57 protein-coding genes (2 of these 57 only partly in view) are annotated in these 57,113 nt (G+C 42.2%); 20 read left to right on the top strand and 37 right to left on the bottom strand.

The features are described 5' to 3' along the window. The 4 genes from nrdE to BUC20_RS26685 form a co-directional block, all read right to left on the bottom strand. A protein-coding gene (gene nrdE, locus BUC20_RS26700; protein WP_073235433.1) for a class 1b ribonucleoside-diphosphate reductase subunit alpha crosses the window boundary here: on the bottom strand, positions 1–1,988 show its 5' portion. 103 nt of this gene lie to the left of the window's left edge; the window shows 1,988 of its 2,091 coding nt (coding positions 1–1,988); the start codon lies at positions 1,986–1,988; its stop codon lies beyond the left edge, outside the window. A gap of 4 nt (positions 1,989–1,992) precedes the next feature. Further along, positions 1,993–2,355: a class Ib ribonucleoside-diphosphate reductase assembly flavoprotein NrdI gene (nrdI, locus tag BUC20_RS26695; protein WP_073235431.1), complete on the bottom strand. Its 363-nt coding sequence runs from the start codon at positions 2,353–2,355 to the stop codon at positions 1,993–1,995. A gap of 21 nt (positions 2,356–2,376) precedes the next feature. Continuing rightward, entirely contained in the window at positions 2,377–2,619 is a 243-nt protein-coding gene (locus BUC20_RS26690; RefSeq protein WP_069380902.1) for a thioredoxin family protein, read from the bottom strand. 315 nt (positions 2,620–2,934) lie between these two features. After that, entirely contained in the window at positions 2,935–3,201 is a 267-nt protein-coding gene (locus BUC20_RS26685) for a hypothetical protein (protein WP_073235428.1), read from the bottom strand. 227 nt (positions 3,202–3,428) lie between these two features. Between BUC20_RS26685 and BUC20_RS26680 the strand changes: the two genes are divergently transcribed. Beyond that, positions 3,429–4,052 carry a GyrI-like domain-containing protein gene (locus BUC20_RS26680; RefSeq protein WP_073235728.1) on the top strand — a complete coding sequence of 208 codons (624 nt, stop codon included), beginning with the start codon at positions 3,429–3,431 and terminating at the stop codon, positions 4,050–4,052. A gap of 17 nt (positions 4,053–4,069) precedes the next feature. Here the strand turns inward: BUC20_RS26680 and BUC20_RS26675 are convergent, their stop codons facing one another. After that, on the bottom strand, positions 4,070–5,152 hold the full coding sequence (locus tag BUC20_RS26675) for a calcium:cation antiporter (protein WP_073235425.1): 1,083 nt from the start codon (positions 5,150–5,152) through the stop codon (positions 4,070–4,072). Between the two features lie 165 nt (positions 5,153–5,317). Here BUC20_RS26675 and BUC20_RS26670 point away from each other — a divergent pair, with 165 nt between their 5' ends. Further along, positions 5,318–5,749: a DUF1842 domain-containing protein gene (locus tag BUC20_RS26670; protein WP_073235423.1), complete on the top strand. Its 432-nt coding sequence runs from the start codon at positions 5,318–5,320 to the stop codon at positions 5,747–5,749. Between the two features lie 282 nt (positions 5,750–6,031). Next, positions 6,032–8,017 carry an ATP-binding protein gene (locus BUC20_RS26665; protein WP_073235420.1) on the top strand — a complete coding sequence of 662 codons (1,986 nt, stop codon included), beginning with the start codon at positions 6,032–6,034 and terminating at the stop codon, positions 8,015–8,017. Between the two features lie 30 nt (positions 8,018–8,047). Here the strand turns inward: BUC20_RS26665 and BUC20_RS26660 are convergent, their stop codons facing one another. Next, the gene (locus tag BUC20_RS26660) at positions 8,048–8,578 is read right to left on the bottom strand and encodes an OmpA family protein (RefSeq protein ID WP_073235417.1); all 531 of its coding nucleotides are present in this window, start codon (positions 8,576–8,578) and stop codon (positions 8,048–8,050) included. A gap of 76 nt (positions 8,579–8,654) precedes the next feature. On the opposite strand from BUC20_RS26660, the gene BUC20_RS34330 reads away from it, so the two are divergent. Further along, positions 8,655–8,780 carry a hypothetical protein gene (locus tag BUC20_RS34330; protein ID WP_262497438.1) on the top strand — a complete coding sequence of 42 codons (126 nt, stop codon included), beginning with the start codon at positions 8,655–8,657 and terminating at the stop codon, positions 8,778–8,780. Between the two features lie 8 nt (positions 8,781–8,788). Here the strand turns inward: BUC20_RS34330 and BUC20_RS26655 are convergent, their stop codons facing one another. Then, positions 8,789–9,100 carry a hypothetical protein gene (locus BUC20_RS26655; RefSeq protein WP_073235414.1) on the bottom strand — a complete coding sequence of 104 codons (312 nt, stop codon included), beginning with the start codon at positions 9,098–9,100 and terminating at the stop codon, positions 8,789–8,791. 310 nt (positions 9,101–9,410) lie between these two features. Here BUC20_RS26655 and BUC20_RS26650 point away from each other — a divergent pair, with 310 nt between their 5' ends. Continuing rightward, complete coding sequence (locus BUC20_RS26650; RefSeq protein ID WP_200801044.1) at positions 9,411–10,193, top strand: M48 family metallopeptidase; 783 nt, start codon at positions 9,411–9,413, stop codon at positions 10,191–10,193. A 106-nt stretch (positions 10,194–10,299) separates the two neighbouring features. On the opposite strand, the gene BUC20_RS26645 is transcribed toward BUC20_RS26650, so the two are convergent. Beyond that, positions 10,300–10,917: a phosphatase PAP2 family protein gene (locus BUC20_RS26645; protein WP_073235411.1), complete on the bottom strand. Its 618-nt coding sequence runs from the start codon at positions 10,915–10,917 to the stop codon at positions 10,300–10,302. Positions 10,918–10,970: 53 nt separating this feature from the next. Here BUC20_RS26645 and BUC20_RS26640 point away from each other — a divergent pair, with 53 nt between their 5' ends. Further along, positions 10,971–12,158, top strand: a complete 1,188-nt coding sequence (locus BUC20_RS26640) for an aminotransferase class V-fold PLP-dependent enzyme (RefSeq protein WP_073235408.1) — start codon at positions 10,971–10,973, stop codon at positions 12,156–12,158. On the opposite strand, the gene BUC20_RS26635 is transcribed toward BUC20_RS26640, so the two are convergent. Further along, positions 12,155–12,862 carry a DUF2490 domain-containing protein gene (locus BUC20_RS26635; protein ID WP_073235406.1) on the bottom strand — a complete coding sequence of 236 codons (708 nt, stop codon included), beginning with the start codon at positions 12,860–12,862 and terminating at the stop codon, positions 12,155–12,157. The two genes, BUC20_RS26640 and BUC20_RS26635, sit on opposite strands and share 4 nt — an antisense overlap. A 142-nt stretch (positions 12,863–13,004) precedes the next feature. Between BUC20_RS26635 and BUC20_RS26630 the strand changes: the two genes are divergently transcribed. Next, positions 13,005–13,259 carry a hypothetical protein gene (locus BUC20_RS26630; RefSeq protein ID WP_073235403.1) on the top strand — a complete coding sequence of 85 codons (255 nt, stop codon included), beginning with the start codon at positions 13,005–13,007 and terminating at the stop codon, positions 13,257–13,259. A 51-nt stretch (positions 13,260–13,310) separates the two neighbouring features. On the opposite strand, the gene BUC20_RS26625 is transcribed toward BUC20_RS26630, so the two are convergent. Both BUC20_RS26625 and BUC20_RS26620 read right to left on the bottom strand, forming a co-directional pair. Next, complete coding sequence (locus BUC20_RS26625; RefSeq protein ID WP_073235401.1) at positions 13,311–14,417, bottom strand: NADH:flavin oxidoreductase; 1,107 nt, start codon at positions 14,415–14,417, stop codon at positions 13,311–13,313. Between the two features lie 15 nt (positions 14,418–14,432). Then, positions 14,433–14,732 carry an ArsR/SmtB family transcription factor gene (locus tag BUC20_RS26620; protein ID WP_073235398.1) on the bottom strand — a complete coding sequence of 100 codons (300 nt, stop codon included), beginning with the start codon at positions 14,730–14,732 and terminating at the stop codon, positions 14,433–14,435. Between the two features lie 162 nt (positions 14,733–14,894). Here BUC20_RS26620 and BUC20_RS26615 point away from each other — a divergent pair, with 162 nt between their 5' ends. Then, the gene (locus BUC20_RS26615; RefSeq protein ID WP_073235396.1) at positions 14,895–16,565 is read left to right on the top strand and encodes a M28 family metallopeptidase; all 1,671 of its coding nucleotides are present in this window, start codon (positions 14,895–14,897) and stop codon (positions 16,563–16,565) included. 73 nt (positions 16,566–16,638) lie between these two features. Here the strand turns inward: BUC20_RS26615 and BUC20_RS26610 are convergent, their stop codons facing one another. The 6 genes from BUC20_RS26610 to BUC20_RS26585 form a co-directional block, all read right to left on the bottom strand. Then, positions 16,639–18,144 carry a SusD/RagB family nutrient-binding outer membrane lipoprotein gene (locus BUC20_RS26610; RefSeq protein WP_073235393.1) on the bottom strand — a complete coding sequence of 502 codons (1,506 nt, stop codon included), beginning with the start codon at positions 18,142–18,144 and terminating at the stop codon, positions 16,639–16,641. A 23-nt stretch (positions 18,145–18,167) separates the two neighbouring features. After that, entirely contained in the window at positions 18,168–21,485 is a 3,318-nt protein-coding gene (locus BUC20_RS26605) for a SusC/RagA family TonB-linked outer membrane protein (RefSeq protein ID WP_084529300.1), read from the bottom strand. A 56-nt stretch (positions 21,486–21,541) separates the two neighbouring features. Next, the gene (locus BUC20_RS26600; RefSeq protein ID WP_073235391.1) at positions 21,542–22,579 is read right to left on the bottom strand and encodes a FecR family protein; all 1,038 of its coding nucleotides are present in this window, start codon (positions 22,577–22,579) and stop codon (positions 21,542–21,544) included. A 61-nt stretch (positions 22,580–22,640) separates the two neighbouring features. Continuing rightward, the gene (locus tag BUC20_RS26595) at positions 22,641–23,177 is read right to left on the bottom strand and encodes an RNA polymerase sigma-70 factor (protein ID WP_073235388.1); all 537 of its coding nucleotides are present in this window, start codon (positions 23,175–23,177) and stop codon (positions 22,641–22,643) included. A 121-nt stretch (positions 23,178–23,298) separates the two neighbouring features. Next, positions 23,299–23,949, bottom strand: a complete 651-nt coding sequence (locus tag BUC20_RS26590; RefSeq protein ID WP_073235383.1) for an HD domain-containing protein — start codon at positions 23,947–23,949, stop codon at positions 23,299–23,301. 66 nt (positions 23,950–24,015) lie between these two features. Further along, positions 24,016–24,885, bottom strand: a complete 870-nt coding sequence (locus tag BUC20_RS26585) for an AraC family transcriptional regulator (RefSeq protein WP_073235379.1) — start codon at positions 24,883–24,885, stop codon at positions 24,016–24,018. A gap of 223 nt (positions 24,886–25,108) precedes the next feature. Here BUC20_RS26585 and BUC20_RS26580 point away from each other — a divergent pair, with 223 nt between their 5' ends. Further along, positions 25,109–26,746 (top strand): ArnT family glycosyltransferase, encoded by a 1,638-nt coding sequence (locus BUC20_RS26580; protein ID WP_073235376.1) that lies wholly within the window; start codon positions 25,109–25,111, stop codon positions 26,744–26,746. Between the two features lie 48 nt (positions 26,747–26,794). On the opposite strand, the gene BUC20_RS26575 is transcribed toward BUC20_RS26580, so the two are convergent. Continuing rightward, the gene (locus BUC20_RS26575; RefSeq protein WP_073235373.1) at positions 26,795–27,709 is read right to left on the bottom strand and encodes an NAD(P)-dependent oxidoreductase; all 915 of its coding nucleotides are present in this window, start codon (positions 27,707–27,709) and stop codon (positions 26,795–26,797) included. A 106-nt stretch (positions 27,710–27,815) separates the two neighbouring features. Between BUC20_RS26575 and BUC20_RS26570 the strand changes: the two genes are divergently transcribed. The 5 genes from BUC20_RS26570 (at position 27,816) to BUC20_RS26550 (ending at position 31,726) form a co-directional block, all read left to right on the top strand. Further along, positions 27,816–28,508: a potassium channel family protein gene (locus tag BUC20_RS26570; protein WP_073235370.1), complete on the top strand. Its 693-nt coding sequence runs from the start codon at positions 27,816–27,818 to the stop codon at positions 28,506–28,508. A gap of 3 nt (positions 28,509–28,511) precedes the next feature. Next, entirely contained in the window at positions 28,512–29,522 is a 1,011-nt protein-coding gene (locus BUC20_RS26565) for a bestrophin family protein (RefSeq protein ID WP_073235366.1), read from the top strand. 84 nt (positions 29,523–29,606) lie between these two features. Then, positions 29,607–30,353 carry a hypothetical protein gene (locus tag BUC20_RS26560; RefSeq protein ID WP_073235363.1) on the top strand — a complete coding sequence of 249 codons (747 nt, stop codon included), beginning with the start codon at positions 29,607–29,609 and terminating at the stop codon, positions 30,351–30,353. A 54-nt stretch (positions 30,354–30,407) separates the two neighbouring features. After that, entirely contained in the window at positions 30,408–31,187 is a 780-nt protein-coding gene (locus BUC20_RS26555) for a 3-keto-disaccharide hydrolase (RefSeq protein ID WP_073235361.1), read from the top strand. Positions 31,188–31,417: 230 nt separating this feature from the next. Further along, a complete protein-coding gene (locus BUC20_RS26550; RefSeq protein WP_073235358.1) occupies positions 31,418–31,726 on the top strand; it encodes a hypothetical protein in 309 nt (102 codons plus the stop codon). Positions 31,727–31,771: 45 nt separating this feature from the next. On the opposite strand, the gene BUC20_RS26545 is transcribed toward BUC20_RS26550, so the two are convergent. Further along, entirely contained in the window at positions 31,772–32,695 is a 924-nt protein-coding gene (locus BUC20_RS26545) for a DUF2262 domain-containing protein (RefSeq protein WP_073235355.1), read from the bottom strand. A gap of 181 nt (positions 32,696–32,876) precedes the next feature. Between BUC20_RS26545 and BUC20_RS26540 the strand changes: the two genes are divergently transcribed. Beyond that, the gene (locus BUC20_RS26540) at positions 32,877–35,111 is read left to right on the top strand and encodes a S9 family peptidase (protein ID WP_073235352.1); all 2,235 of its coding nucleotides are present in this window, start codon (positions 32,877–32,879) and stop codon (positions 35,109–35,111) included. Positions 35,112–35,135: 24 nt separating this feature from the next. Here BUC20_RS26540 and BUC20_RS26535 read toward each other — a convergent pair whose 3' ends face one another. The 11 genes from BUC20_RS26535 to BUC20_RS26485 all read right to left on the bottom strand — a co-directional run bounded on the left by BUC20_RS26535 (position 35,136) and on the right by BUC20_RS26485 (position 46,928). Then, on the bottom strand, positions 35,136–35,717 hold the full coding sequence (locus tag BUC20_RS26535) for a hypothetical protein (RefSeq protein WP_073235349.1): 582 nt from the start codon (positions 35,715–35,717) through the stop codon (positions 35,136–35,138). 98 nt (positions 35,718–35,815) lie between these two features. Beyond that, on the bottom strand, positions 35,816–36,256 hold the full coding sequence (locus tag BUC20_RS26530; protein ID WP_073235347.1) for an acyl-CoA thioesterase: 441 nt from the start codon (positions 36,254–36,256) through the stop codon (positions 35,816–35,818). After that, positions 36,243–36,530: a transcriptional repressor gene (locus BUC20_RS26525; protein ID WP_073235345.1), complete on the bottom strand. Its 288-nt coding sequence runs from the start codon at positions 36,528–36,530 to the stop codon at positions 36,243–36,245. Before BUC20_RS26525 ends, BUC20_RS26530 begins: the two co-directional genes overlap by 14 nt. A 3-nt stretch (positions 36,531–36,533) precedes the next feature. Then, positions 36,534–37,697 (bottom strand): acyl-CoA dehydrogenase family protein, encoded by a 1,164-nt coding sequence (locus tag BUC20_RS26520; RefSeq protein WP_073235343.1) that lies wholly within the window; start codon positions 37,695–37,697, stop codon positions 36,534–36,536. Beyond that, on the bottom strand, positions 37,690–38,136 hold the full coding sequence (locus BUC20_RS26515; protein WP_143166928.1) for a hypothetical protein: 447 nt from the start codon (positions 38,134–38,136) through the stop codon (positions 37,690–37,692). The genes BUC20_RS26520 and BUC20_RS26515 overlap by 8 nt, the downstream gene beginning before the upstream one ends. A gap of 10 nt (positions 38,137–38,146) precedes the next feature. Next, positions 38,147–39,274, bottom strand: coding sequence for a heparan-alpha-glucosaminide N-acetyltransferase domain-containing protein (locus BUC20_RS26510; protein ID WP_073235339.1), 1,128 nt, complete (start codon positions 39,272–39,274; stop codon positions 38,147–38,149). An 8-nt stretch (positions 39,275–39,282) separates the two neighbouring features. Next, a complete protein-coding gene (locus BUC20_RS26505) occupies positions 39,283–40,587 on the bottom strand; it encodes a lysine N(6)-hydroxylase/L-ornithine N(5)-oxygenase family protein (RefSeq protein ID WP_073235336.1) in 1,305 nt (434 codons plus the stop codon). 15 nt (positions 40,588–40,602) lie between these two features. Beyond that, entirely contained in the window at positions 40,603–42,324 is a 1,722-nt protein-coding gene (locus BUC20_RS26500; RefSeq protein WP_073235334.1) for a GNAT family N-acetyltransferase, read from the bottom strand. 195 nt (positions 42,325–42,519) lie between these two features. Continuing rightward, the gene (locus BUC20_RS26495; RefSeq protein ID WP_073235331.1) at positions 42,520–43,230 is read right to left on the bottom strand and encodes an HmuY family protein; all 711 of its coding nucleotides are present in this window, start codon (positions 43,228–43,230) and stop codon (positions 42,520–42,522) included. 10 nt (positions 43,231–43,240) lie between these two features. Further along, entirely contained in the window at positions 43,241–44,629 is a 1,389-nt protein-coding gene (locus BUC20_RS26490; RefSeq protein WP_073235328.1) for a hypothetical protein, read from the bottom strand. Between the two features lie 31 nt (positions 44,630–44,660). Beyond that, on the bottom strand, positions 44,661–46,928 hold the full coding sequence (locus BUC20_RS26485; RefSeq protein WP_073235325.1) for a TonB-dependent receptor domain-containing protein: 2,268 nt from the start codon (positions 46,926–46,928) through the stop codon (positions 44,661–44,663). A 221-nt stretch (positions 46,929–47,149) separates the two neighbouring features. Here BUC20_RS26485 and BUC20_RS26480 point away from each other — a divergent pair, with 221 nt between their 5' ends. From BUC20_RS26480 to BUC20_RS33640, 3 genes are all read left to right on the top strand, one after another. Beyond that, a complete protein-coding gene (locus tag BUC20_RS26480; RefSeq protein ID WP_073235322.1) occupies positions 47,150–48,145 on the top strand; it encodes a helix-turn-helix domain-containing protein in 996 nt (331 codons plus the stop codon). A gap of 97 nt (positions 48,146–48,242) precedes the next feature. Continuing rightward, positions 48,243–48,758 carry a hypothetical protein gene (locus BUC20_RS26475; RefSeq protein ID WP_073235319.1) on the top strand — a complete coding sequence of 172 codons (516 nt, stop codon included), beginning with the start codon at positions 48,243–48,245 and terminating at the stop codon, positions 48,756–48,758. A 54-nt stretch (positions 48,759–48,812) separates the two neighbouring features. Then, positions 48,813–49,523 carry a carboxypeptidase-like regulatory domain-containing protein gene (locus tag BUC20_RS33640; RefSeq protein ID WP_084529296.1) on the top strand — a complete coding sequence of 237 codons (711 nt, stop codon included), beginning with the start codon at positions 48,813–48,815 and terminating at the stop codon, positions 49,521–49,523. An 11-nt stretch (positions 49,524–49,534) separates the two neighbouring features. On the opposite strand, the gene BUC20_RS26460 is transcribed toward BUC20_RS33640, so the two are convergent. Next, a complete protein-coding gene (locus tag BUC20_RS26460; protein ID WP_073235316.1) occupies positions 49,535–51,016 on the bottom strand; it encodes a type 2 periplasmic-binding domain-containing protein in 1,482 nt (493 codons plus the stop codon). A gap of 35 nt (positions 51,017–51,051) precedes the next feature. Next, complete coding sequence (locus BUC20_RS26455; protein ID WP_073235313.1) at positions 51,052–53,073, bottom strand: sensor histidine kinase; 2,022 nt, start codon at positions 53,071–53,073, stop codon at positions 51,052–51,054. Between the two features lie 99 nt (positions 53,074–53,172). Here BUC20_RS26455 and BUC20_RS26450 point away from each other — a divergent pair, with 99 nt between their 5' ends. Continuing rightward, positions 53,173–53,544 (top strand): response regulator transcription factor, encoded by a 372-nt coding sequence (locus tag BUC20_RS26450; RefSeq protein WP_073235310.1) that lies wholly within the window; start codon positions 53,173–53,175, stop codon positions 53,542–53,544. Between the two features lie 91 nt (positions 53,545–53,635). Here BUC20_RS26450 and BUC20_RS26445 read toward each other — a convergent pair whose 3' ends face one another. Beyond that, positions 53,636–54,010, bottom strand: a complete 375-nt coding sequence (locus BUC20_RS26445) for a hypothetical protein (RefSeq protein WP_073235306.1) — start codon at positions 54,008–54,010, stop codon at positions 53,636–53,638. Positions 54,011–54,166: 156 nt separating this feature from the next. Beyond that, positions 54,167–54,745 carry an SMI1/KNR4 family protein gene (locus tag BUC20_RS26440; RefSeq protein ID WP_073235303.1) on the bottom strand — a complete coding sequence of 193 codons (579 nt, stop codon included), beginning with the start codon at positions 54,743–54,745 and terminating at the stop codon, positions 54,167–54,169. A 184-nt stretch (positions 54,746–54,929) separates the two neighbouring features. Between BUC20_RS26440 and BUC20_RS26435 the strand changes: the two genes are divergently transcribed. Then, positions 54,930–55,715, top strand: coding sequence for a M57 family metalloprotease (locus tag BUC20_RS26435; RefSeq protein WP_073235300.1), 786 nt, complete (start codon positions 54,930–54,932; stop codon positions 55,713–55,715). 110 nt (positions 55,716–55,825) lie between these two features. On the opposite strand, the gene BUC20_RS26430 is transcribed toward BUC20_RS26435, so the two are convergent. The 3 genes in view from BUC20_RS26430 to BUC20_RS26420 are tightly spaced (at most 38 nt apart) and all read right to left on the bottom strand, a layout consistent with a single transcriptional unit that may run on beyond the window. Then, complete coding sequence (locus BUC20_RS26430) at positions 55,826–56,206, bottom strand: SMI1/KNR4 family protein (RefSeq protein ID WP_073235296.1); 381 nt, start codon at positions 56,204–56,206, stop codon at positions 55,826–55,828. 38 nt (positions 56,207–56,244) lie between these two features. Further along, positions 56,245–56,859 carry a hypothetical protein gene (locus BUC20_RS26425; protein WP_073235293.1) on the bottom strand — a complete coding sequence of 205 codons (615 nt, stop codon included), beginning with the start codon at positions 56,857–56,859 and terminating at the stop codon, positions 56,245–56,247. Positions 56,860–56,891: 32 nt separating this feature from the next. Continuing rightward, positions 56,892–57,113, bottom strand: the 3' portion of a protein-coding gene (locus BUC20_RS26420) for a zinc-ribbon domain-containing protein (protein ID WP_073235291.1). 390 nt of this gene lie beyond the right edge of the window; 222 of the gene's 612 nt are visible here — the last part of the coding sequence; the start codon falls outside the window, past its right edge — the gene reads right to left on this strand; it ends in the stop codon at positions 56,892–56,894.

Here is a 57,113-nt window from a genome sequence, read left to right as displayed (position 1 = left end):
ATATCGCGGGTACTGTCTTTCGTATTGGTATGTAAAATGGTAGAGATTCCCTGATCTACATGTTTCTGAATTACAGAAATCAGTTTCAATACATTCTTCTGGTCCATATCATAGGCAGATTTATAGAAGAAGTAATTGTCGTTATCCAGGTAAGGCATCGGATAATAGGTAGTACTATCGCCATATTCTCTCACTTCGATCACATCCACAACCGGCATCACAGAGGCTGTCGCATTCATGATATAGGAAGTAGATTGGTTAGGCGCAATGGCAAGTCTGTAGGCATGATACAAACCATGTGCTTTCACCTCGTTCATCAACGCGGTCCAGTCGGCCACTGTAGGAATGTCCATTCCTTCAAATAATTTTGCAATTTTATCATTTACCGGAGCAATGTCTTTGATCAGGTATTGTGCAAAGTAATTTCCGTTTGCGTACTCTGACTCCTCAAAACCTACAAAAGTTTCTTTTTTCTCCCTGGCGATCTCCATAGAGCTCTGGATAGAGTAGAAATTGACCATCATAAAGAACACATTACAGAAATCAAGGGCTTCCTTGCTTTCATACATAATGAAATTCTTAGCCAGAAAACCGTGTAAGTTCATGGCACCAAGGCCTACACTGTGTAACTCTTTATTGGCTTTCTGTACCGAAGGCACCATTGCAATATTGGTGATGTCAGAAACAATGGTTAAAGAACGCATTGCAGTTGAAACCGCCTCTTTTACCCTTTTGTTCTCCATTACCGTAGCAATATTCAGGGAACCAAGGTTACAGGAAATCCCATAACGGATCTGGTCTTCTTTTCCATAGATCTCAATATCAGAAACCTCGGATACCTGCATGATCTCTGTACAAAGGTTTGAAAACTTGATGTTCCCGATTTCTTTCAGGGCATGTCCTTTATTGGCATTGCCTTTAAAGAAAAGGTATGGATAACCACTCTCCTTTTGCGTCTGCGCGATTTTCACCATCAGGTGACGGGCATTGATTTTCTTTTTCTTTACCAAAGGATTGGTCACAAGTTCTTCGTACATCTCATTCATATCCAGTTCATCCAGATATTTGCCATACTGTTTGTATACCGTATGCGGATAGAACAGATAACAGGCCTCATCAAGTTCTGCCAGTTCCATAAACTTATCAGGAACAATCACTCCGATAGATAAGGATTTGATCCTTACTTTCTCATCTACATTGATCTTTTTGCAATCCAGGAACTCTTCAATATCTGTATGGAAAATGTTCAGGTAAACCGCTCCGGCTCCGGGACGTTGCCCAAGCTGATTGGCATAAGAGAAGGTATCCTCCAGAATTTTCATAATCGGCAATACTCCACCTGCACGTCCTTCCACGTCTTTGATGGACTCTCCTCTTGCACGCACTTTAGAGATGTTAAAAGAAACACCACCACCGATCGAAGAAAGTTTCATCGCTGAATCGATGGCGTAACCGATTCCATTCAGGTTATCCCCGATTTCATCCAGGAAGCAGGAAACCAGTTCTCCCGAACGTTTTTTACCAGAGTTCAGGAAGGTAGGTGTTGCCGGCTGATACTCCTGATTGATCAGCATTTCTGCGTATTCTTTGGCACGGAGCACATCACCCCTGCCCAGGAACAAAGACACTGCAACTACGCGGTCTTCATAGCGTTCCAGGAATTTCTCACCGCTATCGTCTCTGAGTGCATAACTCTGAAAGAATTTAAAAGCGCTCATGAACGACTGGAACCTGAATTTCTTTGCATAAACCAGGTCATATACTTCTTCCATCTGCTCAAAACTGTACCACTGATAGAAATCGATGTAATATTCCTGTTCGATCAGGTAATCGATTTTCTCTTTTAACGTATAAAAGAAAACTGTGTTTTTGTTTACATAGTCCAGGAAATAAGAACGAACGGCTTCTTTATCTTTGTGGAGGCTGAATTCGTCGTCTTTCTTCACCATGATCTCGTTGTTCAACAAGATCCATTTTTTAGTTACCATATCTTTAGCCTTCTATATTTTCTATAAATTTTTGAATGTCATCTCCTGTACCGGAAAGCTCAAACTGCAGGAGTACCGGCAGTTGAAAAAGTGCAGAGATTTTTTTTGCTGCCAGGGCATAGTTAGGACCCCAGTTTTTGTTCCCACTGGAAGAAATTGATTTGATAGAGCCACTGTTCTCTTCCAGAAAACGCATCGTCGAAGCAGGTACTTCTCCAAATCCGGTGGTATAGGTAATCAGGTGTCCCTCTTCCAGAGGTAAAGAGATCTGATCAATCTTTTGAATCTTCCAGTCCCGATGTAACTTCAGGCGGTTCACAAAACGCTCCACATTGCCGGTCTTGCTATCGTAATAAATCCAGGTCATGAGGCAGGCAATAAAATCAATCTAAACTGCTGCCAATGCAGACAATTCTTCCGGCTTAAAACCAATCACTCTTGAAAGCTCCTGCTCCTGTTCCAGCAGGATTACTGTAGGTACAGAACGTACCCTGAATTGCATCGCCAGTTCAGGCTGATTGAAAGGATTGATCGTTTCATAAACCACCCCTTTTCTGTCCAGATATTCAGAGACCATATTACATGGGCTACAATCGTCTTTTTCGAATTTGATTATTCTTTTAGTACTCATTTCTTAGGAATTAATGTTATTTCAGCCCTCTAACCGAGGTTTTAGTAGGATTCAAAAATGCAAAATATTGTTTAGACTGGTTCTAAACGTTATCCACACCGGTGGAAAACCCAGCATAAATTATGACGGATACTTTACCAAAAAAAGGGCTGAAATGAGTACACTTAGTACAGGTTGTTTTGTAAGCTGTTAGTATAAAGAATATTGAAAAAAAAAGGAGCAACATGGGCAGCACCCGAGTCTTTAATCCCGGGTGTTTAAAAGTTTAATTGTTCAGGGAATTGTTCCCTTTTTCAGAATGAATCTTAATCATTCTTATTCTGTCTCTTCGAGATAGATCTCATGTACCAGAAACTTAATTTTCTCCATCTTTTCCAGCAGGTCTTCCACATCTTCAGAATGGATATGGTGGATGAGGTCGCCTGTTTCCGGCATTTCAGAATTGGGAATTAATTCAAAAGCTTCGATTGAACCTCTCAGGTTGAGGTTTACCAATTTGATATAATTTACGCCATTAGCGATCCAGTCTTTAAGAATATCGGCATCAAACTCTACATACCCTGCGATGGTTTCCTTTTTCATGGCGTAAATCTAAACATAATATCAGTTTTTCAAACAGGCTGCCATAGGGTTGTCAGTCTGCACTTATAATTTAGCCTTCAAAACAAATGATAAGGAAACCATTATCAGCATGCCTATTGCAAAAAACAATGAACAAACTGATGCCCGCTTGATCACCATTAAACTGAGCTTGCGAACTCTTGAGAACCATTGAGATCAACAAAAAACAAAAAAACAAGTATATTCCAATGAAAAAATTAGACCTTACCAAACAGTACAAAGACTATTACACCGCCACAAATGAGCCTCAACTGATCCACACTGCAGAAGTCCGTTATTTGTCTATCGCAGGGATTGGCGACCCGGATGGGCAACCATATGCAGACAATCTACAAGCATTATACTCCCTGGCTTATGCCATTAAATTTAAATATAAAGCCCTGGATAAAGATTTCACCGTAGCGAAGCTGGAAGGGCTCTGGAGTTTTGACGATAAAAAGTACACTCAGACCAGCATGACAGATGCCCCTGTCAAGATACCAAGAAGCGAATGGTCTTACAGAATGCTGATCCGGATTCCTGAATTTGTTACCTTAGAACAAATAGACGCCGCAAGACAGCAAGTCTTCGATAAGAAACAGTTGTTATTGGTTAAGGAGGTTGAACTTTACACCATGACCGAAGGAAAATCGGTTCAGATGTTACATATTGGCCCGTTCGACAAGGAGCCGGAGACTTTAGCAAAAATCCTGAAATTCACAACCGATCATGGATTACAAAAAAACGGGTTACATCATGAGATCTACCTTTCTGATTTCAGAAAAACAGCCCCTGAAAAGTTAAAAACAATTTTAAGGGAACCAGTAAAATGACCTTGCTTTTAACCCGGTCAGGGCGCGATAATGGTGAACAGATAAACAGCAAATATGACCAGCAAGACCACTCCCTGCAAAATATTAGTCCGCCCTGTGGCCAATGAAAGCATAATGGTAAACTGAGAAAGCAGCAATAAGACCGTCGACTTCATGTCGATTCCCAGTGTGATCGTCATTCCTGTAACCATGGAAACGATCGCAACTGCGGGAATGGTCAAACCAATACTTGCCAGTGCCGAGCCCAGGGCCAGATTAAGACTCGTTTGCAAACGGTTCTTACGGGCTGCCCTGTACGCGGCTAAACCCTCTGGTAAAAGCACAACAGCAGCAATGATTACCCCTACCAAAGATTTTGGAGCTCCGGCTTTCAGTACTGCATTTTCAATATCCGGTGCCAACGCTTTTGCCAGCAAAACCACTACTCCCAGACAAACCAATAACAACAAAGTACTGAGTAAAGCCACTTTTTTACCTGGTGGATCAGCATGGATGTCTTCATTTCCATCTGCTTCAGGAGGAAGGAAAAAATCACGGTGCCTGATGGCCTGTACCAAAACAAAAGTTCCATATAAAACCAGGGAAATAATGGCAACAAACCCCAACTGCACCGGGCTATACTCCGGTCCCTGAATAGTGGTGGTATAATTAGGAAGAATTAAAGTCAGTACCATAATGGCTGTCAGGGTAACTAAAGCCGCACTCACTCCCTGTAAACTAAAAACCTGCTCCTTGTATTTCGCCCCTCCAACCAATAGACAAACACCGATGATTCCGGTAAGGATAATCATCACTGCCGCCAGCACGGTATCCCGGGCAAGCGCTGCAGTATCGGGCCCTCCGGTTAGCATCAGGGATACGATCAGCGCAACCTCAATAACGGTAATGGCCAGGGCTAACAATAAGGTTCCATAAGGCTCACCAACCTGATGTGCTACAACTTCAGCATGATGAACAGCGGCCAGGACACCTCCAATCAGTCCTATAGCAAGTACAATAGTATAAAGGTTTCCCAGATCCAGAGACATGCCAAAATAGGCAATCCAGGCTAAAACAGGGGCAGCGATGGTCCATAAAGGAAGAGGTAGCTTTTTCTTCATGGGTAGAATATATTAATTTACAACGGTTAAACCTAGAAATATTTCAAAAAGCAGGTATTTATACCTGTTTCTGTATTCAGGTATTTCCGCGCTAAGCCATCTGGTTAACCCCGGGTAACTTAGCGCCATAAAAATAACGCAATCTCACAGAAACAACTCAATTTCATGTTACCAGTATCAGACCACCTTCCAACAGACAGCTTAAACCTCCGGATCATCAGTGAGGGATTATTTCAGCCCATACTTCAACTTAATCTGACAAAAAACAGTTCCGGTAATCTTTGCGGAATTGCAAACCTGACCTTAAAGGAATTGGGTAGGGTATCGGATTTTTGTTTCAGGGTTCATGGAAATTATAAAACCATTCCTCATTCCACAAGAATACTGGTTAAGCTCAAAGGAGATATTTCCATCCATAAAACCAGCAAAAACCAACTCAGTATTGATATGGAAATGGATAAAGAATGGACAACAGGTATTGCCACTTATCAGTATCAGATAAGGGCTGCAAACATCATCAGGAATGCGACGGTATCCAGTGTCCTCTTCACCCAGACGCAATTCAAAACACAAAAATATTCGCTCTCTTTTTATTAACCCTAACCAGTTTAGTGCTTTTTAAACTACCAGGCATTCCCCGTCTGGTAGTTTTTTTGTTTCAGGATTTCTGCAAAGCAAATCCATGTAAACATCAGTCAGGAACATCACAAAATCAGGTAATTTTAAGTGTAAACAGCCATCCGTACTCAGGTTCCTCTCCTATGCTACGATAACTTTAACCTGTCTCCGACCTTTAAAATCACCTGTACTATCTGATAATTGAAAGCTAAAGAAAAGAGATAATATATTATATTTAAGTTTTCTTTCAGACTTTATTATATGCACTCAACTCCGGAGATCTCTTCACAGACACCTCACCAGACCTATTTTGATGGTGGCGGTGAAATGGGTGCACTTACCCGCGATTACGACTGGTCTAAAACTGTTTTAGGCCCTCCGGAACAGTGGTCTCAAAGCTTGCTGACTACCATAGGTATCATGCTAAAATCCCGTTTCCCAATGTTTCTGTGGTGGGGAACCGAGTTGATTCAATTTTATAACGATGCTTACCGTCCGAGCCTTGGTAATGAAGGTAAACATCCAAAAGCATTGGGCCAGCAGGGAGAAGAATGCTGGCCTGAAATCTGGCCGGTCATTAAGCCTTTAATTGATCAGGTACTTTCTGGCGGAGAATCCACCTGGAGCGAAGATCAACTGATTCCGATTTACCGGAACAATCGTCTGGAAGATGTTTACTGGACTTTTAGTTACAGCAAAGTAAACGATGCTCCGGGAAAACCGGGTGGAGTTCTGGTCATCTGCTCTGAAACTACCGAAAAGGTAAATACCATGCGGAAGATCGAAAATACCATTAGCGAACTGGCAGAAAGTGAGTCCAGGCTGAGGTTTATGCTGGCAGATGCACCGGTGGCCATTGCCTTATTTACCGGAAGAGCACTCATCATTGAGGCTGCAAACAAAAAAGTACTGGAAGTCTGGGGCAAAGGTGAAGAGGTGATCGGAAAACCACTCCATATTGCCGTTCCGGAATTAAAGGATCAGCCATTTTTTCAAATACTTGACGATGTATTTACGACCGGACAATCCTTTCATGGAAACGAAGTCAAGGCCATGTTAGAACTCAACCATAAGCTGGAAGAAGTCTATTCCAATTTTGTCTATCAACCTTTAAAAAATGTAAACGGAGAAACTACAGGAATCGTGCTTGTAGCCAATGTCATCACCGAGCAGGTGATTGCCAGAAAAAAAGTGGAACAGGCAGAAGAAATGCTGCGTTTATCGATCGAAGCCGCCAATGTAGGCACCTGGCATATGGATGTGGATACCCGTAAGTTTAGCCCATCTTCCAGGATGAAAGAACTCTATGGATTTGATCCGGAGGAGGAAGTATCCTATGATGACATTACCAATCAGATTCCCGAAGAATACAGGAACAAAGTGAGGCTTGCTGTAGAACAGGCTATTGCGAGCGGAGAAAGCTACAGCATTGAACATCCTGTTACCGGATACCATGATCAGACCTCAAGATGGGTCAGAGCTTTAGGTAAACTGTATCCGGACACTGCCGGACATCCCGCTCATTTTTCAGGATTAACGCTCGACATTACAGAACAAAAGCAAGATGAGATGCGTAAAAATGATTTTATTGGAATGGTCAGTCATGAGCTAAAAACCCCGCTTACCTCATTGAATGGTTACCTGCAGCTGCTCATCGCCAGAATGAAGAAAAGCGAAGACACTTTTACAACCGGCTCTTTAGAAAAAGCCCATGCTCAGGTAAAGAAAATGAGTACCATGATCAATGGTTTTCTGAACATCTCCCGCCTGGAATCGGGAAAAATCCATCTGGATATGGAGACTTTCGATCTCGATCAGCTGATCAGGGAAATTATAGAGGAAACAAAACCAACCTTACAACACCATAGCCTTACTTTATCCCCCTGCCATCCGGTCAGCATCCATGCAGACCGTGAAAAGATCGGATCAGTGATCTCCAACTTGTTAAGCAATGCCATAAAATACTCTCCAAAAGGTAAGAAAATAGAAGTCAACTGTCAGATCAAAGGAGAGATCGCTGAAGTAAGTGTTAAAGATGAAGGAATGGGGATTAAGCCGCTGGCGCTTGAAAAACTGTTCGAACGTTTCTATAGGGTAGAAACCAAGCATACGCAGAACATCTCAGGATTTGGAATTGGTTTATACCTGTGTTCGGAGATTTTACTCCATCATGGAGGCAAAATTTGGGTGAAGAGTGAAATTGGTGTGGGTTCAACTTTTTACTTTAGTCTGCCCCTGGCCCCTTAACTTCCACTCTCCTACCCTTATTTAAAAAAATTATGGATTCAGTTTAAATTCCACGCGACGGTTTAAAGCTTTTCCTTCTTCAGTCGTATTCGGTGTGATAGGATTCGCAGCACCATGACCTTTGATCATCAGGTTACCACCATTAATACCAGCATTTACCAGATAAGATTTCACAGAATTTGCCCTATCCACTGATAATGACATATTGTGTTCCGGTGTACCTTCCGCAGAAGAATGACCATTTAAAGTCAGTTTTGCTCCTGGTTCTTTTTTCATTTCTCTAACCACCTGATCCAAAACCTCAAAAGAAGCCGTTTTTAATACATCAGAGTTAAACTCAAATTGTACATTGCTAAAAGTAAAGCTTGCTTTCTCTTCAGGAGCAGGAGTTGCTTTCTCTTCTACAGGAGGTTTTTCAACTGGTTTCTCTTGTACCGGAGGAGCTTTTGTTTCTACAGGAGGTGTAGGTTTTGCGGCTAATTTTTTCGTTTTACAAGCCTGCATCGAAAGGGTCAACAGCCCAATCGCGACGATCAGTGTTCGGGTTCTTAGGATTTTCATTTATGTTTTTGTGTTTGTTAAAAATAGAAATATTTATCCGATGATTAAACATTAAAACGGATTAGTTACGAAAATAGTGTCAGTCGCAACAAAAGGATTCAACAGGAGCCTGCTCTTACCAGTAGCCATGCCATCCCTGGCCATCGCATTATGGTACAAAAAGCCCATAGAAAACCCGACATTCCAGGCGAAAAAAGATTAGCGGGGGAATTACTGTCTGTTGAAAGAATTCAGTGTCGCTGTTTTCCAACGGATATAACCAAGCTTATCACATTGGGCTGCAACCTCAACAATGGCATGTTCGGGCACATCATTAACGATCTTCCAACGAATGGTATACTTGCTGTTATAACTGATATAAATCACCACATCCTCAAAGAGTGGCTCCATATTGTCTAAATCTTTTAAATGATTATCCTGAAGTTCTTTTGCCAGACGGCTCAGTCTTTCATTCATCACTTTAGCTAAAGGCGCGGCCGGTTTAACATCCGGTTCTATAATTGGGACTACGGTTATGGTCATATCGCTGGTTCAATCTGGGATCTCATCTACAATTAAAGGCAAATCATAAATCATGCCTATAATCCAAAATACTACAAATATTAGCAAATGTAACTAAACTATCCTATATAAAGAAGCTTTGTAAATTTTCGTCGCCAAAATTTCGTCTTTAATTGATCACACAGCCCCAAAAGTCAAACTGAAACAAAAATTATTTGTTTATCATGACAAAACAAAATAAACTTTTGAGAATATATAAAGACATTTATTCCGGAATAGTTTTAAAACGCCATATTTGCATAATAAATAATCACAAACAAAAACAAAACCTATGATGAAGAAATCAATCCTTACCTGCCTGGTATTTGCTGCCGCGCTGGGTACTGCATCCGCACAATTCAAATTAAACAGCAAAGCCATTGGGGCTGTTGGAAAAGGGGTTAAAGCCGCCACTTTTAGTGACGAAGATGCAGCGAAACTATCAAAAGAAGCTGTTGATTGGATGGATGCACACAACACGGTTGCCGGTCCGAAAGACGCCTATACCATCAGGTTAAATAAGATCTTCGACAAACATAAAAATGAAGATGGTCTAAACCTGAACTATAAAGTATATAAAGTGGTTGATATCAATGCTTTTGCCTGTGCAGATGGAAGCGTTCGTGTATTTTCTGCCCTGATGGACAAGATGACGGATGAAGAGTTATTAGCGATCATTGGCCACGAAATAGGTCACGTTAAAAATCACGATAGCCGTGATGCCATGCGTTCTGCTTATAAACGTGCAGCGATTTCTGATGCGGCATCGTCTCAATCAGGTGTAGTAAACAGCCTGTCTCAAAGCCAGTTGGGTGATCTTGCAAATGCAATCCTGGAATCCAGCTACAGCCGTAAGCAGGAAACAGAAGCAGATAACTTTGGTTATGACTTCCTTAAAAAACACAATTATAATGTAATGGCCATGTCCAGTGCCTTCAAAAAGCTACAGGCTTTAGGTAGCGGCGATAAACAAAGTACCATGCAGAAAATGATGAGCTCGCACCCGGATAGTGGTAAACGTGCAGAAGAAGTAGAGAAAAAAGCTAAAAAAGATGGTTTGGTAAAAGGAAACTAAAACCAATGCCTATAAAAAAGCCAGCTTGAATAAAGCTGGCTTTTTTTGTATCAGATCTTATTATTTACTGAGTCACTATTTCATTAGGGCAATATTTATTGGGGTACTATTTATTGGGGCGTATAAATCCCATAGAAAATGCAGTACCTGTTCCCAGCAACGCTCCTGCAGCCACATCCGTAGGATAATGTACCCCTAAATACAAACGGGAGAAACTCACAGATCCTGCCCACAAATAAGCAGGTGCAATCACGTACCATTTAGGATAAGCATGAGATAAGGCTGTAGCTGTAGTAAAGGCAGTTGAAGTATGTCCTGATGGAAAAGAATAATGTGAAGGCTGATAAACGGCATTGATCTTCACCAGTCCGTTAAATGGTCTTGGCCGTTTAATCACCTTTTTAAGGAAAAGCGTAGCAAGTACGTTTACTGCAGAGGCGCTGGCCACATATAAAGCATTCTGACGCATCTCTTTATCATTGGTGATTATTCCTCCAGCCAATAAACCTACCGGAACTCCTATATTAACTACATCATTGTGTTTAGACAGGAACATAAAAAAGCCGGTTTTCTCCGGAGTTCTATGTTCAGAAAGGTTAATTAAAATTTTATCATCCAGCCGCTGCATTGCATTTTGTCCAAAAACACTGGAAGGCAAAGCAAAGCACAAACTCAGCTGAAATATGAATATATACTTAAGAAATAGGGTTCTTCTGGTTCTCATGCCGTAAATTTACATTTTATTTTATTTAAACCTATCTTGCTTCAAAACCAGAAATGATCCCCAGAGGTAAATTAGACATTCCGTTTTCCGATATTTTTGCGGGTATCAGGTACTGCTTTTCCGGATATTTCTTTCCAGGTCAAACCTATAAAAACTCGATAGCAGGCAATAACAAACTCGTTACCCTATCTGTCAGGACGGGTTTTAACCTCCTCCTCAAGGCTTTAGATTTCCCTCCCGGAACAGAAATTCTGGTCACGGATATCAATATTCCGGATATGTTTAACATTATAGCAGCCCATCAACTGATCGCTGTTCCAGTAAGCATAGACAAATATTCCTTAACAATTACTGCCGGACAGGTATCATCCGCCATTACCCCTGCAACGAAAGCTATCCTGATCACGCACCTCTTTGGTGGCATTACCCCATTAAAAGAAATTCAGGAAATTGCGAAGAAAAATCAACTGATCCTGATAGAAGATTGCGCCCAGGCCTTCCAGGGCAATGGATACGAAGGACATCCCGAATCGGACGTACTGATGTTTAGTTTCGGAATGATCAAAACCAATACTGCCATCTCTGGAGCGGTCATTCAGATCAATACCCCTCAGCTATATCTCCTTGTAAAGGAATTCAATAACCAGTTACCAAGACAAAAGACCAGGCTTTATCTGAAAAAACTGATCAAAGCAATGTGCATTAGCCTGCTCGGCAAAAGAACCTGGTATACGTTGTTTTATCAATTGATCCAATCCAGGGGAAAGGATTTTGATCAGGTTCTCTCCTCGTTTACCAGAGGTTTTCCGGGAGATGATCCCCTGAAGAAAATCAGGTTCAGGCCCTGCCATCCAAATGAACGATTGCTGGAAAAAAGGTTAAATGCATTTAAACAGGAACAGGTATGGTCAAGAAAAAGACTTTCCGACGACATCCTGGAGAACCTTCCCGGGGAGATCAGAATCGGCTGCACAAATCAGCTTCATACCAACTGGGTGATTCCGATCCAGTGTCCGCATCCGGAAGAAATGATCAGACACTTACGTGTAAATGGCTTCGATGCGACTTCAAAAGCCTCCAGCCTCATCAAGCTCAATAATTCAGAAACAACAAAGGAAAATGCGAATGCCCTTTCCCTGACTCAACTCGTTTATCTCCCGATGGATACCAGTATGAGCCTTTCTGAACGCCATCAATTGGGCCGACTCATCCGGGAAAAACTCAGCAGAACCTCTCCTTAGAACCTGGTATACCAGGCCAGCTGAACCGCATGATTCATCGTGTTGTTGTTACCTCCTTTTACCGTCTGGTTTAAATAGCCGGCTTCCAGGTCCATCTTTTTGCTAAAGCGGTATCCTGCAGCTAAATATGCCCTGTTCTGATCAAAAAAATGACCATTTAATTTATTTTTATGCTGCACATTGAAGAAAAGCTCATTCTGTAAAGCAGCAAAAAATCCCTGTTCAAAGTTTTGCTGTCCCTTCGCCAGGGGAAGAATCGTCCTGATAAAATACCTGAAACGTTGTGAAAACAGATCGCCACCACCATTCTGTTCCATGAACCTTTGTTCCAGACGAAGCCTATGGCTGATATTGACTGTACTGATCTTATGCTTATAAATATATTGCTGCCAGATCCGGTGTTCTGTCAGCCGGTTGTCTTTCCTGCCCACCTGATCTATAAAAGTTTCGTTCAGTAAATATCCCAATGTAACATCACTTTTATCATTGATAAAATAAGTAAGTCCTGGTCTGAACATGAAATTTCTCAATTGAGAAAACTGATCGGAAGACCTCAGTTGTACATCAAGATGGGTCCCCCATTTTTTATTGATTTTGGTGTTATTCATAAGAAACAACCAACCGGTGCTCTGGTGTTGAATCTGGGCAATGGCCAGCTGACCAAAACTGCATAGCATCAGCAGTAAAAAAAGGGAAATACGCATGTTGTGATAATTTATTCCTGTGTTTTGCCCAAAATAATAACATTATTTTAAAGATTTAAATTCCTGACAAAAATTCAACATTGTTATTCCCGGAGACAAAAAGTGTATTGCCAGTTATTATGTCTATTTTGTTAAAAAAAACATGGGTGTAAAAAAGCATTTATTAGATGCTCAGGCTAAGTTGCCAGAGGGAAGAATTGTGAGTGGTCCGGTAACGACTTCCGATGATAAAACTTATCATTTCAAAAACCAGGCTCCTGGCTCAGATTTCTACCTTTATCTGATCAGAGACGACAATGGCTGGTATGAATCCGGAGGGAATGAAGCCGAACATCCACAGGAAGTTGTGGACCAGATTGGTGCACAGATTGACGACTTTTTAAGTAAAAATGCATAAACAAAGAAAGGCCGGTTTAAATACCGGCCTTTCTGTTATAAAAGATATTGCTTAGTCTATAACCAGCTGACTCAATGCAGCTTTAGTAAAGCCTTTTAACTCTTCAGTACGGTTTTCTTTGATTTTCTTTACCCAATTCGGATCTGCAAGTAATGGTCTTCCTACAGCGACCAGGTCAAAATCTCCCCTGTCCATCCTGCGCATCAATTCTTCCAATGAACTTGGTTCAGAGCTTTCGCCTGCAAAAGCGCCTAAAAACTCACCGTTCAATCCTACAGAACCTACGGTAATCGTTGCTTTTCCGGTTACTTTTTTTGCCCATCCTGCAAAGTTCAGATCAGAACCTTCAAATTCAGGCTCCCAGAAACGACGTTGTGAAGCATGGAAAATATCTACCCCCGCATCTGCCAGTGGGTTTAACCAGGCTTCCAGTTCTGCAGGAGTTTTCGCCATCTGATTGGTATAATCAGCAGGTTTCCATTGCGATAACCGAAGGATCACCGCAAAATCTTCCCCTACCTGTCTGCGCACTTCTTTAACCACCTCAATTCCGAAACGGCTACGATCTGCTAAAGTTTTACCTCCATAACCGTCTGTGCGCAAATTCGTGCCTTCCCAGAAGAACTGATCGATCAGGTAACCATGGGCACCATGAATCTCCACCGTATCAAAGCCTAAACGTTTTGCATCTGCCGCTGCAGAACCATAAGCCAGAATTGCATCAGCGATGTCTTTTTCAGTCATGGTCTTTCCGTTGTTAAAACCAGGTCTGTTCAGGCCAGAAGGACCTTCAAACGGTTCAGATGGCAACCATCCCGAATGGTGGTTGTCCATCACTCCCATATGCCAGATCTGAGGACCCATTTTCCCGCCTGCTCCATGAACATCTTTGATCACTTGCTCCCAACCCGACAATGCAGCTTCTCCATGAAAATGAGGAATGTTCGCATCATTGGAAGAAGAAATCCGGTCGATCACTGTTCCTTCAGAAAGGATCAGGCCTACTTCGCCCTCTGCTCTTTTCTGATAGTAAGTGGCCACATTGCCACCTGGAATTCCATTTGGAGAGAACGACCGTGTCATAGGGGCCATTACAATTCTGTTTTTTATATTTAATGATTTCAGGCTAAACGGTCTGAATAAGCTGTCAGTATTCATATATATATTATTTATTTAAATATCAGATTGGATAATTTTACTCAACTCCTCAAAGGCAGGCTCATTACGTTTGTAATAAGTCCATTGCCCTACCCTGGTAGACTCTACCAGACCTGCGCGTTGCAGAATAGATAAGTATTCCGAAACAGTAGATTGGGTAAGTCCCGCTTTTACCTGGATCTGCCCTACACAAACCCCGACTTCAAAACCTGCATGAATCTGATCCGGAAAGTTCAGTTCAGGATCTTTTAACCATTGCAGGATCTCCAGTCTGGTTTTATTGGAAAGTGCTTTAAATATTTCTAGTTGTTTCATGGTACAAATATATATCGACTTTTTCCGATATTCCAATTAACAGAGCAGAGATGACACCCCAATGATAATACATCGGCTTTTCCCGATATACCAATTAACTTCTGACCGGAATGTCTTATATTAGCCGCAGAACCCATTTTAGAAATTTAACCCAACGATAAAATGTCCTACCCTGTATCACATACCCGCAATTTCTTTGCTACGCTGGCCCTGCTATCTGCTGGTCTTGCCGTACATGCGCAAACTGCAGCTCCAAAATCTTTAAGCCCGGATTCAGGAGCTATAAAAGCGATAAATGAGCAAAGTTTTGCAAAACATATCCGCATTTTGGCTTCCGATGAATTCAAAGGCCGCAAGCCTTTTACCATCGGAGAAACAAAAACCATCAATTACCTGAAAACGGAATTTGAAAAACTGGGACTTAAACCAGGAAACGGAAAAAGCTTTTTCCAGGAGGTTCCTATGGTGGACATCAAATCTGTCCCTGAAGAGAACCTGATCATTAAAGGAAAAAACGGATCGGTTACTGCCAGCTTTCTGAACGGCTTTGTTGCAGGAACCAAACATGTAGAACCAGAAGTCAGCATCACCAACTCTCCATTGGTATTTGCCGGTTACGGCATTGTAGCTCCGGAATACAAGTGGAACGACTATGCAGGTTTAGATGTGAAAGGAAAAACAGTGGTCGTGATGATCAATGACCCCGGATTGTCAGATCCGGGATTGTTCAAAGGAAAAAACATGACCTATTACGGTCGCTGGACGTATAAATTTGAAGAAGCTGCCAGACAAGGTGCAACCGGGATTCTCATCATCCATGACGATATTCCTGCCGGGTATCCATGGTCTGTAGTGAGAAGCGGCTGGTCAAAATCGAAACTACAGCTGGAAGCTGCAGATCAGAATAAATCAAGGGCCACTGTTGAAGGCTGGATCAGCCTTGACATCGCCAAACAACTCTTTACCCTTGCCGGCAAAGACGAAAGCTTGTTTAAGGAAGCACTAAAGCCCGGTTTTAAAGCGGTTGATCTGGGGCTGACCACTTCCCTCAAGATCAAAACGACCATCAAAAGATCAGTATCAAATAATGTGCTTGCCCTGATTCCCGGAACAAAGAAAGCGGATGAGGCATTGATCTATTCTGCACACTGGGACCATTTTGGTGTAGGAGAAATTATTAAGGGAGATTCGGTATATCATGGTGCTGTAGACAATGCAACCGGTGTTGCTGCATTATTAGAACTCGCTGCAGCCTTTAAAAAAGCAAAAGTAAAACCAGAAAGGTCCATCCTGTTTATCTCCTTCACCGGAGAAGAACAGGGCTTGCTCGGTTCTGAATATTATGCAAAATATCCGGTATTCCCGGCAAAGAAATCTGTTGCAGACATCAATATGGACATGATGGGACTTGCCGGAAAAACCAAAGACATTGTTGTTTATGGCTACGGACAGTCTGAGCTGGAAGATTATGCCGCTTCATCTGCAAAAAAACAAGGAAGGATCATCGTTGCAGATCCGGTTCCTTCTTCTGGTTTGTATTACCGTTCAGACCATTTCAATTTTGCAAAAGTAGGCATCCCCTCCCTGTTTACAGGTTCCGGAGTAGACAACGTTACTCATGGAAGAGAATGGGGCATGAAACAAGCCGAAGACTATATTAAAACCAGATACCACTCCCCTCAGGACAATTTCGATGAGAAAACCTGGGAAATGAGCGGAATGGTAGAGGATGTCCGTTTGCTGTTTGATATGGGCTATCGTTTGAGCAAAGAACAGACTTTCCCGAAATGGAAAACCGGATCAGAGTTTAAAGCAATCCGGGAGAAAAAATAAAAGAGCATAAAAAAAGCGCTGATCAATTTCCTATATAAAAGGAAACGGATCAGCGCTTTTTCATTTAACAGGATCAGCGTTTATCCCACCATACTTTAGAAAGGAAAGAATCCCCGTTAGATAACCTGCCTACAGCGGCCTGATAATTCGCATTGTTCAGCTGTGCTTCTCTTGTTGAATAAATCGCCCTGCGGGGAATTTTACCACCTGTAGAACCAGGGTTACTGCCCGGGGTCAATACCGGATAGCCATTTCTCCGCCATTCGGCAAAAGCCTCATAATTTCTTCCAAACAAATGAATCCATTTCTGGGTCATGATTTTTTCTAATTTCTGCGCATCAGACAAGCCAGTAAAAGACAATACCGTGGTATTGTAGGCCGGAGGAATCGTATTGATCGAATAAGGAGCCAGTTGAAAGGCTGCCGTTACTCCTGCTTTAAAGAAGGTCTCTGCATCTCCTGAAGATGCTCCCCAGCCCAAAAGCGCTGCTTCTGCTTTAAAAAAGCTCACCTCAGAATAGGTCAGGGCATACGTTGGAATCGGGGCAAATGCGGCACTAAACCAGGTACTCAATGAAGGCGTTGAATAGTTGTCCCTGATTACCTGCGACAACTGTGCATCGGTCAAAGCTACCCCCAATCCTGCATAATCAGGTTTCCCCGCTTTTACGCTGTTCACTGTTGGCTGCGCCAAAAGCGGCAACCGTGGATCACTATATTCTTTTAATTTATCAATTAATGCCGCAGCAAGATACCTCAAATCAGAACTTCCGGTTTGAAATTGTCTCAGCATCGGATTGGTATTTACCGGCTGCGCATTGTTAAAGGTAGGCACTGCCGCATTGTCTGCATTTCCACTGAGCAATAAAGCTGGATTGGCCATTGCAGATTCTACGGTAGATCTTGCCAATGCTGGGTTGGCATAACGGAGACGTAAGCCAAGCCGTAACTTTAAAGAGTTTCCGAACTTCCGCCATTGCGGGATACTTCCCTTATAAAAGAAATCCGCAGTACCATAGCTCTCGTCATTGTCATTTAACTGCGCAATCGCACTGTTCAAATCTGCAATCAGCGAGGTATAAATACTTTCCTGAGTATCAAATGGCGCAATAACCTGAACATTAGCAGGGTCTTTGGTGATCTGAGAATAAGGAACATCGCCAAAAAGATCGGTTAGCCTTTGCCAGATACTGATTTCATAAATCCTCGCAATGGCCAGTTTCGACCGGCCTGAGGGATCACTCTCTTTACCTTTAAGTTCTAAACTGATTTGTTTCAGATCTTTGATCAGTGAATAATGCTGCTCCCATACCGCATCTTCGGCAGATTCCAGATATCTTGATACAGGAACGACCGGCCCTCCTGCCCAATGTTGAGTCCAGGATCCCAGTTTATTATTTGGCAACTCACCTCCTTCGGCAAAAGTACCATCCTTTAATACCCTCGAAAATACCAGGGAAGGATCTATGGTAGTCACCGATGTTGGTGGTGTATTCAGTCTTTCAAAATCTTTGGTACAGGAGCTTAAGCCCATCGCAACAGTAAAACTGCAGAGTACCATTTTTACAATATGTTTCATCAGAATTATATTTATATGATCGGTTATAGCCCTATGTTTAAGTTAAATCCAATATTTCTCAGCATCGGTAAAGAAGTCGATTCGATACCAATAGAAGAATTAGAGGTATTGAATGCCGAAGCTTCCGGCGAGAAACCGTCTGTTTTGCGTTGGAAGTAGAACAAATTACGTCCGTACACACCCAGGGTAATGCTTTTGATTTTAGAGGTCGGCATCAACTTAGCCGGCAACTGATAGCGAAGGCTGATTTCCCTCATGGCAATATAACTTCCATCATTCAGCATTTCTTCGGATACCATCACCTCCTTGTCGCTCGCTACCATATTCCAGTAATCCTGTGCTTTTACTGATTTGGTGTTTTGGGCTCCTGTCCCGGACCAGCTGCCATCCGCATTTTTCTTCCCTACCACTCCGGAAGCTACATAAGAGCCATCCCTTCCTGCTACCGTTTTATTGGTCGTACCATAAATGATTTCCTCTCTGTTGCTTTGAGAGAAGATCATCCCCCCTTGTCTGATATCGACTAAAGCATTCAATGTAAAACCTTTATAACTGAAAGAGTTGAAGAAACCACCCAGCCAATCAGGCTGCGCATTTCCTATTCTTTCCACTACCCTGCCATTGCTTCGTAGCGGAAGGCCGGTATCCGGATCAATCAGGCGGTTGCCATTTTCGTCTTTCAACCAGGCAAACTGCGTTCCGATGAGCTCTCCAAAAGGCCGGCCTACCTGTGCAACTACGTTGATCCCCCGATCAGACCCCATTAAAAAGGTTTCTACCCCTGGTGCAAGGGACAGCACCTTATTTACATTTTTATTAAAGTTGAAAGTTGTTTTCCAGGTAAATCCGGAGGCTGTTTTGATGGGCGTTCCATTTAAAGACAGCTCAATACCACGGTTCCTGATTTCACCCGCATTGATCCTCATCACATTGAACAAGCTGGAAGGTGCAATAGGAACGTCCAGAATCTGCTTTTTTGTAGAAGCCTGATAAAGGGTAAAACCTAAACCCAGTCTGCCACCCCAAAGCTCCAGGTCTGATCCAAACTCAATAGAGGTCGTTAGCTCATTTTTAAGGTTCTTGTCTGGAATCACAGTCGTGAATGAAGCCAGGGGAACTCCTCCATGTGAGAACTGGTCAAGGCTGTAAGTACCAGTTAGCTGATAAGGATTTCCGGAGCTTCCTGCCTGGGCCCATGAACCTCTGAACTTCAGGTAACGAAGGGTTTTACCACTCATACCAAAGGCTTCAGAAGCGATAAAACTGGCACTTGCCGAAGGATAGAAAAACGAATTGTTGTTGTTATTTAAGGTCGAAGACCAATCATTTCTTGCGGATAAATCCAGAAACAGGTAATCTTTATATCCAATCTGTCCGGAAGTATACACCGAATTGATCTTCGATTCTACCAGGTCAAAAAGATAGGAGTTCGTCAGTGTATTGTTGATGACATACAGATTGGGCACTACGAACTGGCTTCCGGTATTTCCTGTCTGACGCAAATAACGGCTCAGGTGACTGGCACCAAGGTTCCAGGTTACGCTAAAATCTTCCTTAATCTTAAAATTACTGTTCAGCAAGGCATCAAAATTGTCTTCACGCACCCTGATCACTGTTTCACTCATATCTCCTTTGCGGTTCAGACTCTGATAAGTATTTACTGCACGGTACCTTAAGCGCTGATCAGTATAAAAATCGGTTCCTCCTGTTGCACTTAGCTTTAACCAGGGTTCGATATCATAAGACAACCTCAGGAAACCAATCACCCGGTCCCTTCGGTCGGTATTTTTTGTTTCATTGATTGTCCAGAAAGGATTTGCGGTTGAACTATTGGTGGCATAGGTCTTTTCCAGTCCGGGAACAGGACTGGAATATCCCAATTGTTTGGCCACATCAGCGGCTGTCCATTTATACTGTCCGAGGATATTCATAGGAATACTTCTCGGCTGACTGATCAGCAGATAAGCCGGATTGTCTGAAGCATCAGACAAAGTCGGCCTGTTTGTCGCGTCCTGAATGATGTAATTCAATTTTGCGTCGAGTTTAAACTTATCGGTAATCGAAGCCTGTGTACGCAGGTTAAAGTTGTTTTTCTTCAGCTTATTTGTTGGAACATAACCATCAACATAGGTATTTGCATAAGAAAGGCGGTAGTTTACTTTTTCATTTCCGCCTTCTACACTCACGTTATTGGTCAACTGTTTTTCATTTTGAAAAAAGCCGGTATACGTATCACTTTGTGGTGTGAGCGACAATAAGTTTCCCCACTGGTCTTCATAAGGCTGTCCTTCCATTTTTGGTCCCCAGCTGGAACGCGTCAGCCGGTCGCGGCCTCCACTCATCTTTGGTGTGCCGGCAAAGCCTCCGTCCAGGGCCTGCTTCATGGTCACGATTGTTCCATCAGATTTTCTGAAATGGGTAAAGTCGCCATTTAAACCCTGTCCATAAACATTCTGAAAATCAGGGGCCACCAATGCCGAGCCTACAGAGAAATCGGAATTCACCTGAATGTTCATTCCTTTGCCTGCCGTACCGGTTTTTGTCGTGATCAGGATCACCCCATTGCTTCCTCTTTGCCCATATAACGCAGCAGCATTTGGTCCTTTCAGAACAGAAATTGTAGCGATATCATCCGGGTTAATGTTCGAAATCCCATCTCCGTAATCCGTTCCTCCGGAACTACTGGCCGCTCCTATATTCTGATTATCGATAGGCACCCCATCCACCACATATAAAGGCTGACTGTTGCCAATCAATGAGTTATTCCCTCTGATGACCACCTTTGATGAGCCCCCGCTTCCTGAGGAAGCCCGGCTCACCTGTACACCGGAAACTTTTCCGGAAAGGGAGTTGGCCACATTCACTTCGCTCCCCTGGGTCAGTTCATTGCCTTTCAGTTCAGCCATGCTATACCCGAGTGCTTTTTTATTTCGCTTAATTCCAAGCGCGGTAATCACCACATCATTCAGCTTGGTGGCATCTTCGTCCAAAGTCACTACTATAGACAATTTATCCAGTAGGTTGATGGTATATCCTTCCAGTACTTTGGTCTTGTAACCGATAGAAGTAAAGGTAAAAGTATACCCTCCACCAGGAGGAATGCCACCCGCAGAAAACAGGCCCTGCATATTGGTCGCAATGTTACTTCTGAAATTTTTGTCTTTGTTTTCGATCTTTACGGATACTCCCGGAAGGGCGCCTCCACCGGCATCTTTAACAACTCCTGTAACCGATGCCCCGGTCTGGGCATTTGCTGTCCCTGCAAGCAGTAAGAAAATAAGACCGCTAAGCCATATTCCCTGAATCCGCCTTTTCGAAATTCTTGGTGAAATTTGTTTCATAGTTCTTTTCAATAATCTTTTTACAATGGTTCTCTTGTAAATAGTTGGTTAATTATCTAGTGGTGGTTTTGTTGCAAGCTCAGGTAATAGGTACTGTCACGTTTGTCGATTTTTAGTTTGTTTAACAGGGCGATCTCTTTAATGATCCGGTCTGCGGTCAGACTATCCCTTTTAAATGCTCCGGTGAAATACCGGCCGGACATTTCATGCGCTTTGAAATGAATCCTTGTGGAAAGTTCTTTATCTAATGAATGGAAAATGTTTTCCAGACTCTGGTTCTTAAAGGAAATGGTTTCTAAAGTGATTTCTGTACTTCCTGCGACCTTGATTCGCGGTTCTGTTTTCTTTTCGGAGCCAGCAAGCTGATTGTCAAAAGTGGTCCGGTTCACCGAAAGCTGTTCTCCGGCATTTAAATACACTTCCTTTGTTTTCCCTTTTTGTGGCTGCTCCGGCCTCACCACCACACGGCCTTCATGAAGAAAGATCCTGGTATGAGACTCCCCTGAATTGGCGGTAATGGTGAAATCTGTCCCCAAAGCGGTCGTCACAGTTCCCCCCGCATGTACATTAAAAGGACGCTCAGGATCTTTTGCTACCTTAAACCGGGCTTCTCCTTTCAGGTAAAAACTCCGGTCGTTGCCCTGAAAATGTTCCGGATAGCGGAGCTCACTTCCCGGTTTTAGCAGCACCACAGAACCGTCTTCAATGGCCAGCGACACTGCCTCTTTACCGTAATTCATTTTCACCAGATTGTGGAGCATAACTTCAGGAACCTGTACTTCTGCTGGTTTTTTGTTCATCAAATAGCCAATACCAAGCAGCAGGAATAAGGATGCCGCAGCACTTAACCACCAAAGATTTCTCTTTTTCGGTACTGTAAAATCCAGCTTTAGCCTCAGCTGGTTCAGGATTTCAGTTTTCTTATCCTCAGGAAACAAGGAGACTTCATTTTCCAGCTCATTCCAGGCCTGATCCGGAAGAAATTCTTCCAGCAGTTCCGGGTGCTGCTGCAAATAAGCGGCAACTTCTGTTGCTTCTTCTGCATTACATTGGTTTTTGAAAAACCGTAAGATCAGTTCCTTAGTCATCTCCATTTCTTTCCATACGTTTGAAAAGGGCCTTACCCCTAACCGGTAAAAAAATATTTATTTATGCTTACAGTAAATGCAGGACAATCATCAGTGGTGTAAAGCCACGAAGGTATTTTAAGGCGAGTGCCATATGATTCTCTACTGTTTTAGGAGAGATACCGAGTTTCTCAGCGATCTCCTGGTAAGAAAGATGTTCCATCCGGCTCATCAGAAAGATCTGCTTCCTGACCGGGGGCATCTGCTCGATCGCCTGATAGACGATCTGAAGCGCTTCTTTATGCTCCAGTGTATTTTCCGTAAAAGACGCTGCCCCGGATCGCTGAACCCTCTCTTGGTATTTCCTGGACTGGGCAGTTTTCCTCAGCTCATCAATAAAAATGGTTTTCGACATCCGGAAAAGCTGGGTGCTGAGGTTATGCTCCAAAGAAAGCTGCTCCCGCTTTTCCCATAGGCGTACAAATGCCAGCTGAACAACTTCCTCCGCAATTTCTTCGCTATGACACTGCTTAAGGATAAAAGTATAGATTCTACCGCTCCAGTGGTGATATGCAGATTCAAAAGCCTTAATGCTGCCATTTTTTATAGAAAAAACATCATTCATCCCACCTGAAAATTAGAATTCCTAAATTACAGAGATTATCGAGAGTAACAACCCGGGATGCGAATATTTTAAAGCTGGTGATCCATATGGATCACCAGCTTTAAAATAAAAAATAAAACTGTTATTCAGACCATGGGGAATGGAGAATACAATTGCAAAAGTTTTTATGCTGGAAATTGGGAATCATATAACCACATACATCGGCTTTGATATTGCCAAAAGTGGTCTCCGTTTTATGCTTAAACCCATCAAAAAAGGTTGGAATGATCTTTTCCTTGAAATTATTTCTGGGAAATGCGCCGACAATCGCTTCCCTGTTTTCTACACTCAGGTGTTCATATCCCTCCCCCATCACGTCCAGACCTACACCCGAATACATCAGCGCCACTTCAGGCTCTTTATGTTCTGCAATTCCGATTGTGGTATGCAGTGCGATCGTATCCCAAACCAGTTGCAGGGATTCTTTCGGCAAACCATGGCTTTTCAGAAAATCCCTGGCTGCATTTGCTCCGTCTACCTCAAAACGCTGATCAGCGCTGCTGTAATGAGGGACAAGCCCAAGGTCATGAAACACAGAACTGACGTACAGCAATTCCGCATCATACTGGATTTGATTCCGTTTTCCGTTTAATGAAGAAAACAGGAAAACCCTCAGAGAATGGTTATAAATGAATTCCGTTCCATGTGTTAACAGCAGTTCTGTTGCCTGACTGGCGATGGCAGAATCAGGAATATCAATTCCCGCAATGGATTTAATTTTGTTTACAGACATAATGAATGAGTTTATAAGACAAAATTAAGCTGACAAAAGCCTTCAGGGAATGTTAAAAACGGTCAATCACATGCCAATTTTAACAAAGTGGAGACGATAGTCATTGGGAGAACTACCCGTATGCTTTTTAAAGAAATGACTGAACTGATCCGGACTACTGAAATTGAGTTCATAAGCAATGTCTTTTACCGGCTTCGAAGAAAACTGAAGGTTTCTTTTTGCTTCTGCAATCAACTGGCCATTGATAATCTCTTTAGGGCTCATAACACCACAGCGTTTGCAGAGATCGCCAAGCTTCCGGGTAGAAATCCCCAGGTCTTTTGCAAAGGATGCCACCTCATGTGTGTCTTTATATTTTTCAGATACGGAAGCGATAAAGTGGCGATAGAGTTGTCGATCGTGACTATCGTAGGCCTGTACAAGCGCCGCATTCAAATTCGCAATTTTGATCATGATCACCTTCAGATAAGCAGCAAGTGCATCGAGCTTATTGATGTAATCCACAGCAATATATTCCGCATAGAGGATAGCGAACAAGTTAATCAGTCCGGCCTGTGTTCCTGCAGGAAATGGCAGATGTTGATTTGCCGCAGCATTATTAAACAGCACTGATTTACAATTGCTGGCACTGGCAGGGCTTTTCTCCCAAAAGCAATCCCCGAAACTGAGTTCATAACCAGTCAGGGTAGTTCCAGGCAAAAAAGTAAATAACTGGCCTTTAGAAAGCAGAAACAATTCCTGGCCAGAGATCGGATAGGAATGCTCATCGATCTGAATGCCACCACTCCCCTCCTGAATCAGAAAAATCCTGTGGTAACTGATCCGGCATACCGCAGTTTCCATAATGGTATGCCTGTTCATGAATTTTACCGAAAAGGAATCTTTCAGGTCATGATCCGGAAGTAGGGATAAAATGGGATGTTCAGCGACAGTCATGGTCTGACAAAGCTACTGATAATCCTGGTTGAAAACACCGGTAGCTAAACACCTGTATCTTAAAACCATAACAATCATTTAATACAGCATTAAAGCTGGGGTATTGTTCAAAAATTACCTTGCTGACTGTTCGCAAGGAGCAGCAGGTCCACCTTAACAAGAGCTGCTCCGGCAATATCAAAAAAATGAAATCATCATCACCTGTAAAGACAATTTTATTCAAATGAAACTAACGGAAAACAAGTTGTATTTACTCCTGATCATCCTGGTTACCATTGTGAGCGCAGTAGCACTCTTTGGTGAATTAATGGAACCTGATGGGGCCCTGTATGCAACAATAGCCAAGACCATGGTCTTAAAAAATGACTGGATCAACCTCTATTTGCGGGGTGCCGATTGGCTGGATAAACCACACCTCACGTTCTGGCTTGCTGCAGCGTCCTATAAAATATTTGGCATTTCGGTTTTTGCCTACAAGTTGCCTTCATTTCTTGCAGGCTTACTGGCTTGCTGGTACCTATACCTTTTCACAAAAGCAATTTATAATCAGAAAACCGCATTAATCAGCGTCCTGATCTTTAGTACAGCGCTTCACCTGATCATCTCCAGCTTCGATGTAAGGGCCGAAACCTATATCACCGCCTTTGTCATCGCCAGCATCTATCATTACTACAAGGCTCATCAGCATTCATTCTGGCATATCATTGCCGGTTCTTTCTTTGCCGCTTGTGCCATCATGATCAAAGGCATCTTTGTGTTGATTCCTGTTTTTACAGGATTCCTCATTTACTGGGCAGTTAGCAAACAATACCGGGAGTTCGGGAAACCTAAATGGTGGATAGCTTTAGGCTTGATTTTTATATTCATCACTCCGGAGATCTATGCTTTATATGTGCAGTTTGACCTGCATCCCGAAAAAATAGTATTCGGACAACAGGGTGTTTCCGGGCTGAAATTTTTCTTTTGGGACAGTCAATTCGGACGCTTTTTCAACAGTGGCCCGATCAAGGGCAAAGGGGATGTTTCTTTCTTTCTTCATACCACTTTATGGGCATTCTTGCCCTGGTCAGTTTTGTTTTACACCGCCATCGCCCAATTGGTAAAAAAGAAAAACAGGGATGAGATCCCTATGGAGGGCATCATCATCTGGGCAAGTGCTCTGGTTTCTTTTCTTATTTTCTCTTTTTCCAAATTCCAGCTACCACATTATATCCTGCTCATTTTTCCTCAGTTTTCAATCCTTACCGCAGCCTATTTGTGCCGGTTGGAATCAAAAGGCATCAAAGCATTTTTCAGGATTCAGAATGTTCTTTTCCTGATCATTACGATACTCCTTGCTTCAATTGCATTGTTATTTCATGTTCCTTATCCATTTCTCTGTATCGGGAGCTTACTGTTCCTTCTGATCCTCTCTTTTGTACTGTTCAAAGGCCCATCTGTACAGACCATCATGGCAAGAAGCACCTTGCTTTCCATTTCCCTGATGGGATTTCTTTATCTATTCTTTTATCCTGCCCTTCTGGAATACCAGGCAGGGATGAAGGCAGGGAAATGGTTACAGGAACAATACCCCGGAACGCAGGCAAAGGTCCTCATGAATGTCTCAGATGCTTTCGGTTTTTATGCACCGGGAGAGGTTGGATACCTATCTGACTATGATGCCCTTGAAAAAGAAAAGACGAAGAAAGGCATGGTTGTATTTGTTCCGGAGGCAGAATTTTCTGTCCTGAAAACAATTTACCATGCCCAAATTCTGAAAAGCTTTGACTATTTCCACATCACTAAACTAAAGCCCAAATTCCTGAATTACCATACCCGTAATCAGGTGATTGAACGGTTTTATCTCGTTAAAATCCTTTAAAGAAATGAGCACAATGATGTGTTTGTAAGCCTAAATATCGGTATGAGATCAGTTTGATAAACCAGTAACCTGATAAGCCAAGAGGTTTTCCAATACTTTTTCAGATAACCTTACTTTTGCCTCAGCAGTAAAACCTGCAAATTTATCAGTGCTGATAACCCGGTCCATTTTAGCGATTTCGCCTTCAAAAGGGGCCATTCCATCTGCATCAAAAATTGCATAAGAAGATTCGTCTTCCGACAGCCATTTACTAAAAGCAGCCTTATCAAAGGTCAGTCCTAATGAAGTGTTGATCAGGATTGAATTCTTTTTCTTATGATTAAACTCGGTTTCTCCAAGAAGGATCGTGTTTTTAGGAAGGTGGGTCGTCACCACATCACAGGTAGAAAGCAATTCCTGCAAGGGTAAGTAAGCAATTCCTTTTTGCTCTGCCGCTGCTTTTCTGCTTCTGTTATAATAAAACACCTTCATTCCAAACTGCCCGGCCATTGTGGCTACCATTCCACCCAAAGTCCCCAGGCCAATGATTCCAATGCTTTTACCTTTCAATTCAGCAGCATCAGCTTTCCATTGGTACTTTCCTAAACCCTGAAACAAATACACCAATTGAGCGAAGATAAATTCTGCAGCACCTTCATCACCATAATCCCTCACTCCTTTGACTGTGATTCCGAGTTCCCTAGCTGCAGCGATGTCTACATTTGCAGATTTTTCATCATACAGGCTACAGCAAAGTCCAATAAACTTTAAAGACGGACAAGCCTGTAGAATTTCAGCAGAGATACTGGTCTTCCAGCTCAACAACACCGCATCACTATCTCCGATTCTTTGGACAATCTCTTCTTTGGAAACCGGGGTATCGTTAAATATAACCAATGGTGATTTCGACAATTCTGATATTTTCTGTACGATTGGTCCTTTTATCCCACAATCGTCTATCATGGTAATCTGCGTAAATTTCATGCTTCAAATATAGCGGCTTAATATCCCTTCATGCTCCTAAAAGGGGCAATTTGACAAAGCGCCAACAACTTGGTTTAATTTTTGATCATACTCAGAAACAGAACAAATGCCTTTTAAAAACCACCAGATCAGCATCTTCCTGTTCATCCAGAAACACAAATATGAATTTCTGCTCTTCGCATTGGTTCAGCACCTGTTTATTGGTATCTTTATCACAGACCTGCCCAGCTACACCCAAATCATCTGGCCCATTAACATGGTCATTCTGGGTCTCGCCAGTGTAGGCCTGTTTTTTGAAAAGGGAAAGCTCAAAAACAGAATCAGGAACATTTTATTGCTGATGGTGGTGCTCTTCCCCATCTTTCTTCCCCTGTTTGGGAAAAATGAAGGATACATGTTTGCCTTAAACCTGATCTTTTCAGGCTTCTTTATTTTCATTTTCTGGGAACTCCTCAAGTTTTTACTCAAGCCAAGTTACATCAATGCCGATGTCATCTCGGCCTCAGCATGTGGCTACCTCCTGCTGATAGAAATTAACACCTTCCTTTTTCAATTGTGCTCCTACGGACATCCGGATTCATTTAAAGGATTGAGCACTGCCGATCCGGCAAGTACTTATATGGACTTCGTTTATTTCTGCAGCATTACCATTACCAGTATCGGCTTTGGGGACATTACCCCAAACACCCATCATACCAAGCTCATTACCTCTTTATTCGGCATTATCGGTCAGTTTTACACCGTAGTGCTGGTGGGCATCATCATTAGTAAATTCAGTTCAAAACCAGCTCAAACTTAAACTATGCACATCGGCAGATCCTATCAATTGAAAGAATTCCTCGTATGGACAAGGAGAATTATTTACTGGGTCCTCGTGATCGGCGTGGTCCCCACACTTTTATATCAGGGCCTCGGTATGAAATGGCTGGCTATCCCCTGGACAGTCGTTGCACTTTTAGGCACCGCCACCGCCTTTATTGTCGGGTTTAAAAACACACAAACCTATAACCGAACCTGGGAAGCCCGGCAGATCTGGGGCTCCATTCTCAACAGCAGCAGAACCTGGGGAACGATGAGCCGCGACTTTCTAAGGAACAACCCTCAAAAAACAAAAGAACTCGTTTACCGGCATTTTGCCTGGCTTACCGCTTTACGTTACCAGATGAGGGAGCCCAGAGCCTGGGAAAACAGCAACAACAGGGCTAACGAAGAGTATAAAAAATTCTATACCATTCCGGAAAGAGAAAGCAGTCTGGAAACAGAATTGGCTAAATATATCCCTGCCGAAGAGCTGACCTATATCCTGAGTACAAAAAACAGGGCCGTTCAATTGATGAGCCTACAGTCAAAAACCCTGAGCGGGTTATTCGACAACAAAGAACTGGATAGCTATCAGTTTGTAGAGATGGAACGGATCGTAAAAGATTTTTATGATCATCAGGGAAAAAGCGAAAGGATTAAAAACTTCCCTTACCCCCGTCAGTTTGCAACGATCAACGGCTTTTTCATTAAGCTGTTTTGCTTCCTGCTTCCTTTTGGCTTACTCAAAGAATTTGATAAACTAAATGAAAGCATGGAAGGCATCATGAAAGGAAATATGGTCTGGATGGTGATTCCTTTCAGTGTGCTCATTTCCTGGGTATATACCTCATTGGAAGTGGTTGGAGAAAGCACTGAAAATCCTTTTGAAGGAAGCGCCAATGATGTTCCCATTTCCCAGATGAGCAGAACAATAGAAATAGATCTGAGAGAAATGCTTGGGGAAACAGACTTACCTCCTGCCCTTCAGCCTAAAAACAACATCATTTTATAAGCGCCGTAAAATCATCATAGGCGTACAGCTCACAGAACGTAATGAACATATAATATGATCGTTTGATAACCAACAAAACATACCATGAAAAAAAGAGAAAAATTAGCCCTGATCCGAGCGCATTATCCCAATGCAGTCACCACCATAGACACGGTCAACCGCCTGATCGATTTCGTAGAGGAACGCTTAGACCTGGAGCCTTCGCAGATCATGCTGGCAGATAGTATTTGCAGCGATGATGTCAACAGCATACAGTACCCCGTTAGAGCAAGTGAATTTCTCGGGCCTTTTAAAATGGGCGGTTTAGATGGCTTTCCCTTTACCGGGCTTACTGGAATGGGTGCCTTTGCCAGTCATGTTCCTGACGAGGGTGCGGTCTTTGTTTATTACGGACCACATATCGGGATTTCAAAAGAAGGCACCATCGGAGAGATCCACCGTTACGGACAACATAAAAATACCGGTTGCTGTGGCGCAGCAAAAGGAGCTTTAAACAAGCTGATCAACGATGCCATCGTTCCGGGCCAGCTCAATGATATGGATTATCAGATGAATACCATTGAGCAAATCCTTTTAAAAGAAAAGAACAGAATCCTGGACGCAACCCATCCTTTAAAGGAAGCAACAGAAGTCATTTATGAAGCGATTGATGAACGGATCAACGAACTGGTTAAACAAACAAAATACGCCTGTAAATACGTAATTTTATTGGGCACCATTCACATCAACAGTGACACAGACATAGGCTCTTTTACCTCTGCTAAACGCTTTGAGCTTATTGATCTTGCAACAAATGAGCGACAAAACCTGATCCAGGAACTTTTGAAATAAAAGCCTGCTCAATAATTGTATATTAGCCATAAATCTTTAGCTAAATTATCAACTATGAACTTAAATAAAGCAATACTAACCTCTGCTCTGATCCTGGGAACAGCAGGTTTTGCCAATGCACAGGAAAATGCAAAACATGAAGATACCGAATTTTATACGCCTGTTCCGGTGGTCGTTACCCCGGCAAAAGTAATCGGCAATGCCCCATCTGATGCGATCATCCTTTTTGATGGTAAAAACCTGGACCAATGGGTGATGACCGACGACAGGTCGCAGGCAGCAAAATGGAAAGTAGCCAAAGGAGAATTTACCGTTGACAAGAAAACGGGGAACATTGAGACTAAAAAGTCATTCAATAACTATCAGCTGCACCTGGAATGGAAAGTACCTGCAAATATTACCGGTGAAGGACAAGGGCGTGGAAACAGCGGCCTCTTTCTGGCTTCTATAGGAAAAGGCGATCTGGGATACGAACTACAGATCCTTGACGCTTACAACAATAAAACCTATACCAATGGTATGGCAGGAAGTATATATAAGCAAACAACTCCGTTGTTCAATCCGGCAAGAAAACCGGGAGAATGGCAAACCTATGATGTCATCTGGACTGCACCTCTTTTTAACACCGATGGTTCGGTAAAAAGTCCGGCTAAAGTAACTGTGATCTATAACGGTGTTGTGGTACAGAATAATTTTGAGTTGAAAGGCCCTACTCAATATGTAGGTTTGCCTTCTTACAAACAGGCACATGGCCCTTCTCCGATTAAACTGCAAAGTCATGGCGACAAAAGTGAGCCGCTTAGCTTCCGTAACATCTGGATCAGAGAACTTTAGAATAAACAGATACCAATAGCATATAGAGGGCCGGTTCATCAGAACCGGCTTTTTTTGTGGAGGAATCATCCCAAAGAAAAACAAGCAGAAAACTTATTTATCAACAAGTGTTGCGTAACTTCAGGTTTTAACGTTTTAACGCATATGAAAGCATCATGATCTTACAGATCACCTAACGAAATGCAGGTAAAGATCATGATCGCTTCATTACAAAAAACAATTAGATACTTATGAAAAAACTACTAGTACTTCTTGCTGTTGGCTTTACATTTGCCAGCTGCGGCACCATGAAATCCCCGGGAGGAGATAAAAACACAATTGAGCTTAGTGGAACAATCCAGAAACAAGGGATGACAACTTATCAATATGGCAGCCATACTATCCAGTCGGGAGATAAAACCTATGCACTGAAAAGCACTGCCGTTAACCTGGATACTTATGCCGGCAAAAATGTTAGCCTTAAAGGCACGAAAGTAGCTGGTTATCCTGTAGAAAATGGTCCTGAACTGATCGAAGTCACAGCAGTAAAAATCAAATAACAACTAAAAAGGTGTATTGAAGTTAATCAAAGCTCAATACACCTTTTAACCCGCAAGCGTTACACTATCATATTTACCTTTTTCGTCGACATCCACAATAATGGTATGGCCGAAAAACACATCGTCATCCTTACAATAGATGCTGGCACTGCCATCTTCATAGAAATCGATACTGCTGATGGAGATTCTCTTTCTGAATTCTTCAACGCTAATTGGAGCTTCCTCTTGTCCGTTCTCATCTTCCCCAATCCAAACGTCATTTTTCAGTTCAATCATTTCTGCTTCCATAGACAGGAGCATTTCTTTATAAGTCTTCTCCCTAATCTGTTGTGCCGCAAATGAGATGAGCTGCTCTAATTTTTTAGGAGTCGTCAAAGCAATACCGACCTGGAAAGAACCATCCTCCCCGGCATATTCAGATTCATACTGTCCTGTTTCCTCATTATAGATCAGGGTGCCCAGAACCTCGTTTTCGATGGTTTTATCTTTCGCTTTTGGCTTGCTTACTGTTTTGGTTGGGTATTGTTCGTTGTTCAATGCCTTAAAGGTTTCCTCCAGATCAGCCTCTTTAAAAGCACCATAAAAGTGCATCTTCCTTCTCAGCTCAATCACATTGGTCAGGATCGTTTCTGTTTCGGTAAAAATGCTGACTTCCTTTCCCCGGAGTTCCAGACCAGTATAGGTTAAATTATTGGGAACATAAGCATTCATCTGACTTCCACCGGATTCTTCGCTGCTGATGATCGTGATGCCCCACTGAGTGAACTTATCCTCAGGTCTGGCATTTAATACCCTCCTTTCTTCATTCCAATACTGAACCTGAAAATGACGCATTAAAAGAAGCAGAGAATAATCTTCACTGACCACAGCCAATGGATTTGCTTTCAGCAAAATGTTCAACCGCTTCGGATTTCCCAGTCTTGCTTCCTGCAGGACACTCATCAAATCATCAAATTCCCAACCTATCATACAGATATCTTATTTGCCGGATAAATTACCTATAAATCCTCTTTCTATCAAAATTACTTCCTGAGCTCTTCGTCTGCAACCATTAAATTACAAACATTCTGCTTTCCCGGATCGCCACACGCTTGTAAATCAACACACAAAACTATACTTTTAGTTAGGAATCATTAAATTCATCTTTCTCATGAAGTCAAAGCATCTGTTGTTAGTTGTGCTGTTGATCAACGTCCAGGTTGGTCTTGCTGTAGCACAAGGAAAATTAAGCGATTATCAAAATGCAGAAGCCTTAAACGGGCTCATGCAGAAGAAAATTTACAATGCTCCTGCTAATGTTCAATGGTTAAGCGCAGCCCAGCAATACTTTTATACCAAAAGAACGGCCGGCGGACTAGAATTTATACGCTTCAACCCTAAAGGATATGCCAAAACACCCGCATTTGACCAGGAGAGATTTGCAACCGCACTTTCCGCATGGGCCAAAGAGAAAATCAAAGCCAACGATCTTCCCATCCTGATGCCGGTTATGAGCAACGACGGACAGACACTTAAATTTACTTACAAAACTGAACCTTTAAGCTGTGATTTGAATAGCTATACCTTAAATAAAGCACCTTCTGTCTCAGGGAGAGACCGCCATGAAGGCAGAACAACCTCACCGGATGGAAAATGGATTGGATATGTTAAAAATTTCAACATCTACATCAGCGATGCCAGCGATTCCGGTAAAACTTATCAATTGAGTAAGGACGGAATATCGGGTCATCATTATTCCCCCTATCTGTACTGGTCTCCGGATTCAAAAAAACTGGCTGGTTATAAAGTAAAATCTCCAAAGCCCCGGTTAACGTACCTCATTGAGTCTTCTCCAACAGATCAGTTACAGCCTAAGTTACGGAGCAGGATCTATGCGAAACCAGGAGATAGTCTGGATCAGTTTAGCCCATCACTGTTTCTTATTGAAACTAAAAAACAAATTCCGGTAGACAACTCCGCCATCCCTGAGCAATTTAACCTGACCGAACCGGTATGGCGTAAGGACAGTCGCGCTTTTACTTATGAATATAACAAAAGAGGACATCAGCAGTACAGTGTCATGGAAGTCAATGTTGCAGGAATCAGCAGAGAACTCATTCGGGAAGAAAGCAAAACCTTTATCACCTATAGCCGGAAGAAATATCGTTTTGACCTTGCCGATGGCAATGAAATCATATGGGCATCGGAAAGAGATGGCTGGAACCACCTGTATTTATTCGACCGCAATGGTCAACTAAAGAACCAGATCACAAAAGGAAACTGGGTCATGAGAAGGGTGATTAAAGTCAATGAAAAAGAGCGCTGGATCATTTTCGAAGGCAGTGGTATGGAAAAAGATCAGGATCCTTATTTTATCCAATATTATAAAATCAATCTGGATGGTTCCGGTTTAAAGAAACTGACCTGGGAGAATGGAAATCACATGGCCACTTTTAACGAAGATTATTCTGCTTTTATCGATGTTTATTCCAGAGCTGATCAGCCAGCCACTACCGTTTGGAGGGATGGAAGGACAGGCAAAGTACTTCAGGAACTGGAAAAGTCCGACATCAGTCCATTGCTAAACACAGGTTGGAAACTCCCTGAGGTTTTTAGTGCCAAAGGGCGCGACGGGGAAACAGACATCTGGGGAATGATCATCCGCCCCAGAAATTTCGACCCTACCAAAAAATATCCGGTCATAGAATACATTTATGCCGGCCCTCATGATTCCTTTGTTCCGAAAAATTTCATTGCTGATCAGGCCGTTGCCTTACATGAACTGGCAGAACTGGGCTTTATTGTTGTACAATGTGATGGAATGGGCACCTCAAACCGGTCTAAAGCTTTCCATGATGTTTGCTGGCAAAACTTAAAAGATGCTGGTTTTCCTGACCGCATTGCTTTTATCAAGGCCGCGGCAAAGAAATATCCTTACATGGACCTGAACAAAGTAGGAATCTATGGAAGCTCCGCCGGTGGGCAAAGCTCATTGGGCGCTTTACTGTTTCATCCGGAATTTTACAAGGTTGCAGTATCATCTTCAGGTTGTCACGACAACCGAATGGATAAAATATGGTGGAATGAGCAATGGATGGGCTATCCTATCGGGCCCCAGTACGCAGCCTCATCCAATGTAGATCATGCCGCAAACCTGCAGGGAAAATTACTCCTGATCCTGGGAGAATTGGACGAAAACGTAGACCCTTCCTCCACTATGCAAGTGATGAACAAACTGATCAAAGCAAATAAAAACTTTGATTTTCTCATCGTTCCGGGTATGGGACACTCTATTGGCGGAGATTATGGAGAACATAAACGACGCGATTTCTTTGTAAAACATCTATTGGGTGTGGAACCACCGGAATGGAACTGGAAACCGGAGATAACTGTCCCTAAACCTTAGGGACAGTTATTGCTATATCCTATGTTACTGCTCCTTCATGGCCTTACTAATGGCCTGAATTTTTTTCAACTCGTCTTTGGCACTGTAATTCCGCTGATAATAGATCGAATGGTAAGACAGCTCTTCTTTATTATTTTTAAAGATTCCACCATCCTGGTTAATATTGAGTTTGATGATGCTGCTGTTGATGGCCTCTATTGGTGCAGCAACAAGATTAATAGCCCCATTCATCGCGGCATTAGTCAAGTGTCCTTTAATTCTCTCGTCTGTATCCGGATCTTTTTGGCCGTCCTTTCTTACCCGTACCTGTGAATTAGGAAGGGTTTCATAATTATGCTCGCCCAATGGATCATACTTAAATACAGATTTCAATTGATAAGGTGCTTTAGAGGCCCTTATACGGATACTTTTAATATCTGTCGCTTTAACAAGAATTAAGGAATCACCCTGCTCAAGGAGGATTGCATCTTCATTGACCCGATGCAGGATTCCTTTCTTTTTACCATCTTTTGTTTTCACAATAGCGATGTAAGAACGCATGACCTGTGCCTGTGAAACAAATCCAAAACACAGTAAAAAAAACAGAGAAAGGTAAATTCGTTTCATAACTCAAATCTAACAAATCATCGCTTAGAGACAAGGTAAATAAATCATAAAGCTTATACAAAATGAGCACGTTTTAAAGATAAAAACGTGCTCATTATTTAAAGGTATTCCAATAGGTTCTCTGGTACAACTTCCCCGAAATAAGGGTTCAATAGTTTCAGAAAGTGTTCAGGAGGAAGACATGGTCTTTTCCTCGACCTGTCGTAAGGAACAAGTAATACCTGTGCAGTACTGATTAGCTCTTTGCCTTCATTGTAGAGTTCATACCTCAGCTGAACCCTCAGTGCCGGCAACTGGTCTAAAAAAGTTCTGATCGTAATCAGCTCATCATAGTGCGCAGGTTTCAGGTACCTGATGCTCATCTCCCGGACCGGCATAATGATATCCAGCTCTTCAAAACAGGTATAAGGCATTCCGATTTCCCGAAGCAGTTCTACTCTTGCTACCTCAAGCCACTCTGCATAATTCCCATGATAAACATAGCCCATGGCATCGGTTTCCCCATACCTCACCCTCAGCGTGGTTTCATGTGCGTACATAAGCAGGAATTACAGGATGATCCGTATGGATCAGACGATAGGCACAGGATTTCTTCAATCCGGCTTCTTTTTCCATCAGACCAATACTCACCAATATCCTTAAATTGGTATAGACGGTAGCCCAGCTGATGCCATGTTGTTCCCTCAGGATCAGCCAGAAATCTTCTGCACTTTCTATCCTGTTGAGCCGGCAGAGTTCCTGAATGATGATCATCCTCCGCAGGCCAAGCTGGTAGCCATGTTGCCGCAGGCGGTTTACAATTTGATCTTCCATATCTCACCCCTTTAACAGTTCCCTGCTGATAACCAGTTGCTGAATTTCTGAGGTCCCCTCTCCGATCGTACAAAGCTTGGCATCCCGGTAAAATTTCTCTGCCGGATAATCCCTGGTATAACCGTAACCTCCAAAAATCTGTACTGCTTCTGTCGCATTTCTTACCGCCACTTCTGAAGCGTAATATTTGGCCATCGCTGCAGCTGTGGTTACTTTCTCCCCATTGTCTTTTAAACGGGCTGCTTCCTGTGTTAAAAGTAAGGATGCCTGTACCTCTGTTGCCATATTAGCGAGTTTAAAGGCAATCGCCTGGAAGTTCGCAATCGGCTGACCGAACTGCTCTCTGACTTTCGCATAATCTCTTGCCACTTCATAAGCGCCCATGGCAATGCCCACAGACAAGGCCGCGATAGAAATCCGGCCACCATCCAATATTTTCATCGCCTGGCGAAAACCATCGCCCACCCGTCCAAGGAGATTCTCCCGGGGAACCCGGCAATTGTCGAAATGTAAAGCCGCTGTTTCCGAAGCCCTCATTCCCATTTTATCTTCCTTTTTGCCGGAAGAGAAACCGGGGGTTCCTTTTTCCACCACAATTGCCGAAATATTATCCGACTGTCCAATTTCCCCTGTCCGCACCATCACCACTGCAATCTGGCCACATTCTGCATGGGTGATCCAGTTTTTGGAGCCATTCAACACATAATGATCCCCATCCAGTATCGCTGTCGTTTCCATCCTCAGTGCATCCGATCCGGTATTGGCTTCCGTTAATGCCCAGGCACCAAGCCAGGCACCTGAGGCAAGGAAAGGCAACCAACGCTGTTTCTGAAATTCATTCCCAAACATCAGAATATGATTGGTACTTAAGGAATTGTGAGCGGCGAAGGAAAGACCTACTGCCCCGCAGACCTTACTGATTTCAATAATAATTTCTATATAATCGGCGTATTGCAAACCTGCACCACCATATTCCTGTGGTACCAGAACACCCAACAGGCCCAACTCTCCCAGTTTCTGAAAGACTTCCAAAGGGAACTGCTGTTCTTTATCCCATTCCATCATATCCGGCCGGATGTGACGATCGGTAAAGTCCTTCACCATTTCGATGATTGATTCTCTATATTCTATTGCAACTATTGCATCCAAAGTTGGCATACTACTCATAACTATTGATTTTTAGGTATTCTTTAACTGCTTTCCATTTATTGAAGCCTTCCAGACTTTTCAATCCGCCTTCAGCAAGCCATGCCAGCGCCTCATCCGTATGGATAAAGACCTTACATGCCCCTGCAGAAATCTCTTCAAAATTGGTTTTACATACTTTTTCATATCTGGATTCGGGAACAACAAGCGCAATTCCCTGCTCGTATTGCTGCAGTAAAGGCAGGTATTTTTGCATCCAGCCTTTCGCCATTTTGCCCAATCCGGGTGTATTTTCAAAGCTGGCCTCATTCCTGATGTTGAGCAAGGCATAAGGTTGCTCCCTATCCAGCCATTTACCATAATGGCTCAATACCCTCAGGTAATCTTCCGGAGAAACCTGTCCGTAGCTCAATGAAATATTTAAAGGGTAAAACAGGTCCGTACACGTGTGGTTGATCATTTTTAACAGATTAATTTGGTTTAACAACGGGTTCTTCCGGATTCACAACAGGTTCGTCCTTTGCCTCAACAGGCTTTTTCTTTGCGCCACTACTCAGGTATTCCCAGCCTGCGGTAAGCAACATCGTCAGGACAATAAACCCGATGAGGTACGGCACCACCAATCTCCCCGGAAGGGAATGATAAGGCGTGAATGCCCATCCCCAATAGATCAGGATCCATTGAAGGATATAAATCCGGGTGACATTCCTGCTGCAGAACCGGATTCCTTTGACCATCCCTGTAGTCAGAAAAGGGCTGATAAAATAAAGCAGCGAAAGGAAGGCCAGCAGCTGTCCGCAGTACATGATCAGGGCACCATGTTTCCGATGGTAATAGTCTGTTCCGAATTGTCCCGAAGGATCCGATTGGATCAGCAAAAAGCCTATGGTTAAAACAATCAATCCAATCCCCAGAAAACCGAGCATCGTGTTCTTTAAATTGCCATAATTGCGGATAAAATAACCGGCAGTCATCCCCAGTAAAGGAAATGCCATCCAGGGGCAAACCGGGAAATAGACCTGGAAATTCTGTCCATAAAAGATCTGCATAAAATAATTCCCGGAGGCATATTGCTCCTGATACAGGTACGGTGCCATTCCCAGTAAGGGTAAGGCCAGCAGCACAGCCCAGATCTGATAATTCCGGATGTATTGAAAAAGAAAAGAGCAGAAGATATAAGCGATCCCTGCAAACTGCAGGATATCGGCAATAAAGATGAAACTCAACAGTCCATCGGTATTATTTACTCTTCCAGTCTCTACAAATAATGCTTCAGGAAATACCCCAAACAAAGTAATTGTAGGAAAGAACTTCAGGAAGTTCAGTACATATCCCGTCAGAATTAAGATCAGTCCTCTGGTCCAGATCTGACGGGGAGATTTAGGCGAAGACAGTACAATGGCCAGGCCCATAGAGAAAATAAATGCCGGTGCACCGATTCCTTCTGCGCAGAAGGCAATCCAGGTGATGGCTGTGGAGCCGATCACTTTGGGTGTCCCGTACATGATCACGATGTGTCCCAGGAACATAAAGAATACCGCAAAGGCCTTCATCATGTCCAGGGCGATCAGTTTTTTTTGTGAGTTAAGCGTTTTCATATTTTGGTTTACAGGTCTAAAGGAATTCCAAAATCCTGGAAGGCAATGCGGTCTTCGAGTTCAAAGACTTCCTTTCCAAGGATGTGGTTAATGATTTTCGCATTGCGATATGGGCCCATACCGAGGTCTGAGGTGAGAATTCCATGGGAAGAAAGCTCTGCATTGAGCACATAGATTTCTCCTTCGTTTTTATCGATGCTGAAGTTTCCGGCGACTTTAAATCCGCCACTTTCATCCCTGTTGATCCGTTCATTCACAAACTTCAGGAATGCAGGTTCCTGATGGCGGTAACCTGTGGCCAGGATCACATAGTCGGAATGCATTTTGAAGTCTTTCTCCAGCTGGGTATGTTGCAATCCCATTTCAAAACCGGTCCATTTATTCCCTGTTAAGGATTTCAGCAGGACATTGGGCAGGATTTTGATTGGCAGGGGTTCTTTTTTGTACAGGTCTTTATGGTACAGTTCATTATAAATCTCATCGATCAGCTCCTGATTGATCCCTTTGTACAGGATCTCCTGCCGGGAAATGATTTGTGACCTTTTTCTCTCCGGAAGACCATGGAAATAGCTCAGGTAATCCGGTGAAGTATGTTCAAAAGTGAGTTTAGAGTTTTCCATCGGGAAGAAACGTTCTGCTGCAGTGATCCAGTTCAACCGGAACTCCTTTTCGTCCATCAGCTGCAGCAGGTCCTGAAACATTTCTGCAGCGCTTTGTCCCGAACCGATAATACTGATGCTGCTGCCAGGTTTAAGGTAATTCTTCCGGTACAGGTATTGTGAAGAATGAAATACCCTTTCCCTGCTGCATTCCTCGGTACAGGAAGGCATTAAAGCAGTCGTTCCTGTTCCTACCACCAGCCTTTTGGTCCGATAGGTCTTGGTACTTCTGTTGATCAGGTCATGAACGCTGACTTCATAATACCCTTCCGAATGGTATTCAATTCCGCTCACCAGGTGACTAAACCGAAGTTCCGGTAATTGGTCTGAAACCCAGCGGCAATAATCATTGTATTCTTTCCTTGTCACATAAAAAGTTTCCTTGATACAGAACCGGAACAGCATTTTCTTTTTCTTCAGGTAATTGGTAAAACTGAACGGGCTGGTGGGATCTACAGACGAAACGAGATCGGCCAGAAAAGGGACTTGTAAAGTGCTGCGTTCAATGAGCAGACCAGGGTGCCAGTTAAAAGAGGGTGCCTGTTCAAAGAACAAGGCTTTCAGAGACTGATGATGGGACAAAGCGGCAAAGCCCAGGTTAAAAGGCCCGATGCCGATACCGATGACATCGAGGATATTGTTAGCATGATTCATAGTAGAAATAGGGTTTTAGATATTGACGTAGATATTGGTGCAGGAGCGTTCCAGAACTTCTTTTACCGCTTCCTGAAACTGTTCTCTCACACAGAAAGTCAGGTTGGAGGTCTTGTAAGGCAAGACCAGTGCTTTGTTAAATTCGCAGCCTACTTTGGTAATCAGGTTATGGGTGCCCATATGTTCTGCAGAGGCCTCCCCGATCATCCGATGCAGCTGATCAAAAGAGAAAAAATGTTCCATACACATCGTCAGTGCGTAATAAGAGAAATTAGGGATCCTGCGTTCTGCGGGTGCAATCAGCATATGAAAACCATAGTCTCCCGGATGAAAAGGATAATATTTCCCGACTTCATCTTTGATGGCCCAGTACAGCTCCAGGGTGAAAATCGGTTCTCCATTCAGTGTTCCGATATAAGGATGTGAATAGTCTACGCCCAGGTGTTTGATATAGGCCTCTTCCAGGTCTTTTATCGGCCCGTCCATCTCCCAGAATTTCTTGGTATAGTCCATATTTACCCATTCGTGGAGGATCTCAATATCTGTTTCCGGATTAAAGGCCCGGATGGCGATTTCCAGTTCTCCATTATTGAAATAGCGTTTATGAACCACTTCTCCCGGATAGGGCTTAATCAGTTCAGGAACATAATACTGTACGTTGATCACATGGTTGTGCAGGTGGAGGTGTCTTTCTGCAAATTCATCCTCCTGGTTTTTCCCTAATAACTGCGGAACCTGCGCTTTTACCCGGAGCCTTACGGCATCCAGAAAATCAGCTTTGCCCTGGTGTTCTTTTTTCAGGTGAAGCAATTCTTCGTTCAGGTACTCCAGCAGTTTTTCTTCCCGGAGAAAACCGATCATGCCTACGGCCCGGATCAATGGATAAATATGATGAGCCAACAGATGTGCCGCTAAAAAGGCATCCAGTTTTCCCCTGTTAAAGTTTTCCGGAAGTCGGGAAAGGATTAAGGTCTGCTGATCATCGGGAAAGACAATTTGTTCCGGTAGTCCGTCTTCATCCAGACAGAGACCGGTATGAAGATACGTTGGAGAAAGCAACACCCCTTCTTTCAGGTAAAGGTCTAAAGTGCTTTTCAGCAGGTGATACAGGTAGCGTTGTGTCCATTGTGCTGCTGCTTTTTCAGTTCCGATTTCTTTGCCTCTGGAAAAGGACAAGATTGCTCCCTGCAGCAGGGAACAGGCCGTCTGGTCGCCAAATTCATTAAAGAACAAGTCGCTGGCATGAAAATCATCGTTTTCGGTCTTTTCCTGCCAACTTTTAAAGACAGGGTTTGCTTCTGCCCGGATCAGAAGTTCTGCAGGGACATATTGTTCCAGTTCCCTGGACAAGGAATGTTCATAAGCAACACCAAGATTTTCCAGCTGCCGCTGCAGTTCCGGTTTGGACAAGTCCGGATAGATCTCTTTGATGAGGTGGTTTAAGGCAACTTCAGGAGTGATGACCGTGAGGACCTCAGTCCCTGCTTTGCGCCATGCAGGGCTATTGCCAAACAAATGAAATCCGGTTAAGGAGCGGTACGCCAGCGGGTAATACAAGACGGATCCTGCGTTCTGAAGACTGATTTTAATAAAGCCCTTTTCCGAAAGGTTCTGCATATAAACTGCGAGGTCTTCATCATATTTCGGGATGAGGTCAAAGTAATACCAATGGTTATATTCCCGGAGAATTAAGTTCAACAACAGATTGATCTGGTTGTTTTTGTCGTGTGGAGCCATAATATAATTGTATTTAATAGGATGAGATCAAATAGAGAATGGGATTGATATTGCGGTAAAATTAGGTGGGATCCTGTAGGGAGAGTTTACGAATTCGGAACTGTTATTTACTAATTTGGTTTTTTCTGTCCGGCTCTATAACAGAAAAAGCGCTTACAGACGAATCCGCAAGCGCAACGTTAACGAGAGGGAGTTTTATTTAGCAGAATTCAGGTTCCTTGAACCATCCTTTTGAAGGAAGAACCGGAAATTGAGGTAATACTTTTCTGAATTTTCTGTTGGCTTTGCAGGGTTGTCTTTATAGACACTTTGTATTTGTAATTTTGCATACTTCCCTTTGTTGGTTTTGAAGATGATCGTTCTGTTTTTGATGGCTTTTACGTATTTTAACAAGACCCCATCCTCAAAGCTCTGTACCCATCCAAGAATGTTTGGATCCAGATCTCCGTTCAAAGCGTAAGAATCAGCACCATATTCACCCGAATAATTTATGGTTTTATTATAAACTGCATCATCCGCAGGAGCTTCTTTTACCTCTTCAAAGAGTTTAGCGCTAATGGTAAATAAGGCCTTTCCCCCATTTTCATAAATGACTTTATTGCTCTTATATTTCCCGTTATTCACCAGGATCATGTTTCGGTTACAGTCAAAAGCAAAATCCCATTGATCTGTGCGGGCCTGATCTGCAAGCACTACTTTTTGATCATCAAGACTATAGTACCAAAGCCCCAGGGGGTCAGTTTTTGCGCCAACCGATTTTTCTACAATCGCCGGATCTATCTTCAGGTTGGTCAGCTGCACAAAATTGTGTTCATCAACTGGTCCGGGTGCAATCGGGTTATCCTTTTTGCAGGAGCTCATTGCAAGGACAATCAGCACAAATAGTATCGTTTTTTTTGTTCTCATTTAATTGATATTAAAGCCTGTCAAGCCCCATAATTCTTACATATCCACTTCCACTGGTAAAGCCGGAAACTGCAGTTGTTGCAATTGGTGCTGCTGCCGCAGTAAATGTGGAAGAACTCAGTGCCGTAATTTTTTTAATCCCCGCATTGTTCGCCGGAGTAGAATTGTTGTAAATGAAGTATACCTCATTGTTAATTACTCTTGCATTCTGATAAGCATAATAGTTATCAAGAGGAACATTCAGCAATTTGCTTGCATTGGAAGCAGAAGAGGCATCAATAGCAGTCCATTGCCAGATACTGGAACGGTAAGACACGCCATGACCTGACCCTAAATAGGTGACATTTGTATTAGGAACTTTTGTATAGATAATGTTATTATAAACGGTTAAAGTGTTGAACTCGCCCTGAACATCAAAATCACCCAACATATCCACTTTCCATGAACCGTTGATCGTATTCGCTCCTGCATTGATCTTCAGAATTTTTGACGTTGGAGATGCGGTAGCCATATTCCCTACGGTAGAGAAATAGATATCTCCTGTTACCTCATCTCTGGAAACCAAAGGCGCATCATTGAACAAACCAATATTGGTAGCTCCGGCAAAGGAACTTACCGTAATGTGTCCTGTTGCCTTGTGATAAGCCGCCACATACACATTATTGGTTGCCTGTACCACTTGCTTTAAAGAGTTATAGCTGTTGCCGAACAAGACATCCACAAAGATATAATCACCCCGGTCTATGATCATTTTCGATCCGATCAGTTTGTGTGTAGCCGTGCTGGAAATTGGATTCGTGACGTTGGTGGCTGAAGGATTAAACACTGCGCTAAAGTCTATCGCAGTATACCCTGTTGTACTCATAGGTGTCGCAGTAGGGTTAAATCTGAAGATCTTCAGCTTATCAGCTACTGCCGCATCTCCGTTTGAATAGTAAGCAGTATCTGGTTTGTAAAGGGAGAAATTCACTTCATTTGTTTGAAACATCGGCGCTCCACCAAGGCTCAGCGTAGCTCCACTTTCTGCAACAGTACCACTGGAAGAAACCGTGTATCGTTGAATACCACGTGCGCCAACATTACTGCTGCTCAGTTTATATAGATAATTGAAGGCTGCCCGGCCTCCTACTGCATAGTTTACGCCAAAGCTTCCTGAAGCAGGGAAAGACAAAGTTGAAGGAAGTGTGCCATAACCGTTGATTGCGCCAGACCAGTAAAGATCACCTTTACCGCCCCATACTACCCATGGTCCGGTAGGGTTTGTAAAGTTTGGAACAGCGGCCATGCCACCATTCAATTTCAGAGAACCAGCTTCATTAATGGCCTGATCTTTTTTACAGGAGGCTAAAAACAAGGTTGCCGCGGCGGCAAACATGGCAAATTGTGATTTTAAATTCATCGTACTTGATTTTGGTTTTTTAATTGAACATTTATTTAATTGTCGAGAGTTCCCAACGAAGTTTAACCGTTATTGCCCTTCCCGGACGTTCCATATAAAAATTATCATATAGCTTCTGTTGGGTCAGGTTATTCACTTGCAGGGAAATGCTGCATTTCGGATTTTCCAGATAATGGATCATTCCGGCGGTATAATTTTGTTGCCCCAGCCGACGGTCACCGGGAACCCAGAACAGCTGTGGGTTATAATCTTTTGGATAAGGTTCGAATAGCCCCAGGTTTCCCGCATCACCATTCATCCAGTTAAAACGATGTGTGTAATTCCAATAACCATAAAACTCTGTTCTGCTCTTTTTCTGAAGGAGGTTATCAAACATCAGCCGAAGCTGAAGGTTCGCCAGGATCGGTGGCTGATCGGCCAGTTTCGATGGTTTATCTCCCGGGATCTCCAAAGAAAGGTCTTGTTTCACATCCATATAAGTCCCATTGCCCGAAAGCATCAGGAATTTAAACGGTTTGTACATCAGGTCCATCTCTAATCCTTTTGAGGTTACTACCGTTCTGTTGGTATAATAGCTATAGGGAATATCTCTGACCAGCATGATCCGCGCATTTGTCTGCCTGCTAAAATAATTGGCGGAGATGTTAAACGCCCCGGCCATTTTCGCCCGACTGCTGTACTGAACCTGGAAATTATAATTATGGCTTTTCTCCGGTTTGATTCCAAAATTTGATTTCACGTTATAGGAATCACCGAAGACTTCAAAATCATCCGGCATCCGGACCGCATACTCATAGGAAGCTTTCATCACCCACCGGGGTGTAGGCCGGAAACTGATTCCTTCCATCCATCCCCAGGTACCCGTTGAATCACTCACAATCCTTTCAGATCCGGATCTTCCGATCGTGGAATATCCGGAGGTTTTCATCTGATACCTTTTTACAGCGATCAGGTTTTCCAGTTTTTCGTCCCAGAACCTGGAGCGGAATCCCAGCGCAGAGATGTGTTTTACATATTTTGAAGGAACGGTGTATAAGTCCAGCTTTCCATTTTTGGTCAGTCCGCCAAGGCTGTCTGTCCCTAAGCGGTCATAATGCGTGTAGATATGATTTAACTGGAACTGATGATTTGGAAAAAGATCATAAACCACATTAAACCTCCAGGTGTAAAAATTGTATTTGAGTTGCAGCGCATTTCCATTGTAAAAGAACTCTCCGCGGTTTCCGTTTTCCGGCTGTAATTCTCCAAACCTGTTATACTTCTGGATAGAAGTATCTAAAAATGTGGATCTGATGCGGCTGTATCCCAACACATTTCCAACCTTCAATTTTCCGGAGAAAAAGGATTTGTCATGTTTTAGCAGCTGACTAAACGTCCGGTCGTTGGTAAAGGTATGCATGGCCGTCATGTCCGAAAGTCCATTTGATGGCATTCCGGGCAGTTGCGGTAATCGCTTATAAAACTGGGATCCCAGAATGGTAAACCGAAGGTCATCCGCCCAGGATTTATCTTTAACACCAAGATATACTTCTGCCAATGGTGCCTTTAGTCTATTGTTTCGAAAGGAACTGCGGACGGTATTGTCCAGTATCAAGCCCTTATCTTCTCCGGCCATCCAGCCCACATCTCTTTTATAATTGTTATCAGAATAAGTATACGCTGCATTGATCCCAAGATATAACCCCTGCCTTTTAAACGGCAGGTAAGCATTGATGGTTGCCCGGTGGGTATTAAAAGATCCCAGCTCATAAGAAGCTTCGAGATTGGTACTTGTTGGCGATCTGCTGACAAAATTTATCGCTCCTCCAAGGGCATCCGCACCTAATGATACAGGTAAAGCACCTTTATAGACCTCTATCCTATCCAGCATATTCGAAGGAATCAGGGAAGGTTCAAAACTATGTCCGTAAAAACTGAGCGGAATCCCATCTTTAAACAGTGCAATGGCCTTTCCGCTTAAGCCATTCAGGTTAATGTTTATCGGATCACCCAGGGCTCCATCTCCTCTTAGTTTTACTCCGGGAACACGATTGAGTAACTCCACCAGGTTTCCACTTTGTCCATGGACAGCCTTAAGATCGATCATTTCAACAGGCAAAGGAGAATCCTTAAACTCCCGGATCACCGTTTTGGCCTTGATGTTCACTTCTTTCAGCTTATTGTTTTTCCTGACCCCACTGGTATCCGAAACTTTCTTCTTTGGCTCCTCCTCCTTTTTTGGCCTTTCCTGTGCAAGAGCTGAGCAGCAGGCCGTCACCAGAATCAATAACCCCATTACATTTAGTAGTGGTTTTCCCATATTTTCTTTAATGATTTCAATACATTATCCGGGGCGAAGGTAGCTGGAGGGCCGATGGAGCTGTTTACCAATTCCGATCTATTATTTACTAATTCGGAACTTTTTCTCCATTTCAGTTTGTCATAAAAATGTCTTATTCGGGATTCTTCCACCAGAGTCAATCAGGAATACATAATTTAGAATAATTATAAATAACTAGATATCATCCCAAGATCATCCTTATGAAATTCAACCTCAATGCCGGTTCCTTTTTAGAAGAATTGCATTACAACCAGTCAGACGCCGCCGTCATCACCTCAGGTTCTGTTTTAGAAACCAAAGCCAGCTTTGAACATACTTTTGGAGATGTACGTTACAAGGAAATAAAGCTCGAAATCGGAAACATCCTGGTAGGTGATTACTACATCAAAGAAGCCCTTGTACTATCGAGCGAAAGAATAGAACCCACCATAGAAATGCATTTTAACCTCAGCAACCCTATCCGGTTTGGCGAAGATGGTTATGCCAGCACAGACATTATCGGCATGCGACAAAACATTCTTGGCATCCAGAGGGCCAAAGGTTTTGTGGAGTTCGAGGCAGATACTTCCTATAAAACGTTCGACATACACCTTTCTGTGGAGTTTGTTAAAAAATGGTATGGTCAGCACCGCTTGCTCGACCGCTTTATAGATGATTTTGAGCGGAACAGTACCAGTGCCCTCTACCCTGATGCGATGCACATCACTCCCGATATGCAAAGGATCATAGGAGAAATCAGCAATTGCCCCTTTTCCGGCTTTACTCAGAAAGTATACCTGGAAGCTAAAATCCAGGAGCTCTTTATCCTTCAGCTGGACCTTTGTGAGTGCATGATGAACATTGGAAACCAATACAAACAAGCACTCAGTCCAGGGGATATAGAAAGGATTCACGAAGCAAAACATTACATAGAGCAGCACTTAAACCAACCCAGAACGATCATCGAACTTGCCCACCTGGTAGGGACAAATGAATCAAAACTAAAACGGGGTTTTAAACAATTGTTTGGAACTACTGTATTTGGCTATATGCAGCAGCGACGCATGGAGCAGGCCAGACGCATGTTTGTCGAAGAGAACAAGTCGGTCAGTGAAGTTGCCTTGTTTGTGGGTTATGCCAATCTTTCTAATTTCACCAATGCTTTTAAGGTTTATTTTGGATTCCCTCCAACGATGTTAAGAGCCGGGCGACAATAAATACATATCTGTCAACGAAAAAGACCTGTTTGTCTCTGCCCCAATTTCTATCAGTTTCTATGAAATATCTTTATCTCAGAGAAACCGATCATAAATTATGAAAACACTTTTTTTTACTGCACTTGTACTCCTGTCTTTTTCTGTAAAAAGCCGGGCGCAACAACAGGATCCTCATACCAGAAAAGAGCTGGAAAAGGTAATTGAGGATTTCCGAACCAGTATCATTGAAAAAGACAGCGTTAAATTCTACACCTTATTTCATCAGGCGCCTGTGGTATGGATCGGCGTAGATAAAGAGAAAAGTCAAAGACATTTTAAAAGTAAAAACAAGAACTATAAAAGCAACTTTTTCAGCGATAGCCCTCAAGGCTTTATCAGAAGGATCGTGACAGAAAAAGAGCCCGAAGAAGAAAAGTTTTATGATATAAAAATTGAAGGTGATGAACGCATTGCTTCCATCACCTTCAGTTACAGTTATTGGAGAAGTGGTGAAAAACAGAATTGGGGCAAAGAAAGCTGGGCTTTAATCCGGGCAAATGGCTTATGGAAAATTACTGCGGTATTGTTTTCCTCGGAAATGGAAAATGTTACTTCAGAACCAAAATCAAACTGATCTTAAGTAAATTTTCGGAAAAAACACGATCTTAACCGGAACAAAATAAATACCATGACAATCAAATATAGCTGCGCACTTTTTCTACTCTTTAGTGTAATGACATCCTGTACCCCTGTAGAAAGTCCTTTTGGTTATATTTTTGATGCCGCTACAAAACAACCTCTAAAAGGTGTAAAGATTGCTGTACTCCACCATAATAAGGAAGTCTGCACCGACAAAACAGGATTTTTCGCACTGAAATACAAAGACAATACGGCTCAATTGGTTTTAAGTTTAAAAGGTTATGAAACTGACACACTCCCTGTCGTATTTCAATTGCCGGGAGAACCTAAAAAATATAATTTTCATGGAGACACCATATTTCTGAATCCGCTTAAAACGGTTTCTATTCCCCGGAAGCAGAAAAATATATTGTCTGCGGATTCAAAGTGGATTGGAAATTACAGCGTATATGCTGAAGGAGATGCCACAATGACGACCGTATCTTCCACAACGTATACTTTTGAGATCAATCCCAGCGGAACTAACCTAACCACAACAACGGTTCATGATCCGATCCGTTGTAACGGAAAATACCGGATCCAGGAACAGAATGATCAGCTGCTTTTGTTTTATGATGGAGATGAGCCTGGCTGTAAAAGTGATTCCAGCTCTTTTACCATCAAAAAGGAAGGTGAGAAATTCTATATCAAAGGAGTCGGAGGAGAAGCAACATTTAATGAGTGGGTTCTTCTGGAGAAACAGACCCAGTCGCCATCATAAATTATGAAGATTTATGGCAAACCATTCTTTTTGATCAGAATCATCATTTCAGGACTCACCTGAACCAGTATTTTTTGATAGCTTTTGCCTTTATCTTCTATTTTTTGCAGTAGAGCCTTTGTTTTAATTTTGGCTAAATCTGCTAAAAAATCAGAATTAATCACACCACCCTGAATGGAAAAATAATAAGCTGCATTCGTGTATTCAGGTTGAAATGGAAAGCCCGATAATGTCAAATGATCATAAGTTTTTTCGTAAGCATCGAGCGGAGGAATCTGGTCAAATCTTTTTAAAAGGTAACTGATTACCTGATAATTAATCTCAGTTGCCGTATACTTACCGAACATCTGATCGTAGATCAGGTCCCATCCCGGCATCCATTTTTCTGTTTCGATCTCTTTATCTATCGCAAACTGACGGTTTCCATCTCCAAACAGACCACTTCCTTCTGTTAAAAACAAATCAGGCTTAAACACTGCTATCTTGGATTTTATGGTCGAATCCTGGTCCGATAAAATCAGAATACGACTATTACTCTTGCTTTGCTTTCTTAAATGAATTAATGTTGAATCAACCTTGCTGTTTACAAAGGTCATTTCCGGCAAAACGTCCTTTTTCTTCAGTTCAGGAATAGTTCTTCCCTTCGGCGAAGTGACACTTTCTTTCAGTAAACGGGGAATGATGCTTTCCAAAGATTGCAAATGAACAGCGCCAGCCTGGATAAATATCCTGTCATGAGTTTTTAATTCCTGTCTGATTCTGTTGATGAGATTCGCATCTCTTAGCTGCTGCATTGAACTCCTCATCCCATGTAACACAGGATCTTTAAAGATGAACATCAATTGATTGGAAAACTCAGGAGAAACCTGCTGTACCATCTCTTTATTAAAATGTTTCCGGAACAACATCTGGTAATAACCAAGTGTTTTCTGCTCAGTTTTAAAAGGATATCCCCCTTGTTCAAGAAAAGAAACCAATTGATCATGATAGTATTCGTAAGAAGTATAATGGTTTACCGAAAACTGATAACTTAAATTGGAAAGGGTTAAGAACAACAACTGATCTGAAGTATAGGTCTTCCTTAAGCTATAGTAGAGTGCTGCCTGCCCAAGGTCCCAACTGGAAATCTGAATATCTTTAAGACCTGCAAGATACCAGCATAATCCAGTTTCTCCACTGTTTTTAATGGTCTCTTCTTTGCTGGAGGATACAGAACCAGAGTTTTCGGTAAGGATTAATTCTGGTTTAAAGGAACGGATTTGAGCTTCTATCCCGGTAAACTGGCTATCCCTAGGGTTCCGAATGCCATGATCAGTACCGTAAAAGACAATTTCTTTCTTTCCATATTTAAAGCTTTTGGAGCCAGTTTTAAAAGAACGGTCTTCCCTGTCCCAGAAAGCCTTTAAACACCTGATATCATGAGGGTTCTGAGCACTAATATCCCTCACCAAAAGGCATAAAAACAATACGGCAAACAAACTTGATTTTAGCATTTATTTATCGTTTTGATGATCTCATAGGTCAGACATTAAAGAGACAAAGGTAAAGTGAACCAAAACTTGCTACCATCTCCACCCTTACTTTCGGCACCAATTTCACCATTATGTTTTGCTATAATTTCTGAACTGATATATAATCCAAGACCAAGTCCCGGCTGATCGGATTCGCCTGCGCGGTAGTAACGATCAAACAGGTATGGAATTTTCTCTGCCGGAATTCCAGCGCCTTTATCTATCACCGATAGCTTTACCTTGTCTTTTATTTTTTCCAGATGAAGGGAAATCTGTTTGGACTCTGGTGCATATTTAACGGCATTCGTGAGCATATTGATGATTACCTGTTCAATACGTCCCGCATCAGCATTGACATTTACATTTTTATCCCCGCTAATGTTAAATTGATACTCCGCTTCAACAGGAATTCCTTTAGAGCAGTTCTGTACCAATTCATACAGGTTAAAGGTGTTTTTCTTTAAGATCATTCCACCCTCAGCCATCTGACTTGAGTCCAGCAGATTTTCGATCATTCCACCAATTTTATCAACACTCTTTCCAGCCATACTGATCAGACTTTGCATCTTTTCTGAGGAATTATGTTTCATGCGGTCCAATAACTGCATAGACGCTTTCAAAGAAGCAACCGGAGTTTTCAACTCATGACTGGCAATACTGATGAAATCGTCCTTTTGCTGTTGTAGCATCTTGAGCTCATGAATATCAGTGGCAGTACCAATCCAAAGCAGAATTTCTTCTGCATCGCCTTTAATTGGCTGCATGCGGATGAGGTACCATTTATACTCCTCATCACTTCCTTTTAAACGAAGTTCATAATGTCCACTTTCCTTACTCTCCAGAATTGCCCTAAATTCTTCTCTATGGTGTTTAAGGTCTTTTCCAAAAACAACATCCTGTAGGCCCAGGCCAAGGCTTTCCTCTAAACTTGTCCCTGTATATCTATACCACTGTTCATTGTAAAAGTTAACTTTACCATCAGGGGTATTCGTCCAGGCTATTTGAGGAATTCCATTAAGCAACAATCGAAAGCGTTTTTCATTTTCTTCTACTTCCAGTCTTACCATTACCATTTCCGTTACTTCATACACAAAAACCAGGACGCCATCTATCTGATCGTTTGCATCAAATCTGGCTTGGTAGATAAAATTGAAATAGCGATCAAGAATTTGCATCTCAGTCCCATGAAATGTCTCCCCTGTGGTATAAACATCCTGTAAAAGATCCCACATCGGTTGTTCTTTAATTTCCGGCAAGGCCTTTATAAAGCGTTCCCCAAGCAGTATACGGCCAGGAAATAATTCCTGGAAAGAAGGATTAACCAGTTCAAATATTAAATCAGGTCCGCCCAATACGCAAATTCCAGCTGGTGCCTGCATTAAAAAGCGCCTGAGCCGATCTCTTTGTATCGCCACTCCCTGTTGTCTATTCGAATTGCCTGACTCAGCTTCCACTTTCTCGTCCAGGTCTTCACTCAATTTATTTAATGCTTCCTGAGTTTGTACCAACTCCTCATTAATGGCTTCCAACTCACCGGTTGCTGTTTCCAGCTCTTCATTTCCGGTTTCAATTTTCTCACCGGTCAGGGCTAGCTGTCTTTCTGGTAGTGTTCCGGGAGCCATTTTATCGGTGTAAGCAGAAAGTTGTTGGTTCAGGCTATGCCAGATGAGCAATAAGCAAATGGCGCCTTCATTGGACTTTGAAACCGGCACCACTTCTAAACGCCAGGATTTTTTTAATTCAGCCTGCCCCTGAGTTTCCATAAACTGAAAAACGGGTAGCTGAACTGCTGTTTTATCTGATGCAGATTGTGTTAATGCAATTCTAAGCAGATCAAGATCATTGGTTTCAACCAGGTTTTTCAAAACGTCTAACAGGTCTAAGCCAATCGCCTCCTCTTTCAGATCATTAAAGATGACCTGGTATTCTTTATTGTGGGTAATTATAGTAAAGTCCGCATCACCTGCATTCAGGACCACCATTGGGAATGTGGCATAATTAAATACAGATTCAAACAGTTGTTCATTTAAAGAAATCATTCAAACAGGTAGATTAAATATGCTGACAAAGATAAGGTTACCAAAACAATCTCTGTAATGTTATCGTTATAACCCTAAAATAAAGGGAATTTGAAGGTTATGGGAAATAGGATTTATATTGTTGAAGACGATAAAGACATTAGCTTTATACTCGATTACTTTTTGCGGGAAGAAGGATTTAATGTATCGGTATTTGGAACGGTAAGTGATTTTAAAAATGCGATCAAAACAGCTGTACCGGATTTATTTCTTTTAGATGTAATGTTACCTGATGGAGATGGCATTACGGTTTGTAATCAGGTTAAAGCAGATCCAAAAACGTCTTACCTTCCGGTAATCATGATGTCTGCACATGTTATGGATGACAGCAAGATCGATTGTCCGGCAGAAGAGTTTATCCCTAAACCATTCGATCTGGATAGACTCCTGATGCGCATTAATTATCACCTGCACATTTCAGGGCCACACTAATTTTTGTAACTTCAAAAACTGATGTATACAGCAAATAAAAAAGCTTGCCAGAAATCCTGACAAGCTTTTTTGTTATGGTAATTAAACGGTATTATCTTGTGCAATTTGCAGTCCATGTGGCACCATCCTTGATCACCAGCATTTTCAACGTACTGGCATCAATCGTGATCCCGGTAAGTCCTGAGCCAATACTCACATAAGAATTGTCGCCTTTTTTTTCGAATTTCACTCCTGTGATATCAGGAATATTGCTTCCGAAATAAAAATTGTATGTCTCTCCTACTTTACTTACCGTAATCTTTCCGTCTGTGCTGGTAATGGTACTACCATCCTTCTTGTAAGAGACCTCACCTTTGTAGGTACCTATAAAAAAGTCTGTCGTCGCCGGATCTTTGTCTTTCTTACAGGATACCATGATTGTCATTGCAATCATCAGCATACTGAAAATTTGAATTGTCTTTTTCATAGTGTAGTTATTAAATGTAACATACACATTACAAAGAAGGTGCCAAGGAGGTGAAAACTACCTTATTTAAACAGAAATGAGGTTTTCAATTATATGAACTTAAGATTACTGAAAATAAAAAGTCTAACTGACCTGTATCAGATTAGGTTGGATCATCTATTCAGCACGTAGTCGCTCAAAGAAATCGTTAAAATCGTTGGCTAAAAGCCATAAATTCTGATACTTTACCTCCTCCGGCATTGTAACCCTAACTTCATCATAATAATCTTCAGTATCCCATTCCATCTCGTGATCCCAAAAATAGATACGTCCATAATTTTCTTTGTTTAGCGATATCACAATTTGGTTGCCCATTCCATCTGAGGCAAAAGGAAGAAACTGTGGAGGCATCCGATCCTTATAATTTTTAGCATTCCAGAAAATATCATGAGTACTAATTTTCTCGCGATCCCTGCCATGAAACACACTTACACCAGATCCCTCAAAAAAGAAATTTGGCTGTCCTGAATCCGGATGATGAATGTATTCCGAATTTCTTGAAATAGGATCAAATGTAATTTCATTACTAAAATCAGAAATCCCATAATTCATTAAAAAGTCCCTTAAATCAACTGGTAATTCTGCGCCCAGATCCTTTTCCAAAGTTCTTATATCTTCAATATTTAAATTGGTATTCCTGGATGGATGTAATTTCTCTAATCCACCCAGGCGCTCTATTTCATTGATATAACTCATTACATTTTCATTTTTTAATAAAAAAAACTCATCGTTAAGACTTAGATCAATGGTAGGTATAGTTAAATAATAGGATTCGAAACTAAGACATGGCATTATCTAAAATAATTCTTGATAAGCATCATAAATTAAACTAAATTTAGAGTAATCACAATAATTAAACTAATCAAATTTAAATCATCCCATGAAAATTAAAATCTATTTCCACAAAGTAAGCCTGCTTGGATGCATCTTACTACTCTCCGCAGTTATTTCTTCCTGTAAAAAAGACCAACCTGCTACACAGCCAAAGACAGAAGATGAAACGGCTTCTGCTGTTGCATTTTTTGTCAAACAAGGATTCAAAGCCGAAAACATTGTTTTTAAAGACGGTAAATATATTATCGACACGGACATTGTGATCAGCCAGGAAGATGTTGCAGAGCGAATGAAAAATGAAAGTGCTTCAGGTGCCCCGCAAACCGAACATTGGAGACATACTTATATTATCAAACCTCCTTATCACAAAAATATCAGGTTATATATTGAAGCGCCAGTAACCGCGGAATGGAAAACTGCGGTTCAGGGTGCCATTGCAAACTGGAATAATATGCCAGGTCAGGGTACCACCATAGAGCTCGGAATGTCTATTTCAACTGTTGCTACTGCATATGATACCCGTGTATTTATGGGTTATGAGAATGCCAGTTGGATTGCAAGGGCTTATTTGCCAAATTCCAGCGGTAAGCCGGGTGTAAGCATTGAGATCAACAGTAAGTATAATACCATGAGTGCCAGTCAGAAACTCTTTGCGATCACACACGAACTCGGTCATACGATTGGTCTTAATCATACCAATCAGACTTCAGGTACATTTATTCCGACTACCCCTGTTACAGATGCAAATTCTGTGATGAATTCTTTTGTATTGCCATGGAACGGATTTACTGCCGGAGATGCGCAGGCAACAAAAGTATTGTACCCGAAATGATGATCACCTCACCATCTGATTTATTCCTATAAACACCTATTTAGATTATTGTGAGACCAGACAACCCACTGATAAATATCAGTGGGTTGTTTTATCATCCGGAATCATGCTCAGAAATCAAAAGAACCATCAGGGAGCTCTTCAAAATCCCAGGCCTCAGGATTAGCATTTATAGTTTTTATCAGGTTTTCAATATTTTTAAAACGGGGGGATAAATCCATTTCATCATGACTTAGATGACATACTTTCCCCTTATCATTCCCCTTAAAATAAACACATAAGTAATTTGAATTACCATCGGTTATAATTGGAAGAAGATCTTCAAAGTCATCAGGGTATTGTTTAAAAAAGTCGATCATACCTTCTAGATCCTGATCTGTTATGATTTCAAATCCATCTCTGGATTCGAAGTTTTCCAAGGATTGCACATCAGTTACCAGGAAGGAATATTCCTTTAAAAGCTGTATTATTTTAAAACCTCCGGCTTCCATATTTCTGTTTTTTGTTTATTTATTTGTTGCTTTGAGGGCTATTCTTCTACGGCTACTACTTTTCCGTTTTCATCCACTTTAAATTCAAACCCGTAGTAATTTTGCCTTTCTACACGTCCGGTTTGAGTTTTCCCTTCGCCTTTTTTGGTCGTGTTAATCGTAAACTGCTGTTGTATCTTTCCATTCTTATCAACAGAGAACACATATTTATTCAAAGCATAATTTTCAAATTCTTTTGGTATAAACGCCACAGCTTCAGCAACTTTTGATGGTATTGGCTCTACATCAAAAGTTTTAATAGCCGCTGTTTTACCTTTCGTATTTTTCGACATCAGAATATCAGATTTTGATGCAAAGGTCTCTTCAGGCTCAAACAGCTTGTCGCTAAAACCTTCAGAGGCACTATAAACCTGTTCCATTTGTTTTTCGCCCTCCCAGTACACGATCGTTACCTTACCCAACTCACCATAAAGTTCATCTTTAGACTTTATTTCCAGTTCTTCGACCTGCTTTTCCGGATCGAATTTCTTTTCAATGATACTTTTAACCGCCTTGCCCCCATTTTCATTTTGGGGGTAAACAGTATCGGATCCACAAGAAGATGCCATTAATAACAGCGCAAATGCACTGATTTGTGAACTTAGTTTTTTCATTTTAGATAGATTTAATTGATGATGTTTATAAGTTATTTTCTAAATACTTCAACCAAATTTTTTGAACCCTTTGTCATACTTTTAATATTATTCCTGCTCATCTTAAAAGTCAATGGCGTAAAGTCCTTATCGTAGTGCTCGAAAACACGCTGCTCATTAATATCTGCCTGAGGAACATGATTGAGCTTATGTACAGCCAAAATCAGGCTGTCACCTTCTATCTTTACTATTTTCAAAAAGGTAAATTGATTTTC

This window comes from Pedobacter caeni, assembly GCF_900129215.1.
GTDB lineage: Bacteria > Bacteroidota > Bacteroidia > Sphingobacteriales > Sphingobacteriaceae > Pedobacter > Pedobacter caeni.
The sequence above is the reverse complement of the archived record's forward strand: the minus strand, read 5'-3'. Positions and strand labels throughout refer to the sequence as shown.

Bases quoted from the DNA above. Each gene is read 5' to 3' on its own strand.
- BUC20_RS26630 (WP_073235403.1), top strand. From the start codon at position 13,005: ATGGGTGTAAAAAAGCATTTATTAGATGCTCAGGCTAAGTTGCCAGAG.
- BUC20_RS26460 (WP_073235316.1), bottom strand. From the start codon at position 51,016: ATGCTAAAATCAAGTTTGTTTGCCGTATTGTTTTTATGCCTTTTGGTG.
- BUC20_RS26660 (WP_073235417.1), bottom strand. From the start codon at position 8,578: ATGAAAATCCTAAGAACCCGAACACTGATCGTCGCGATTGGGCTGTTG.
- BUC20_RS26550 (WP_073235358.1), top strand. From the start codon at position 31,418: ATGAAAAAACTACTAGTACTTCTTGCTGTTGGCTTTACATTTGCCAGC.
- BUC20_RS26520 (WP_073235343.1), bottom strand. From the start codon at position 37,697: ATGAGTAGTATGCCAACTTTGGATGCAATAGTTGCAATAGAATATAGA.
- BUC20_RS26515 (WP_143166928.1), bottom strand. From the start codon at position 38,136: ATGATCAACCACACGTGTACGGACCTGTTTTACCCTTTAAATATTTCA.
- BUC20_RS26595 (WP_073235388.1), bottom strand. From the start codon at position 23,177: ATGAATGATGTTTTTTCTATAAAAAATGGCAGCATTAAGGCTTTTGAA.
- BUC20_RS26690 (WP_069380902.1), bottom strand. From the start codon at position 2,619: ATGAGTACTAAAAGAATAATCAAATTCGAAAAAGACGATTGTAGCCCA.
- BUC20_RS26580 (WP_073235376.1), top strand. From the start codon at position 25,109: ATGAAACTAACGGAAAACAAGTTGTATTTACTCCTGATCATCCTGGTT.
- BUC20_RS33640 (WP_084529296.1), top strand. From the start codon at position 48,813: ATGACAATCAAATATAGCTGCGCACTTTTTCTACTCTTTAGTGTAATG.
- BUC20_RS26570 (WP_073235370.1), top strand. From the start codon at position 27,816: ATGCCTTTTAAAAACCACCAGATCAGCATCTTCCTGTTCATCCAGAAA.
- BUC20_RS26430 (WP_073235296.1), bottom strand. From the start codon at position 56,206: ATGGAAGCCGGAGGTTTTAAAATAATACAGCTTTTAAAGGAATATTCC.
- BUC20_RS26450 (WP_073235310.1), top strand. From the start codon at position 53,173: ATGGGAAATAGGATTTATATTGTTGAAGACGATAAAGACATTAGCTTT.
- BUC20_RS26475 (WP_073235319.1), top strand. From the start codon at position 48,243: ATGAAAACACTTTTTTTTACTGCACTTGTACTCCTGTCTTTTTCTGTA.
- BUC20_RS26670 (WP_073235423.1), top strand. From the start codon at position 5,318: ATGTTACCAGTATCAGACCACCTTCCAACAGACAGCTTAAACCTCCGG.
- BUC20_RS26610 (WP_073235393.1), bottom strand. From the start codon at position 18,144: ATGAAACATATTGTAAAAATGGTACTCTGCAGTTTTACTGTTGCGATG.
- BUC20_RS26505 (WP_073235336.1), bottom strand. From the start codon at position 40,587: ATGAATCATGCTAACAATATCCTCGATGTCATCGGTATCGGCATCGGG.
- BUC20_RS26455 (WP_073235313.1), bottom strand. From the start codon at position 53,073: ATGATTTCTTTAAATGAACAACTGTTTGAATCTGTATTTAATTATGCC.
- BUC20_RS26435 (WP_073235300.1), top strand. From the start codon at position 54,930: ATGAAAATTAAAATCTATTTCCACAAAGTAAGCCTGCTTGGATGCATC.
- BUC20_RS26585 (WP_073235379.1), bottom strand. From the start codon at position 24,885: ATGACTGTCGCTGAACATCCCATTTTATCCCTACTTCCGGATCATGAC.
- BUC20_RS26685 (WP_073235428.1), bottom strand. From the start codon at position 3,201: ATGAAAAAGGAAACCATCGCAGGGTATGTAGAGTTTGATGCCGATATT.
- BUC20_RS26645 (WP_073235411.1), bottom strand. From the start codon at position 10,917: ATGAGAACCAGAAGAACCCTATTTCTTAAGTATATATTCATATTTCAG.
- BUC20_RS26565 (WP_073235366.1), top strand. From the start codon at position 28,512: ATGCACATCGGCAGATCCTATCAATTGAAAGAATTCCTCGTATGGACA.
- BUC20_RS26590 (WP_073235383.1), bottom strand. From the start codon at position 23,949: ATGTCTGTAAACAAAATTAAATCCATTGCGGGAATTGATATTCCTGAT.
- BUC20_RS26650 (WP_200801044.1), top strand. From the start codon at position 9,411: ATGATGAAGAAATCAATCCTTACCTGCCTGGTATTTGCTGCCGCGCTG.
- BUC20_RS26525 (WP_073235345.1), bottom strand. From the start codon at position 36,530: ATGGAAGATCAAATTGTAAACCGCCTGCGGCAACATGGCTACCAGCTT.
- BUC20_RS26675 (WP_073235425.1), bottom strand. From the start codon at position 5,152: ATGAAGAAAAAGCTACCTCTTCCTTTATGGACCATCGCTGCCCCTGTT.
- nrdI (WP_073235431.1), bottom strand. From the start codon at position 2,355: ATGACCTGGATTTATTACGATAGCAAGACCGGCAATGTGGAGCGTTTT.
- BUC20_RS26560 (WP_073235363.1), top strand. From the start codon at position 29,607: ATGAAAAAAAGAGAAAAATTAGCCCTGATCCGAGCGCATTATCCCAAT.
- BUC20_RS26490 (WP_073235328.1), bottom strand. From the start codon at position 44,629: ATGAATTTAAAATCACAATTTGCCATGTTTGCCGCCGCGGCAACCTTG.
- BUC20_RS26640 (WP_073235408.1), top strand. From the start codon at position 10,971: ATGATCCCCAGAGGTAAATTAGACATTCCGTTTTCCGATATTTTTGCG.
- BUC20_RS26655 (WP_073235414.1), bottom strand. From the start codon at position 9,100: ATGACCATAACCGTAGTCCCAATTATAGAACCGGATGTTAAACCGGCC.
- BUC20_RS26545 (WP_073235355.1), bottom strand. From the start codon at position 32,695: ATGATAGGTTGGGAATTTGATGATTTGATGAGTGTCCTGCAGGAAGCA.
- BUC20_RS26635 (WP_073235406.1), bottom strand. From the start codon at position 12,862: ATGCGTATTTCCCTTTTTTTACTGCTGATGCTATGCAGTTTTGGTCAG.
- BUC20_RS26575 (WP_073235373.1), bottom strand. From the start codon at position 27,709: ATGAAATTTACGCAGATTACCATGATAGACGATTGTGGGATAAAAGGA.
- BUC20_RS26445 (WP_073235306.1), bottom strand. From the start codon at position 54,010: ATGAAAAAGACAATTCAAATTTTCAGTATGCTGATGATTGCAATGACA.
- BUC20_RS26620 (WP_073235398.1), bottom strand. From the start codon at position 14,732: ATGAAACAACTAGAAATATTTAAAGCACTTTCCAATAAAACCAGACTG.
- BUC20_RS26535 (WP_073235349.1), bottom strand. From the start codon at position 35,717: ATGAAACGAATTTACCTTTCTCTGTTTTTTTTACTGTGTTTTGGATTT.
- BUC20_RS26665 (WP_073235420.1), top strand. From the start codon at position 6,032: ATGCACTCAACTCCGGAGATCTCTTCACAGACACCTCACCAGACCTAT.
- BUC20_RS26510 (WP_073235339.1), bottom strand. From the start codon at position 39,274: ATGAAAACGCTTAACTCACAAAAAAAACTGATCGCCCTGGACATGATG.
- BUC20_RS26625 (WP_073235401.1), bottom strand. From the start codon at position 14,417: ATGAATACTGACAGCTTATTCAGACCGTTTAGCCTGAAATCATTAAAT.
- BUC20_RS26555 (WP_073235361.1), top strand. From the start codon at position 30,408: ATGAACTTAAATAAAGCAATACTAACCTCTGCTCTGATCCTGGGAACA.
- BUC20_RS26500 (WP_073235334.1), bottom strand. From the start codon at position 42,324: ATGGCTCCACACGACAAAAACAACCAGATCAATCTGTTGTTGAACTTA.
- BUC20_RS26425 (WP_073235293.1), bottom strand. From the start codon at position 56,859: ATGAAAAAACTAAGTTCACAAATCAGTGCATTTGCGCTGTTATTAATG.
- BUC20_RS26480 (WP_073235322.1), top strand. From the start codon at position 47,150: ATGAAATTCAACCTCAATGCCGGTTCCTTTTTAGAAGAATTGCATTAC.
- BUC20_RS26440 (WP_073235303.1), bottom strand. From the start codon at position 54,745: ATGAGTTATATCAATGAAATAGAGCGCCTGGGTGGATTAGAGAAATTA.
- BUC20_RS26485 (WP_073235325.1), bottom strand. From the start codon at position 46,928: ATGGGAAAACCACTACTAAATGTAATGGGGTTATTGATTCTGGTGACG.
- BUC20_RS26600 (WP_073235391.1), bottom strand. From the start codon at position 22,579: ATGGAGATGACTAAGGAACTGATCTTACGGTTTTTCAAAAACCAATGT.
- BUC20_RS26615 (WP_073235396.1), top strand. From the start codon at position 14,895: ATGTCCTACCCTGTATCACATACCCGCAATTTCTTTGCTACGCTGGCC.
- BUC20_RS26530 (WP_073235347.1), bottom strand. From the start codon at position 36,256: ATGTACGCACATGAAACCACGCTGAGGGTGAGGTATGGGGAAACCGAT.
- BUC20_RS26605 (WP_084529300.1), bottom strand. From the start codon at position 21,485: ATGAAACAAATTTCACCAAGAATTTCGAAAAGGCGGATTCAGGGAATA.
- BUC20_RS26495 (WP_073235331.1), bottom strand. From the start codon at position 43,230: ATGAGAACAAAAAAAACGATACTATTTGTGCTGATTGTCCTTGCAATG.
- BUC20_RS26540 (WP_073235352.1), top strand. From the start codon at position 32,877: ATGAAGTCAAAGCATCTGTTGTTAGTTGTGCTGTTGATCAACGTCCAG.
- BUC20_RS26680 (WP_073235728.1), top strand. From the start codon at position 3,429: ATGAAAAAATTAGACCTTACCAAACAGTACAAAGACTATTACACCGCC.